Below are 56,050 nucleotides of genomic sequence, written 5' to 3'. Positions count from 1 at the left end.
CCCCGATGGCCAGCGCCGTGTGGGAAACACTGTTCGTCGCCGTTCCCGTATTCCGATAGCCAACGGCGGCCGACGTGCTGAGCGCTAGGCCCAAGAAGTTCCACGCGCCCGCGGAATAGGTCAGCCCCGAATTCCAGCCGTAGGTATTCGAGGCGTCGTTCCAGTGATAACCGATTTGCGTCGCGCTGGTGGTCGCATTCATACCCGTCGCGTTCAGCGTGCCCCGATGAAAAAGGAAACCCACGTACTGCGTCGAGGTCGTATCCAAGTTCACCCAACCCGCGAAGCTCACCGCCGCCGTATTCGCGATCGCCGTCAAAGTGCCGCTCATGAAATCCGCGGTCCCGTCGAAATCCAAACCCGCGCCGACCACGTTCGTCGGTCGCGCCCCGGCGGTCGCCTGGGTGAAGTTGATGTTGTTACCCGAAAGATCGCGCCAGCACGCCACGGCCGCGCCATTTCCCGCCGCCCCGGTGCAGTTCGTGGCGGTGAAAAGCGAATTCGGCGCGGTCGAGTCCAACCAGAACAGCGGCGCCCCGATGTAGCCGTACAAATTCGAAACCGTGGTCGCGCGCCCGCCGACGACCGCGCTCACGTTCGCGTATTCGATCGCGGAATTTCCGTTGGCGTTCGCCGGGACCGTGCAGGTCGCGGTCGTATCGTTCACGATCGTGAGCGCCGTGCACTCGCGCCCCGCGATCCAGACCTCCATCGGCGCCATGAAGCCCGCGCCCGTGACGGTCACCACTCCGCCCCCCGCGCCGATGCCCTGCCGGGGCGCGATCGACGTGAGCGTCGGCGCCTCGAAAGTCCGGCAGAATTTTCCCATTTCGTACAGATCCGTGATGCGCGCTTCGGCCCAAGCGGCACTCAAACTGAAGAAAGGCTCGGCGATTTGACCGTTGAAGAAGCTCGACGAGGGCGCCGACGCCCATCCCGCAAGTGAATCGTATCCCACGCGCACGTATGCGGTCGGGATCGACAGCGCCGCCGTGCTCGCACTGGACGCCACCAGCACGCCGTCGACGTACAACCGCATGCCCGCTCCGGACAAGGTCGCCACCGCGAAATGCCACTCGTTGTCGTTATAAGATTTCGGGGATTGGATCGTGATGTTCGCGCCGATACCGAAAAGCAGCTGCCCGGTGTTGCGCATGTAGATGTGCCGATCACGCGATCCCGATGCCCCGGTCGTGGCACTGCTGACTCCGATCAAACGACCACCGGTCGCCGTTGACGTTTTGAACCACAGACCGATGGTCATCACCGCGGGCGCGGCGGAACTTGCGACCGAGTACGCGTACTGTGTCGACCCGTTGAGCGCGAGCGCGCGCGAAGGCGCCGTCAGCAGAGGTCCCGCGGTGCGGGTCGGTCCCCCCACCAAGGTGCCCGCGCTGGCGTTCAAGATATCGACCAGATTCGTTCCCGACGCTTCTTGAATCCGCCAAGCGAAGGTCGGATTCTGGGCGCGCAACAGGGATTCATACTGATTGCAGCCCGCTTGCATCGCGCCGAAATGGATGGGGAACTGCGCGAAAACGAAATGCGGCATCAGGAGCCAAAGCCCCACGAGTCCCGAATTCCGTAAGCGTGCGATACTCCAACCGTCCATATGATTCTTATCGGCATTCCACTGGGAAAGTTGTCGCGAATTCTCAATCCAAGACGGACTCTGAAGGGACTCTTAGGAGTCGCGTTTCTCGGGAACGACCAAAAGCCACGGCTTCGTCAGCACGAGCCCCAGGCTCCAACGGATCAGGCTCAAAAACGTACGGACGCGCACGCCGCTCGAAGAGGCCGCCAGCAAGAAGGCGATGCTGAAGCTCACGCCCACGTTCAACAGACCGATCAAGCCGATTCCCGAAAGCGCCCGCGCGTAGGCTCCCCATCCCAATCCCTCCGACCACAGGTGCGGCAGCGCCGAAAAGAAAGCGCCTGTCGACAGCGTGACGTGACGAACCTCCAACGGCAGGCCGAGGAAAGCGAGGACTTGGGGTAAGAGCCCCAGCATGAATCCGAGCGAAACGTTCGCGGCGATGGCATTCGCTTTGTCGCGCAAAACGCCCGCGAAGAAAAGTCGCCCGCGACCGAAATAGCGAACGCTCGCGAGGTTATTCTCGAGACGTTCCGGTAAGCGGTGCAAGACGACCCAGTTTTCGAACCAGCCCCCGACCAGACTCGCCGAGAAAAGCAGAAAGCCCGTGAAGATGGCCCATAGCGCGGTCGGCCCGAAAATATCCGTCGACCACAAAGTGTAGAGGGCTTTTTCTTTCGACATGGTCGGCGCGCCCGCGATGACACTGAGCCACGAAACCGAAAGACAGAGCGGGATCACGAAGCTGACGTTTCCGAGAACCGCGATGAACTGCGTGCGCAAAAGCGCGATGATCGCCTTGCGGGCTTCGCCGAGCGACAGCTTCAGTTTCGCCGCAAGGTAAGGCGCGGTCGCGCTGGGCTGTTTGGTCGCCAGCGTGAAGCCGCTGAACTGAATCGCCAAGAAGCTGACCGCGTAATTCGTGCTGTCGATGAAACCTTGGATGAAGCCGGGGGCATGAAGTTTACTGAGCAGCAGCTTCATGAAAACGGTCAGCGACGTGACCGCCCCGCCGCCCGCGGCGGACAAAAACATGTGCCGGAACTGCTTCCAATCGTAGGTGACGTAGTGCTCGCCCACCTCACCCTGCCGTTGGACGATCCGCTGCGAAAGCAAGCTGAGGTTTTCGCGCATGAACGTCTGAAAGCTGCGGCTCTGGTGCAGATCCGAAATCAGGCCCGCGATGAAAGCGCGGATCTTACGATCGCGCACGTTGGCTTCCAGCAGAAGTTCGATGACGATCTCCAGACGATCCAGCCAGCGACGGCGCTGTTTGAGAAGGTACACCTGATCGACGCTGATGCCGTACTCGGTGAAGCGGTCGCTTGAACGCGCGATCCGTTCGCGGCAGCGCTCGAGCAGTTCGCGAAAGTCCGCGGTCTTGATCGCGGGATCGCCGGACGCCAAGCCGTTCCCGTCCACATCCGCCGCCACGCGATCGGTCCAACGCACCAATTGCTTTTCGGGCCATTTATCGAGCGCCTCTAAACGTCCCGACTCTTGCGCCGAGAAAAGCAGCGCCGAGTGCAACGTCTGCGTCGCCAAAATCTGGGCGGTCTGACGAAGCTCGCTATCCAAGTGACGGATGAGTTCCACGTCGTCCGCGAAAAGCGCCACGACCCGTTTCAGCACGTCCTCGTCGACGGCGGTCACGAGCAGGCTGTCCTCTTCTTGCGGAAAGATCTCGCGCAGGAAGCTGGGTAAATCTTGATCGAAGGGCGCTTGGGGCAGAATTTTTTCCTGAAACCGCTGCAAAAGATCCTGCAAGAAGCTGGGATGGGCCGACAGGCCCGCGCGCGCAAACAGCGCGACCCCGGACATGTCCCGCACGGCGAGCGAGAGCGTCGTGACGAAGCTCTTTCTCCAGGTCGGGTTTTGCTCCAGCAGCTTCAACAAAAACTTCAGGCGGACGGACATCGTCCGTTCCCAAGCGACCTTTTCCTCGCCGCGACGGGCGGGGTGCTTCAACCATGTAAAGACATTAACCAGCCATTCAACGCGTTCGGTGAAGTCGTTGGACTTCGGCGGGTGGGCGAGCAGAAAATCAAGTTGCACCATCCGTCGCAGTCTATCGGCCCGGCGGAACCCGGGCAACGGGATTTAGTCCCCCAAAATCACTTGGTCGCTCAGATCCAGACTCTCGGCGAAGCCCCGATCGTGGCTAATGACCACGAGCGTGCCGCGATAGGCGAGCAGGACCTCGGCCAACCACTCTTGCGTCTCCAGATCCAAATGGTTCGCGGGCTCATCCAAAAGCAGAAGCTCCGGCTTTGCGGGCCGCAGAAAAATCCGGGCGTAACCCGCCCGCACCTTTTCGCCTCCGCTGAGATGGCGCCAAGGCTCCCCCGCCTTCCCGATCGGAAATTGGAAACGCGCAAGCTCATTGAGAATGTCTTGATCCGTGCCCGGGAGCTCCTCCCGCAAAAGATCGAAAAGCGGACGCTCCGGATCTGCGGGTCCCGGCGGCAGCTGCTCAATGGCCGCGGTTCGCGCCGCGCGGTTCTCGATCCGGCCCGTCAGCGAAAGACCGGGCGGCGGTATTTCACCGTTCAGCGCACGCAGAAGCGTCGTCTTGCCCCGACCGTTCGGCCCGCGGATCCACAAACGATCCCCCGTCATGAGCCGCACCGAAAGTGGGGACTTCCACGCCGGCGCGCCGTCTTTCATCAGCCTCACCTCATCCAAGACGACGAGCTCGCGCGGACGGAAGTTTTCGTCGACCTCCCAAGCGAAATAGGGCTTGCGATCGATGTCCCGACCGTCGATCGCGGCCCGCAGCTCTTGCGCGCCGTCGTGAACCCGCTCGTCCGAGCGTTTTTTCATTTTCGCGCTCGTCGTCTCGGCCTTACGTTTCATCGCGCCGAGCAGAATGCGCGGCATCCCCCCCTTCGCGGCGATCCGGTCCCCGCGACGATTGCGTTTGTCCTGTTTGTCACCTTCGGTCCGGCGACGCTCACGTTCGCGAGCGTCCGCGCTTTTCGCATCCTCCAAACGGCGGACTTTCCGCTCTCGCTCGAGTCGCGTTTGCGCAAGGTAAGCGTCGTAACCGCCGGGGAAAAACCGCGGGGTCGTTCCGTCAAGCCACCACAAGCCGTCCACCTGTGCGAGCAACTCACGGTCATGGGTCGCGATGAGCACGCCCACGGGCAACTCGAAAAGACGTTTCTGAAAGAGCCGTCGGTGCTTTTCGTCGAGGTGATTCGTCGGCTCGTCGAGCAAAAGTACGGCGGGTTCTTGACGGAGCGCTTTTTCCAATCGGTCCATCATCCATTCGCCGCCACTGCGATCGAGCGCGGCGCCCGGATCTTGCGGCAGGTAAAGCACTTCCCCCGTACGGCGGATTTCGCCCGCGGTGGCCTCGAGCTCACCGGCCAGCACGCGCAGGAGCGTCGACTTACCGCCCCCGTTCGGCCCCATGATCGCCCATTTCTGGGTGCCCAGCTGCAAAGTCAAATTTTGAAAGATGAGATGGCCGTCCGGCCACTCAAAGGCCAAGGCCTTCGCGGATAACATAGAAATCTCGTTTCCCGGTCGCACGCGAAGCACGCGCGACCGAAGTTCATTCGCGGTCGTCGCGCTTGAGGCGACGACAGAGTTCTGGAATTGGAATGAGGTGAACGAGATTAGTTCCGCATAGAATGAAGGCGGGGCCTTCGAGAATCAATTTAACCGAGCGAGGCCGTTTTGTCCAGCTCGCGAAAAGACTCACTGGACTGGCTCAAGAGCGCGCGGATTTGAGACACATCGCCCAGATCTTTCGCGGCGAGATCGCCGCCAAAAAGCGCGTGCCGCTCTCGGTGCGCGAGCTTTTCCAGCGAGAACGCGATGATGATTTGAAAGACGAGTCCCAACCACGAGGCCATCGAACAGAATAGCCCCAGGAACATCAGGGTGCGAATCTGTGACGGCGGGCGCTCTCCATCCAAGGCGACAACGCCATCCCGTGAATTTGAAAAGCGCAGCCCCAGCGGGGCCAGATTCCGCTGCACCTGCCGCATCCGCGGACTGCCTTCAATACGCCACTCCCGAAGAATAAGGACGGCGGCCAAGATCCAATTTGTGAGAAGGCCTGCAACATAGGCGGCGGCGAGTTCGGGCATGCCCGAAAATCCCCCTGGACCGCCCAAAAGGCAAGCGAAGCCCTTGCCTTGGCGCACCCTTCAATGGGACAACCTTTGCACTATGGTTCATCTCTCCGGCGTCACCAAACAATTTGGTCCTCGTATTCTTTATCGCAAAGCCCAGATGCAAATTAACGAGGGCGAAAAAATCGGCCTCGTCGGCCCGAACGGTGCCGGGAAAACGACCATCTTCCGCTTGATCACCGGCGAAGATTCGCCCGACGAAGGAACCGTTTCCAAACCCGATCGTTTGAAGATCGGTTACTTCTCGCAAAACATCGCCGAGATGGGCGGCCGCACCGCTTTGCAAGAGGTCATGAGCGCCGTCGGCGACTTCGGTAAACTCCAAGCCCGCATCAAAGAGATCGAAGCGCGCCTGGCCGACCCCGATCTCGGCGAAGACGAAATGACCAAAATCCTAGAGGAATACGGCGAGCTGCAAAGCGAGTTCGACCGCATCGGCGGCTATTCGCTAGAGTCGCGTGCGGCGGAAATTCTGACGGGACTCGGGATCGGGCCCGAAGACTACAATCGCCCCACCGAACATTTTTCGGGCGGATGGAAGATGCGGATCGCGCTGGCGAAAATTCTGGCGCTGCAGCCCGATCTGCTTTTGATGGACGAGCCGACGAACCATTTGGATATCGAAAGCATCATCTGGCTCGAGGAATGGCTGCGCCAATTTCCCGGCGCGCTCGTCATGACCTCCCACGATCGCGACTTCATGAACCGTTTGGTCTCGAAGATCGTCGAAGTGAACCACAAGACGCTCACCACCTACGGCGGCGACTACGATTTCTACGAACGCGAGCGCAAGATCCGTCACGAGCAGCTGATCGCCTCGGCGAAACGCCAAGAGGACATGCTCGCAAAGGAGAATGAGTTCATCGCCCGCTTCGCGGCCCGCGCTTCGCACGCGGCACAAGTGCAGTCGCGCGTGAAGAAACTCGAAAAGATCGAGATCATCGAAGTCCCGCCCGAAGAAAAGGAAATCCAGTTCCAGTGGCCCGAGCCCCCACGCGGCGGCGACGAGGTCGTGAAGTTCGAAGGCTTACAGAAAACGTGGACGACGCCCGAAGGCCGCGAAAAGCTCGTCTTCAAGGACGCCAGCGCCCTCGTGCGCCGTTTGGACCGCGTCGCCGTCGTCGGTATCAACGGCGCCGGGAAGTCGACCCTCATGAAGGTCCTGACGGGTCAGACCCAACCCACCACGGGCAAATACCAGATCGGTCCGTCCATTCAGCTGGGCTACTTCAGCCAAAGCTCCATGGACATCCTGAATCCCGCGAACACGCTGCTCGACGAGCTGCAATCGCACTTCCCGCACCAGAACGTGGGCTACTTAAGAAACCTTCTCGGCGCGATGAAGTTCTCGGGCGAGGATCACGACAAAAAAATCTCGATCCTGTCGGGCGGCGAAAAAAGCCGCGTGGTGCTCGCCACACTGCTCGCCAATCCGCTGAACTTCTTGGTTTTGGATGAGCCGACGAACCACTTGGATATCCAGTCACGCGACGTGCTTCTGGATGCGCTCAAAAGCTTCCCGGGCACCGTCATGATGGTCAGCCACGATCGCCACTTCCTGCGCGAACTGACGACCCGGGTCTTCGAGCTGCACAAAAACTCGCTCCAAGTCTTCGACGGCACGTGGGACTACTACGTCGAAAAACGCGGCGACATCTTCAAACGCGAAGCCCCGAAGATTTAGGGTACCACGTACCGCACGCGGTACATGGTACCGCCTGCGGTACGTGGTACCTTTTAGATCTCTTGCAGCCAGCCGAAGGTGTCGGGAGCCTCGCCGTATTGGATCGAGGTGATGCGCTCATAGAGGCGCTTCGCGGTGGGGCCGAAGCCTTTGGGGAGCTCCCAGACTTCGTCTGCGGAGGCCAGGCATTCGACCGGAGTCACGACCGCGGCCGTGCCGGTGCCGAAGACCTCTTCGAGCTGTCCCGCTTTCCAGGCCGCGCGAATTTCGTCTAAAGACACCGCGCGCTCTTCCACCGCCAGACCGTCCGCGCGCAGGAGTTCCAAACAAGCGCGGCGCGTGCCACCCTCGAGGATCGAACCGTTCAGCGCCGGAGTCAGCACCTTGCCCGCAAGTTTGAAGAAGACGTTCATCGTGCCGACCTCTTCCACGAACTTGTGGGTGACATCGGTCCACAGGACCTGCGCGTAGCCGCGGTCTTTCGCGCGCAAAGCCGCGCGCAGCGAGGCCGCGTAATTCGCGCCCGCTTTGGTCGCGCCGAGGCCACCGGGCGCCGCACGCAGATCTTCTTTTTCGATCCAGATGCGCACCGACTCGGAGCCCTCTTTGTAGTAGCGACCCACGGGCGACAAGATCACGAAGAAGATCGCCTTGCGCGAAGGGCGCACGCCCAGGAAGCCTTCGGTGCCGATCAAGGTCGGACGCACGTACATCGACGTGCCGCGCGCCTTGGGCATCCAGTCGGCATCGGCGCGCAGGAGCGCCTTCATCCCTTCCACGACGAGATCTTTCGGAGGTTGGGGCAAACAAAGGCGCTCGGCCCCACTGCGCAATCGATCGGCGTTGAAGTCCGGGCGGAACACTTTAATGCCCCCCGCTTTCTGCGGGAAGGCCTTCACGCCTTCGAACAGCGCTTGGCCGTAGTGCAAGACACTCGCGGCGGGATCCATCTGGAAAGGCGCATAGGGCACGACTTTCCCGGCATCCCAGCCTTTGCCTTCTTCATATTCGGCAACGAACATGTGATCGGTGAAATATTGGCCAAAGCCCAACTTGTCGTCGGTCGGCCGCGTCTTGGGCGTGGAGGTCTTTTGCACGGAAATCACCCTTTGACCTATAGTCGTTTTGCCCTCGCTTGGCCAGCCTTTCACAAAAAATATTGTCGAACTCTCGACGATGAAAACTCTGTAGTCACGAGTGAGGACAGCCCCCTGAAATTGCGCGAGTTTCCTCTTCAGAGTGAGACACGAACCTCACCAAATTAAGACACTCGCTCCGCGCGGCGCAGGCGTTAATCGTTTACGAAGCGTGGCTTTCATATTGCTTTAGATCTTCCTCAGCGAAGGGGGACTCGCTACCCTCCTTCTTTGTTCTTTCACCGGGGGGGGGTCTATACGTGCCGAAGTTTCCGACGGACATTGAGGATGATGAAATCACCGAAATCACCCAGGTTGGGGAGCCTGAGAGGATTGAACTGGATGCGCTCGACGATGAGGGGACGGCGATCAACTTCCGACCCGCAACGGATCGACGACGTCACCCCCGTTTTGACGCGCAAGTCACCACGGTGGTCTACTCCGCCAACTCGAGTTTTCGCACTAAAACGGAAAACATCTCGGAGGGAGGCCTTCGCCTGACCGATCGCCTTCCCCAAGAATTTCAATACGTGGGCCTTGAAGTCCTGATGATCGAAGAAAAAGAAGAAGGACCTTTCGAGTACTATATGTTCAAGGCGAAAGCGGTCGGCAATCACGACGAGGGTCACCGCCTGCAATTCACCTGGGTGCCCGCGCAAACGCTGACCCCTTACCGTGAGTTCCTCAGTCGCCTCGAGCGCAACGGCATCGCGACCGCCGCTTAGAATCAGTTCTTCGGAAGGGGCTGAATCCGCGCCAAGCGCCCCTCATCGGTTCCGAAATAGATTTCGCCTTTCGGCCCCGCACGTACGCTGCGGAAGCGCCAGGCTTTGTCTTTCAACCACGTCTCTTCCTCGGTGATCTGTTCGCCTTTCAGGGTCAGACGGCGCAGATGCTGACCGCTCAGATTGCCGAGGATGAGATGGCCTTTCCATGCGGGGAAGGCCTCGCCCGCGTAAAACGCCAGGCCCGACGGAGAGATCGACGGCACCCAATACTTCACGGGCTGCACGGTACCGGCCTTCGAAGTTTCACCGATCTTCGGTCCGTAGTACTCACGTCCGTAAGTGGCGTCCGGCCAACCGTAGTTCGCGCCGGCGACGATGAGGTTGATCTCATCGCCCCCGCGCGGGCCCATTTCGGAAAGCCACAGTCGGCCCGTCACGGGGTCAATGGCGAGGCCTTGGGGGCTACGATGCCCCGAGGAATAGATCTCGGGACGGGCGTCCTTGCGATTCAGAAACGGATTTCCCGCGGCGGGCTTGCCGTCCAAATCCACGCGCAGGATTTTTCCGTTGTGATGCGCGAGATCCTGCACGCGGGGACGCTCGTTGCGGTCCCCGATGGTGAACCACACCTTGTCTTTGCCGTCGAACTCGATGCGCGAGCCGAAGTGGATATCCTCGTCGGTCCAGGCTTCGCTGACGACGAGTTTTTTGAAATTCCGAAGCTCGGCGCCCCGCAACTCCGCGCGCGCCAGCACGGTGGTCGCCTCGCCTTTCGCGCGGCCCTCGACATAGGTGAAAAAGACGAGCGCGTTTTTGTCGAAGTCCGGATGCACGCGCACATCGAGAAGCCCACCCTGGCCGCCCGTGCGGATCGTCGGCAAGCCCTTCACCTCTTCCAACTTGTGCGAAGACGCGCGATAAATCTTCATGCGCCCGGGGCGCTCGGTGAGGACGATGTCCCCGCCGGGAAGAAAATCAAAACCCCAAATGACGTCGAGGCCCTTCACCAAAGACTCCAGCTGCACCTCGCCGGCGGAGGTTTTGAACGTCTCGAGCTCACGCACAACCTGCGGAGCCGCGAACGCGAAAGAGCCCGTCACGGTGGACGTAAGGATCAGCAGAAATTTGAAAATGGAGTTTTTCATGCGCCCAAAGTAACGACGGCGCGGGCGCGGGCCAAGCGGAATCAATTCCGACGGGACTTTTCGGACACGCGTTTCGCGTCCGCCACGGTGCGACCCGCGGTTTTCGCTTTCGGCTTGACCGCTGATTTCGCGGGCGCCTCGACGCGTTTTTTGGCGACCGGTTTCACCGGTCGCGCGGCGGGCATGGCGATCGTTTTGGGACGTGCGGCCACGGGGACCGCGACGACTTGGCGTTCATTCGTATTCGCACGCATACGCTCCGCCACAGGGCGAACGGGCACGGGACGAACCGCGACCGGCGTCGGCAACGATTGCGGCTCGCGGGTGGCCATACGGGCGCGGTATTCGGTTTTCACTTCCGCAAGCCCCGCGACGGGCTCGATCGCTACCGGTCCCGAGATCCACGCGACGAGCATATAAACGACGACGCTGATGCTCACGAAGATCGCGAACGTATCCAACTTCAGAAGCGTGGCGCGCAAGAATGCGGGCCAGAAATCTTCGTTCGTTTGGAAGGTTCTTACGTTCAACATGCGTCGTCTCCTGTCACAATTCCTTTACAAGTTTGGTGCCGAACCCCAGTTAAAACGCATTGGCTTTCGCGAAATTTTCGTCTCAGAGTGATGCCTTTGGTGTCGACTCGCCTCGGACACTGGCCTGCAAATCGACGGGCCAGAATGAAACACCCATGACGAGGCGCAGCCCGACCTTGTGACCGTTGTCGACCCACGGCATTGGCATACACTGGGGCTACAGTCACGTGACCCCATTTCGGGGATCACACTCAAGGAGACAACATGAAGAAGCTGGGGATTGCTGCGGCTATTCTCGCGAGTTTCGTGATGATGGCCGGTGCGCACGCCGACCACCACGAAGGCAAAGGCAAGGCGAAAGCTCACAAAGCGAAAGCCCACAAAGGCGCGAAGGCTCACACCAAGAAGGCCAAAGGCAAAAAAGCCGAAAAGGCCGCGCCGAAAACCGAGTCGATCGAGTCCCACGAGGACTTGGGCGGCGAGATGCCTCCGGTCACCGAAGAAGGTGACTCGGGAATGGGCGAGTAATCGGCACCGACGGGATTCGCGAGAATCCCGTTTTTCTTTTTGACCCGGCCCTTGGTCCTAATGTCGAATGACCCGGTGAAAGTCCCAACGAAGAATCTCATCGGCTTTCTCTTCGGAGTCTCGCTCTTCTTGGCGGGAAAGCCCGCCCACGCTTACCCGAACTTTATCGGCTACGGCTATTCGAGCTGTCTGACCTGCCACACGAACGGTCTGGGCGGCGGCCCCATCAACGACTACGGACGCGGTCTTTGGGCGGCCGAAATCTCGTCGCGGGCACTCTACCCCAAAAGCGTGAAGCTGGATCGCATTTCGGAGCTGTCGGGCTTCGCGGGCAATCCCGAAAACCTGCCGTGGTGGATCCGTCCGCACGCGAAGTATCGCGGCATCTTGGTCCAACGAAATCCGGGCTCGGGCAACGCCCAACAAAAGTACTACCACATGCAGATCGATTTCGGCGGCACCGCCTACTTCGATCGCGACCAGAAATACAGCTTCACCTACACGGCGGGCTACATTCCGAACGCCGAGACCTCGCAAAAAAACAGCGTGAACCGTTTTCTGCCGCGCGAGTATTTCGCGCGCGTGCAGATCGGCGAGCCGTTCTGGCTTTACCTCGGTAAACTGGACAAAGCCTACGGCATCCGCAACCTTGACCACACGTCGTTCCAGCGTCTGCCCCAAGAGCTGAATCAGAACACGCAGTCCCACGGTGTGATCGCGCATTACGTCCAAGAAAACTACGAGATCGCCGGCAACGTCTTCGTCGGCGATCAGGCCTCGTTGAACCCCAAGGGCGAACAAAAGGGATTTTCGCTGTGGAGTGAATACGATTTCGCGCCGCGAATGCGCGGCGGTTTTTCATTCCTGCGTTCGAACAACGATCTCGAGAAGTCGATCATGCTGGCGGGCGTGCATTGGCGACAGGCCCTCGCGAAGGGTTCGGCCATCATGTTCGAATACGGCCTCACGCAAAAGATCGACAAGTCCCTCGGCACGTCCGGTAACGGCAGCTACACGTTCGTCGAAAGCTACGTCGAGATGTCGCGCGGCTACAACCTGCTCGTCAATCTTGAGCGCTACAACGGCGATACCGCGGCCAACACGCCGGAACAGTGGAAGACCGGCATCGGCCTCCTGATGTTCCCGATCAATCGCCTGGAGTTCCGCGTGAACGCATGGCACATGCGTCAGGTCTCAAGCGAAGAAGCCTCTCCCGACAACTGGTCGCTACAAGGACAGCTGCGTGTTTCGCTTTAACCTTCTCCTCTTGACGACCCTGTTGCTCTGCAACCCCGCCTACGCGGACGATCACCTCGTCAACTTCTCGTACTGGAACTGGGGCGAAGCCTTCCAGATGAAAAAAGACGACCTCGTTCAAGATTCGAACTCAAACTTCTCGGCGCTGGGGTTGGAGTATGAGTACTCTTCGGGCCTGAAGAGCCGCGGCTGGAACGCGGCGGCGGCGCTGCTGCTCGGGCAAGCCACCGGCGGCGATGCGAACGGCAATATCATCTACATCGCGAGCTACCAGCGCTTCTTCGGCGCGGCCGCGAAGGTGAACTGGTTCTGGCGCGTGGAGCGCAGGGTCTATCTGGAGGCCGGGCCGCTTCTGCTTTTCCGTAGCTTTCAGTGGCCCAGCTCGGCCGACGGCATCAGCGCCGACTCGGGCAGCACGGTGAACTTCGGGGCCTCGTTGAACCTCAGGATTCGGATGAACCGCCGACTCGATTTCTGCCAAAGTTTGGGCACGCTGCTCAGCAAAGGCGGCACGATGTGGAGCGCGGGACTCGGCTACCGCTTCTAGTTTGAAACTGGCCCCTTTGTGTGCGCATTCCAAATCTGAGGAGCTTCCGCAAGGCCTTTTCTTTCGGTCAGTTGGGGCCTCCGCAGCGCCTGGATGGCGTAAGACCCTGCGGCGAGGCCAGGAGGGCCGTGCCCCAAGTGAGCGAAAGAAAAGGCCTTGCGGAAGCGCTCCGAATGTTGGACGCGCACACAAAGGGGCCAGTTTCTTCTAGTTTTGCGGCGTGCCCGAGGCGCGCCAAACGTCGATGACTCCCCGTGAACGTTGATCCAGAATTCCCGCCGGTGGCATGGGCCGGGTGCCGTCGTTCATCCGGTCACGGATATTTTGCGCGGAGGCCTGGGCCGAAGCGTAGTCTTGCAAGTTCAAGGAGCCCGCCGCCGAGCCCGCATTGTGGCAACCCACGCATGAGCGTTGAAAAACGTTTTCGGTGCCGGTCGCGGCGGTCAATTCCGCAAAACTCACACGCGTCGGCAGACCCAATCCCGGATCCACCGGCTCGGGCGTCACGGGCTCAACCGGAACGAACTCATCAACGCTCGAAACACCCTCAATCTTCACCGTGAACAGCGTATTGGTATCGAAAGTTCCCGGGAGCTGCGGCGTACTGCCGCCGACTTCCAAAGGCACCTCGGTCGTCCCCTGCACCACGGTATCCAGATAGTTGTACGCCGAGATCAGATCATTGGGTTCGTTATCCAAATGAATTTTCAGCGACTTCACTTTCACGTCGGATTGTCCCGAGTGCAGCGTCATCATCGGCCGACGGACTTGCAGCCCCGCGACCGCCCCCGCCGCCATGTAAGCGCGAATTTGAATCTTGAAGAAGGCCCGCAGGACCGCGCCCCGTTTACTCGGAACCGCGAGCTCGTCGACCTTCCACTCCAGCGTTTGCCAACCCGAATCGACGCCGCCGTCGTGCGCGGGAAGTGCCGGCAGATTTTTATTCGCGAGCATGAAATCGACCCCGATATCCGAGACCCGGCACTGCTGGTAGGTGGCCAAGGCCGTCGTGAACTCAGGCTTAAAGGCGTCGATCTCGGGTTGGAAGGCGATCGAGTTCGAGTTTGAGCCGTGCGCCGTGACCGCCTGACCGTCGATGGTTTGTATCGAACGCGACATGAATCCGCGGTACGCCGAACCCACGTCGGGACTCGCGAAAGAGTTCGAGTGGCACTGCGCGCAGTGTTTGGAAAGAAACGGATGGTAGGTTTCGCTGAAGGTCTTACGCAAACGTGAATCGCACATCGCGTTGCCCAGGGTGCTGGAATCCATGAGGAGCGAATCGTTGATCCGTCCGCAATTGCCGTAAGCGAGCGCGAGCACCGCGATCACCAAGGCCATGAATAGTCCGCGCGAATTCCCTTTTAACACCGCACTCCCCCGAGTGATCCGAACTGACCTGATCGCTTACTTAATCTTGGTGACGTCGTCGTACTGCGCCGTCGTGAAACGTCCGGGCGCAACGCTTTCGAAACGTGAGGTCTGTCCCGCGAAGCTCATGTAGTTCGCGAAGGCCGCGACCGCCGCGAGCTCGGCATTGTTGCCGATCAGGTGCGCGCCGTCCGCGGTCTGGCCGTCGGTGAACCCACCGAGCTGCGTTCCCGTCGACGCATGCAGCGCCGCCGGATCAAAAGCCAAAACGTAATTGCAACCGGCATCGCCACGATCCGTAACCCAGGCTTCACCGCCCGTACCCGAATCCACCGAGCCCGCCGAGCCGTCGCTCGCAACGTAGATAAACACTTTGCGATTTTTCAACGCCGCGGTCTGCAGGATGCGCCCAACGACGATTCCCGCCTCGCGGTCCAATCGGTCGCCCGTCGTCCGCGTGGCGTCGTGATAGTCATACCCGCCCAACGACAGCGTACCGCAGCCGGCGTTGCCGTCTAAAACGTTATGCGCGATCGCGCCGAAGATCGCGAGGTTTTGGGGCGTGATGATCGTCGCCCCCGCCACGCCCGGATCGGCCGTCCACAGGCTATTGATATCGGTGGGCGTATCGATACCGCCCGCGGTCCCCGAATTGAGTTCGACGTTTTTAATACCCGCGCACTCGACGACGTCTTTGATCTGCGCGCCGCTCGAAGTCGCCATCAATCGGCGGGCCTGCGCTTCGGAAAGATTTTTGATCAAGTTCGCGAGCTTCGCTTTTTGCGCGCCGGTCAGGCTGGCGCCCATGGCCCCCGCGTAACCCAAGCTATTGCGAATATCCTCCAGGCGCGCCACGCTCAAAGGCGCGGGAGGGCTCAGCACCGCCGGCGAGTGACGGAAGCCATTCACGTTGCGATCCAAGTGCGCGAGGTAGGTTCCCACCAGCCCCGCCTTCGTGACGAGACCTTCGATCGCCATGCGGTTCGCGGCGGTGTCGTCTTGCGATTTCGCGCAGATTCCCAAAAAATTGACTTTATCACGCGTGCCTTGCGCCGCCGCGGCGTTCACGCCCGACAGAAACTGACTTGCGTTGTAAAACTTCGCCCCGTTGAATCCCGTGACGATGGCGGGCGCGCTTCCCATTCCCATTTTCGAATACGAAGCCAGCTTCCCGCCGTCGATTCGGTGGGGCATGAAATTTCCCGAAAGCGCGGCGCCGCCCGCCAAGTTGATGACGAAAACGGCGGGCATCCCGCCTTCCGGCGCGGGGCACTTGTCGATCGCGGTCTCGGCGTGGGCTTTGGATCCCAGCAGAAGACTCATCCATTGCGGGGCCGAAACCGCCGCCGCGAACGGAATGATTCCCGACGCCAGAAAATCACGGCGCGTGACGGGACGTGCGTGTCCGGTCGCGGCCCATTGCGGAATTTGCTTTTTCGGCTTTTTCACGAGAACCACCCATTCCTAAGACAGTTGATCGATTAAAGGCTCACCTCAAAGACTCAAAGACTCGTAGCTGGCCAGCATCGCCGTACACACGCCCAGCATCAGCGCGCGTGTCCGCTGCGGTTGCGCGGCTTCACCGGCGCTCAGGCCTTCCAGAAAGCCGGCGCGAAATTCTTTGAAAAGCGCGAGCTCTTCCGCCGAGGCCTCGCGACCCCAGATTTTTTGGGCCAGATTGCGAAGCGCAACATCGTATTCGGCGTCGGTCAGCTGCGACATATTTTTCGAAAAATCGATTCCCGGATACAGACGACGTTGGGCCGAGGCCGCGCCCACTTCCTTATCCAAAGTTCGGTCACAGAACCGGCTTCCCAGATTCGCGGCCGCCATCATGATCGGCGCCGAAATCGAAACGACTTTGTAGTTGGTCGCGAGGGCCGTGCGCGCGTTGTTGTTCCACTCGGTCAAGATCGCTCCGTCCGCGGCAACGCCCGTCACTTCGGACATACTCGCCAGAACCTGATCGGCGGAAAGCAGGCTTTCGTTGACGGAAACCTTAAACAAATCGACGTCATTGCGCAGACCCGTGCTGGAAAGATCCAGCTGTTCGAAGGCGGGACCGCAGCCCGTCAAACCCAATGAAAACACCAGCGCCAAAACGAGATATTTTTGTTTTCTCATTGATTGCACTCCGGCGAAATGGCGACTTGCGCGAAGAGTTCCTGCATATTGTAAACGCTCTTCTCAAAAAGAGTCGCGTAGGCCTGGAAGTATCCGGGGTTCGACGCGATCTGCGTTTCCTTCCGGCAGACCGCCTCGAACACGCGTTTCACCATACACTGGGAGAAACGCTCCGAGTTCGCGACCAGATTACCGAAACTTTTCACGTCGAAACCTTTATCGACCACCGCAGCGGAAGTGCCCCGCCAACCGAACAACGCTGCGTTCGCCGGAGCCCGCGCGAAATTCACCCACTGTGAGCTGCTCGTGACGTGCCCCGTGGGGTAGGTCGTGTTGTTGTGATTCATTTTCTTCGAAATGCCTCCGACGAACCGATCGAAGCGGCTGTCGGTGTGCGTGCTCGAGTGAATGATGAAGCCTTCCGGAGTCCAATCCCAGCGCGCGAAAGCGCCGCGGAATCCGTCCATTCCCGTGTGACAGCCTTTGCACGTCGTCAGGTAACGTCCGGGATCGCCCCCGGGCATACGGTCGATGTCGCGACCCACACGCGCGTCGCTCGATCCCGTGTCCGACCACTCGGCCATGTCGACGCACATGAAGACCTTCATGGTGTACTCGACCGGACGACGATTGGTTCCGGCGATGGCGTGCGCGCCCAGAAACGCGCGCGACGTCAGAACACCGGCGGGATCCGGATTGGCCACGTTGCCGCCGCCGCTTTCGGCCGCCAAAAGCTGGCCGTTCACGCGGGTGAGGACCGAGGCCAGATTGATCCGACGTTGGCCGGCGGCATCGTCCAGCTGCTCGTAGTGCGCGTTACTGCGGGTCACGTCTTGCGATGCGACCACGCCCGCAGCCGCGGCGTAGTGAAAGTTCCCGGTCAACAAGAGACGCGCATCCAGGCCGTCCTTCACGACGCCGATATAAGACGCCGCGAAGTCGTTCAGCTTCTGCGCGATCGTCAGCTCACGCGTCGACAGCTTCAGCGCCATCTGTTTCACGGTGATGTTGTAGAAGTTCGGGTGCTGAAGCGCGATCCGCGCGGCCCCCAACCGATCTCCCTGCGCGAGCTTCTCTTCCATTTGCACCAGGAGCGGATGATCCCCAGGGATCTTACTGCCTGAAATCCGTTCCAGGAGCTTCTTGGACTCTTGAGCCAGCGCCGGGGTCGATGCGAACGCGAGAAGCGCCGGCATCGCAAGGACAATAGTATTCAACCGAAGCAAACCATGCATCGTTCATCCCCCCTGGACGTGAGTGGTTGAAGAGCAACGCCGATGCCACTCCTCGATTCCGAAGTGTCTCGAAATCGCCCTGCCGCCTCCGCTTAAAAACGCCGCCGCGTCTCAAGAGCCCCGCGTCCCAGAACGAGATGTCGATCTCTGAAATAGCGTCTAAAGGATCATGGGATTTTCGCGTCTCACCCGCGGACCCAATTGCATTTTAAGACAGGCTTCGTTTCATCCGGATCCGGTCGTGTCGCATTCCAAAGCGTCTCGGCCCCATTTGCGCCCTGGTGGACCTGGCTCCCACCAATCTTTGGTCAGGCGTCAGGACACGATGCGGCGAAAGGGTCATGCGTCTTTCATTTTTTCGCCGCCGATTCTTCACCAAGCTCAAGCCGTGACAAAGACTTTCACAATTGATATTCGCCGCCTGACTCCAAAACTCTTCCCCACAAAGGATTCCAAACCATGCTGCAAAAATTCGCGGTCTCGGTCTCGGCGATGTTGATGATGGCTCTTCCCGCTTTCGCTTCGGTCGAAGGCACCTACCAAATCCAAGGCCTGGCTTGCCGGTACAACCAAGAAGTCATCCCGAACTGCGAGGTCGGCGAGACTTTGAACGTCGTGAAAGAAGCCAGCGGCGACTACCGCGTGCAGGAAGTCAGCAAGGGCAAAGTGACCCGCTCGTGGTTCGTCAGCGAGCGCTCGATCTCGGAGCCCAACTTCGTGCTGACCACTCTTTTGAAAGTCAGCGACGTCAGCCTCGAGTACAGCGAGGACCGCGTGACCTACTTCCCCGGCGATTCGCGCCGCCAGTTCTACCAAACCCGTCTGGTGCTGCGTGAAACGGCCCCCGGCAAATACCTGTTCACCGTGCGCCAATCGCAAGTGCGCGAAAGCGTCGCGGAGCTGACCGGTGGCGGCGTCAGCGAACTCAGCTACTCGCTGATCAAGTAAGCGCGCCTCTCGAAATTCCAGAACACCCGACGGGGATGAGGCGACTCATCCCCGTTTCTTTTTCCCACGCTCCGTTTTCAGTTCCCGGAAACGAAAAAGCCCGCCTTTTAAGGGGCGGGCTCAGGGTCTGTGCGTGGGATCCGTCCCGGGTTGAGGGGGACGGCTTGTTGCTACTGAAGGAGGAAGGCGCGGAAACTCGAATCTTCGTTACAGAGGCTGGTGCCGCGCGGGCGCTGGATCACTTCGACGGATTGGCTCATGGAAGGATCCCACTCGCCGCGATTTTTCAAGAGGTAGCCGCGGTTCCCCACCCAGAGCGCCTGCTGGGGAGCGTTCACGGCCAGGCCCGGACGCAGGCTCGACAGCTCGCGCGCGACCAGGATCTTGGGTCCCAAGGGCGTCTCCACCCAACGTCCACCCGTTTTCAGAACTTGATCGATCTCGCGGATGCCCGTGGTCTTCTCGACCGCTTGCAAACAGCCCGGAGGCGTCATGAGTCCCAGCGACTCCCAGCCCCAGGCGGCCTCGCCCACCGGCGAAGCACTTCCCGAAGCCCGGCGCAGGAACTCTTCGCGGTCCATGGAGCGCTCTTCGTATTTCAAAAGGATCGCCCCCGCCGCGACGATGGCCGCCGCGTTGGAACTTCCGCGGAACTCTTTACCGAGCTTCTCCATCGCCGAGGAGCGCACGGTCAGCTCGGGCTTCATCAGCTGCATGGACACCGACGAGCGAACCGCGTCCGCGCCGCCCACGGTGATGACCGCGGGGTGATCGGCGGGATTCTGCAGCGACTCGGTTACCGAGCCCGACGGCAGCGACACCGAATCGCCATCGACGAGGATCCGCAGACGGTCGTCCGCGGTCCAGTCGGTTTGCAGCGAGCGCACGCGGATGTAGTAGTCGCCCTTTTTCAAGTTCGCCGCGATGGTTTCGCGCGGGTATTTCGATTCGCCCGCCCCGGCCTCACCGGGAACGTCGACCTGTTTCAACCGCGAAACCTGCACGGTCTTGAGTTTGTCGTCGAAAAGTCCCAGATCCAGATCTTTCGTCGTGCCCTTAGTCGAGTCGTCCTGGAAGGCATTCCAAGTCAAGGTGATCTTGACCAGGCATTCGCTTTCGCCCCGGGGCGGCTCGCAAACGACCTTGAGCGCGTTGTTCTCGTCGGGAAGTTCGACGAGGTTCTTCTCGCCGACTTCGATTCCCGAATCGTAAGCGCGGCCGTTGAAGTTCCCGCTCGCGTTGATCCAAAGGGCGCCGGCATCGGTCGCCTTGGTCACTTCGGCATTGATGAAGCCGCGACCGTCACCGTTTCCGCCGAGCTCCCAGACTTCGGCGTACAGCACGATGTCGATCTTTTCGTCGACGATGGTTTGCACCGCCGCTTTGAAGTTCGAGAAACCCGCGACGTTGATCAGGTAAAGATCGAAGGGAATGTTCACGTAATCGGGACGGTTCCACTCGGCACCGACCACGAGCGACGTCATGATTTCGGCCATGAGCGTTCCGTGCGGACTCGCGTTCATCGCCTTGATGGGACCTTGAATGTAGCGAGTGCGTTTGGGCAGGCTGACTCCGCGACGGGATTCCCAATCGCGGAAGCCTTTATCCAGCACGGCGACGCGCAGTCGCCGGGATTTCGCCTCCGTGCCCCAGAGATAACCCTGGATGCGGGCACGGGCGGCTTCGAAGCCCAACTCGTTTCGCAGAAGATCCAGCGAATTCGGGTTGAGCTTCATTTGAGGTTCCGGAGCAGGTTCCGCTTGCGCGGCGAACATGGTCAGTGCGACGAGCCCACCCGCGATAAAGCGGCGGCCGGCGGACACAACGTAATGTGAACCTGTCATAGAACCTCGTTTCGCACTTATCTCCACCAACCGTTACGGCGGTAAGAGTAAGAGCTGCTGTAGTAGTAGTAATAGCAGTTTTGATATTGGTAGCTGTAGTACGGCTGATACGACTGACCGTAGTAGTAGTACGACGGATAGTACTGTTGGTATTGGTTGTAGCCATTGTAGCAGTACGGGCAGTACCAGTACCAGCTCGATGCGCCGGCTTCACGATCCAGCTCCGAGAGAGCGACGTTTTCGTTCGCCATCGCGACGAAACGGCCTTCTTGAGCGAGCTTCGCGGCTTCCGCCTTCGAGGTGATCTCTTTGTTCAGAACGAGTTTTTCCGCGGCGCCAGTTTGCGGATTGTAACGAACGATAACGGGCTGATCGAGTTTCGCAGCCATGACCGACGATGCAGCCAGCATCGCGAGTCCAAGAACCATCATTTTCAGTTTCATGAGTCTCTCCCCCTTGGGATTGAAGGTTGTGGTGGCGTTCGCCTACCACGAAGGGCGCATATTGACCAAGCGCAATAGAAGTTCACGATTCCAGAGCTGTTTAAACTGCAGGACGCTTTTGTAGAAAGTACCCGTTTTAAGGATTTACGCCCCGGCAGACTCGTTGCAGCCTTCTTGGAGCCCAGGAGGCCCCATGGAAACCAACGAACTGCACCGCGGACGGCTCATCGATCATATCCAATTTGTCGTGAAGGATTTCGGCGCGAGCTACCGCTTTTATAGCGCCGTTTTCAAAGCGCTCGGGATTCCCGAAGGCGGCAAACAGGATGGCTTCGCGTGGTGGGACGAGTTCGTCATCACGAGCGCCGAGAGCGAAGCCGCTCAAGGAAAACTCACCGGGCGAACGCACCTGGCTTTTCAGGCAGCGGACAAAAAAATGGTCGACCTTTTTTACCACACGGCCTTGGAGGTCGGCGGACGCGACAACGGAAAACCCGGCGATCGCCAGCAGTACCATCCCGGTTACTACGCGGGCTTCGTGCTGGATCCCGACGGCAACAACGTCGAGGCCGTCTACCACGGCGAAGCGAAACGTTCCGCGACCTCGATCAAGATCACGTTCTAGTGCTCGTCAGCCGCGTCGCTTGGCCAGAAGCACTGGTAGATCCAGGTGGGCTTACGGCGCGTGTTGTACTTGGGATTAGAGCGGTAAAGCATCCGGTCGCCGATCGACTGGATGCGGTCGAGTTCGCCGCAATCGAGTCCCGCGGGAATGCCCGCGCGCCACTCCCGAAAGGCGGGAAGTTTTTCTTCGTTCGAGGTGACCACCAGAAGGCTCTGTCCGCGTTGGCGCAGGCGCTCAAGATCCTCGATCGCCGGCAGTCCCGGATGAATTTGGTATTCGACCGGGGCCACCACGAGGCGCTCGCGGAAGAAGCTTTTCTCGAGCAGACTTTCGTTATCCCAGATCAAAACCGAACCCGGTAGTCGTGCTGCGCCCGATAGCCGCGCCGCGCGCAGCAGCGGTTCGTATTCGCCGCTTTGTGAATTCGAGATCGTCGCCACGGCAAGTCCCGCGATCATGATCAAGCCGATGAACGGGCGGAAGAAAAACTTCTCGAACTTCGTGCCCCACGCCCGGGCCCACAAACGTCCCAGCAGCACCAGCGTGAGCGGCAGGATCGGGTACAGGAAGCGCTCTTCTTTGTGCGGGATCATGGAGTGAATCGCGGTGAAAAGCAGAATCAAAATCCAGACGACGCGCTCGAAGCGGATCGTCTTTTTCAGGCCGATGAAAAACGGCGCGCTGAACGGCAGGAAGAACATCAGCATGACGGTCGTCCACGTGTTGTACCAGGGCTGATTGCTCCACTCGATGGCGCCGTTTTTGTTCACGTTCAGATAGGCAAGGAGCGTCTCCAGAAACGTGCGTCCGAAAAGCAGATCTTTCCCGCCTTCGAGCAGCAGCGCAACAAGCCCGCCCGCCGCGAGCCAACCGAACTCACGGAATCGCCGCGTGGCGAGCAGGTAACCCGCCATACCGATCCCCAGGACACCGACCTGGTAGCGGTACAAACACGCGATCCCGAGAAGACTCGCCCCCACGAAAAAGCGCAGACGCGCGCGGCCCTTGTCCATGTGATCGAGCGATTCTTCCATCCACAAGACCGCGATCAGCACGAGCGTCGCCGCGATGACTTCGCCGAAGGCGCGCGTGACCGCGAAGGACAGGATGAAATGCACGCTCAAAAGATAAAGCGGCACAAGCCACAACCGGCGGCGTTCGGCCTCGAGCGGCGTCGGCGCCCCCAGGCGATCGGTCGTCAGCGCGAAGGAAGGGTTGCGCGCGAGGTAACCGCCGAAGCTCCAGATCCCCCACAATGAAAACACGCCCAGCGCCAGCATGATCACCCGGAAGATGTCGAAGCTGACCGTCAGACCGACGAGGCTCGCCAGTTTCGCGAAAGGGTAAAGCGTCCAGACCAGAAGCGGGCTACGCCACTCGGGAAGGTTCAAGGGAATCCCGCGCAGAAGCTCCCACGCCGGAATCAGTCCGTGGTCGTAGTCGTCGACGCTTTGGGGGCCGTAGTTGAAATACGCGGTCAAGGCCCGGAAGACGAAGGCCAGGCCGAGGGCAATCCAGAGGTGTTTACGAAGGAAGGCGAGGTTTTCTTGGGGTCGCATGGGTGACTTTCGTTTGTGCTTAGCCCCAAAAATAGTCAAGGACGGAGCCCCGTGCTACGAGAGGCTTCTGCCCTGACTTTCAACAATTTCGGAGGATTCCTTGAAACTCTACTTCTCGCCCGGCAGCTGCTCGCTCGCGTCCCGTATCGCCCTTCTCGAAGCCGGCATGAACGCCGAGTACGTGAGCGTCGATTTGCGCACGAAGCTCGACCAGACCGGCGCCGACTACACCAAAGTGAATCCGAAGGGCTACGTGCCGGCGCTCATGCTCCCGAACGGCCAAACGATGACCGAAGGGGTCGCGATCCTGCAGTGGGTGGCCGATCAAAACACCGCGAAGAACCTTCTGCCCGCGTGGGGCACCGCCGAACGTTACAAGGCCATCGAATGGTTCAACTACGTCGCGACCGAAGTTCACAAAAGCTACTCGCCCTTGTTCCGTCCCGGCCTCAGCGACGAACAAAAGGCGAATCAAGTCGGCGTCATTCAAAAACGCCTGCAGCTTTTGGAAACGCAAGTCGGCACCGCGGGCTACGTCCTGGGGAAAGACTACTCCTTCGTCGACACGTACTTATTCGTGATCTTGAGCTGGTCCCCGCGCGTGGGCGTGGATCTTGAGAAATTCCCGAACCTGCGCGGTTTCATGGAGCGTGTGCGGTCGCGGCCGGCGGTGGCGCAAGCCCTCGCCGCGGAATTCCCGAAGGCCTGATGCGCGAATTCGAAGCTCCCGAGATCATCTATCGCGACGAGGATCTGCTCGTCGTGAACAAACCCGCGGGACTTTTGTCGCAGCAGAGTCTCGACAAGCGTCGTCCGCACGTCGTCTCTTGGGTCGAGCGGCACCTGGGCGTGAAGGCCGCGCTTCATCACCGTCTGGACAAAGACACCTCGGGTGTTCTGGTGCTCGGGCTTTCAAAACGTGTGAACGCGAAGCTCACGGACCTTTTCCGCGATCACGAGATGAGGAAAACCTACTGGGCGCTCGCGAAGCCGCGCCCCGAGGACGCGCGCACGGAGTTTTCGGTTCTGAATCACGTCGCGCCCGTGCGTGACGCGAAGAAAAAACTTCTGCGTATGGTGGAGGTCCGTTCCGGCGGCTGGAAGGCCGAGACCGACTTTCGCGTCCTGGCCCGCGCGGAGGGCTTTGACTGGATCGAGGCGAAACCCAAGACCGGTCGCACGCACCAGATCCGCATCCACCTCGCCGGCGTGAAGCGCCCCATCTGGGGGGACTTTCTGTACGGCGGGAAGAATGAGGGCTACCCTCGACTCATGCTCCATGCGCGCGTGCTGGAATTCCCCCATCCGTTTTCGGGAGACACCCTTGAGCTCGTGGCGCCCGCCCCCGCCGACTTCCGCGCCTTCCTGGAGCGGGTGCCGAAATCGGTCACCCCCGAATCCTAGAGCGACGACGTATTCGAGTTGAGGCCCGCGCCCGGTGGCCGGGCTTTTGCCTTTCAGTCCCGCGATGTCGAACGTGAAATCGGGAACTTACGTCCAATACTTGCGCCGGCTCCTCGCGGGGTTGAGCCTCTCGATGCTGGTCGCCTGCCAGGGCGGCGAGGATCGCTCCGATTCGTGGCTGAATCCCGGCGCGACCGAGGGGCTGATCGGCGGGCAAACCACGCTCGCGGACGACCCCGGACGCAACTCCGTCGTCATGGTGTTGGGACCGCAAAAGAAAGGCACCGCTCAGGGCCAAGCGGATTTCAGCACCTGCACGGGCGTGCTTGTCGCGAAAAACGTGGTCCTGACGGCCGCGCACTGCTTGAAGCCGGTTCAGGATGAGGCCGACCTTTACCACGACGGCATCTACGCCGACCTCGGAAAAATCGCATTCGCGGCGGACCCGACGGTCGCGTTTCGCGTGAGCCGCATCCTCGTCCACGAGGAATTCGAAGGACAAAAATGGATGCAGGTGAAGGGCGGTTACATGCCCCGCGCACCGAAGGACCTGGCGCTCGCGCGCTTCGAGGGCGAAGCCCCCGCCGCGGCGGTCATCGCGAAGATCCCGCAGCTCGAGATCGCCAAAATCACCGCGCAGAAGTTCCACATCTACGGCTACGGGCTCACCTCGATGCTCGACGACGACCGCGCCGAACGCGACCGCGAAATCGCCTGGGGACGGGACTCGTTCATTCGTCGCACCCCGCTTCTGGGCATTCACCGCGACGCCCGCTTCGACACGAATTTCGAGTACGGCTTCATGATCGACCAGCGTGAGACCGGCGGGATCTGCTTCGGCGATTCGGGCGGCCCCGCGTTCATTCAATACGGCTCCGAGACGTATCTGGTCGCGATCCACTCGCACCGGACGGGCATTTACAAGGGCCTGCAAGGCGATAAACCCGTCGACGGGAAGGCCTCTTCGGACTGCCACTACTTCGCGGTGATGACCCGCACGGGAGGCTTCGCGCAGTGGATTCAGAAAGGGGTCAACACCCTTCAGGAAACGAGCTGCGAGAACGAACCCCTCTTCCGTCTGCGGGCGGCCGAACTTTTCGAGATCGACGAAAAGGGTATGAAGATCGTGGCGCATCCCAACCATGGCTACCGGATCGAGGGCGCACACATCGGCTCGGATCGTAAACTCGCTTTCGACGTTCGTTCGGATGCGGGCTGCCGGATCCCCTCGCATCAAGGTTACCTGCGCCGGGCCGAGGCGACGGACACCAACGCGAGCCTCCCCATCCGGAACGTCCTTTCCGCCGTGCGCGGGATCGTGAATCTCGAGGTCAATCACCTGCGCGACCGCATCCCGATGGGCCTGACTTTGATTCCGCAGACGCTGATCCTGAACCTCACGGGTCTTTACGGCTGGCATCCGCCCGAGGACGGCTGGATCTTCCAGTCGGTTATCCGTAACGCCGAAGGCACGCTCGTGGCGATCCCCTCGCGGGCCGCCCGGGGACGTACCTCCACCGAAGGGGGAAGCCACATCATGCAGGCGCTAGAGGTCGACTCTCCCGAGCTGAATCAGGCGATCACGCAGGCCATCTCGCGCGATCTGCGGGTCTTCTGGCTCGCCTATTCCCTTCCGGGGCAAGGCGGCTACAACCAGGAGATCTGGATCCGGGACCCGGTCCGCCACGAGCTCGTGATCCTGCGACAATCCGTGCGCCTGTGATCAAAAGTTCGCCGCCGATGGGGTCCCCGTTCCTCAATCTATTTTGATCTTCGTGGGCACGGTTCGTGAACAAGGACTCGCGGATTCAAAAATTAACTCCGAATCGTCGTCGGGAGGACGCGTGAAAAAATCAATGTTGGGCATGGCTTTGGTCATGAGCTTGTGCGGAGTCGCGCAAGCCGAACAAAAAGGGAACGTTCTGAACGTGCCGCTGGACTTCAACGGCATGATCGAAAGAATGGTCTCGGGCAAAGTCCGCCTGAAAGAGGGATCGCGTCTGATGCTGAACGAAGCGGTTCAGGCCCGTATCTATAAGACACTGGACGGCGCCGTCGACGGCGATCGCCGTTTGAATCTGTCGGCCGGTCAAGAGGTCGAAGTCCTCGAGATGTCGCGCGATGGGAAAGTCGCCCGCCTGGGGATCGACTCGGACAATTCGACGACCGCCGACGTTCTGGTTTCGGTGGAAGATCTCGAAGCGAAAAAACTGTCCATGGTCGAAACCGTGGAAGGTCTTGAAGACGACGAAGTCAGCACCGAAGACGAAGGTCTGTTCGCGGCTCGCCGTAAACGTGGTGGAATGACCTACTGCTACCGCGACGTGAAAAAGACGCTGCTCGCGAAGAAAAAATGCGGTCGTTACGCTTCGGGCGTGCGTGCCGAAGAAGGTTACGGCATCCTCGCACGTGAGTGCGGCATGAAGCAGGTCGGTAAAGTCAGCCCCGCTTCGCTCCCCGCGTACTCGGTCTGCGTTTCGGGTGGCGGTCGTCCTTGCGGCGGCGGCAAACAGTGCGGGCACATCGCGATCAAGTTGCCGAACGGCATGTGGTTCGGTGCGGGCACGCGCGGAACTCCCTACCTTCCGAACTCCTCGAAAAAAGGTTACAAGCCCCGCTACATCATCGGTTGCTTGAAACCCGCCGGCGCCTGATCGTCTTTCTGATTTAGGATTTCTCCGAACCCACGCCTTCACCAAGGCGTGGGTTTTGTTTTTGGGCCTGTGGTTGCCCGATCAGAAAAAGAATCTGCTCGCCCCGAGGTCCGCGCAGATAGCCGGACTCCCAACGATGTCGATCCAAACCTTGCGTGAGCTTCGCGAATTCCGTGGGCGTCGACGTGCGCAGCGTGGAGGCCAAGGCGTCCCAGGTCAAGACCAAGGGAAAAACCGGAATCACGTAGGTCCAAAACAGCCGGCTGAATCGAAAGGGTCGAACCAGCGGCATCATGATCAAACTCAACGGCAAAACAAGAAGGCTTGCGATCACGCCTTGCGCGGTTCGCGGCGTTCCCTCGAAAACGGCGATGGGCGCGCCGTCGCGCTCCGCCGCGGCCAGAACCTCGCGTGCCGACACCAGATCCAGATGGTGAAACGACGAATAGAAAACGCGCACGCCTCGCAAGTCCGGGGGGATCGCGCGCGCGTCCACCGAGCGCGGATCGTAGGTCACGCGCGGATCCGCGGGGCGTATGAAGTCCGTCGGCGGATGGATGTCGGTCAGGCGGATTTCAAGATTTGCGGGAAGCTCCGTCAAGGTTTCGAAGATTCCCCCGCCCGAGCCCGCCCCCAGGACGATGAGCTTCGCGTCGCCCGAGACCTCGAGCAATTCGCGTAAACGCCCGCGCGTGGGAAAGTAAGGATCCGTCCGACGCGAGACCTCGGCCAGAAACTCCGTGATGCCGTGGCGGATGAATTTGGGCATGAACTCCAGATCTCCGAATTCGAAAAGCTGTAAACGCATCACGACCTCCATTGTTCGATGAACCACTCCACCAACTTCAGAAGCTGCGCCCGTCCGGGCCGATTCGGATTCGCGAGGCCCGGCATGGGGAAAAAGCCCATGATCGCGAGCAGGAAGATCTCGGCGTCCCGCTTCACGTCCAGACGACGGAAGAGCTTCGTGCGCACGCCTTCGGTGAGCAGACCCTCGATACTGCGAAACCAGTTTTCGGTGTCTTTCTGAAGGCTCTCGCCACTGGACTTCAGAACCGCCGCGGTGAACTCCACGAGCCCCGGTCCCGAAAGTTTCTCCCACACGTCGAAGCGCTCAAGGACATAGGCCCGCAGCTTTTCGTCGGCGGCCTCAGGCGAGTCGAGGATGTCGCGGACCCGCAGGCGGTGAACCTCGGCAAATTGCAAGGCGGTCTCTTGAACCAGATGATCTTTGTCGCGGTAGTACAGATAGATCCCGCCCGTGGCGAGCCCCGCGATGCGGGCGACCTGTCCCATGCTGGTCTTTTTGGGGCCCGAGTGCAGAAAGCACTCGAGGGCCGCGGCCAAGATGAGCTGACGTTTCTCTTCGGATAGGTGGCGCATGGGGGCCCTCTTCTAAAATGAATATTACTCAATATATATTCATTTTAGAAGAAAAACCGGTCCGGCGTCTCAAAATCGTCGAAACCAAGAGGGGAAAATGAAAAACCCACACCTCGGGGAAGGTGTGGGTTCTGAAGGACGACCTTAAAGAAGGAGTCTTAGGGGCAGAAGTAGCCCGTGCCCTTCATCGAGGAACCCGAAGCGCTGGCGCTTTCGTAATGGACGAAGTTCACGCCTTTACGGGCGGCATCCGTCTTCAGGTTCTCGAGCGCTTTTTCCGAGGACTCACCAATTTTGGAGGTGCTGCCGGTCACGGGACCGATCAGCTTACAATCCTTATCGGGGGTCTCGCGCGAGACTTTGACTTCGATCTTCTCGGGCAAAACCTCGTGGGATTTGCAGCCCGCGATGAACGCGAGCGCGATCAACGGCAAAAGATATTTCATATTTTACTCCTTGCTCGCGTGTTTGCACGTGCGGAGCTTGTCGTCGAAATCCTCTTTTTGCTGTTCGTAGCCGTCTTTGTATCCTTCGAAGCGTTTGATGCGCTCAAGGAAATACTCGTCCGACAGGCTGACCAGGTTTTTGTTCTCGTCCAGCACCATCTTGCCGCCGAATTTATCTTCGTTTTTAGTCAGGATCGCGCGGCTGGGCAGACGCTTCAGCTCCCCGCCTTTGTCGTAACATTCGCGCAGGACCGTGTAGATGCCTTTGCGGCCCAGTTTGTCGTTGCCGTAGATTTCGTATTCAAGCTCGTAGGTTTCGCGTTGCAGATCGCGCAGTTGATCCGCCAGTTTCAGTTTGCGGCTGGCGACGACTTCGCCCGAGTCGTTTTGACCGACGGTCACGTTTTGCCCGACCTCTTCGGCGTTCTTCAGTTTGGTGTTCGTCTCTTCCGCTTTATGGGGGTTTGACGAGCAGCCCGCGAGGACGGCGACCAGGACCAATGACGATACATACTTCAACATGGATACCTCCAGATCGTGCGATCTTGTGCGATAACTGTAACGAATTGTTCCATGACTGAGAACGGCAAAAAGCGAATTCGCGTTTGCCGACGTGACGCTTTCGTTTACGATCGGAAACACCTTCTTCAAGGAGTGTTTTATGGCAAAGCGTCTCGTTGTTTTTTCGCTACTCTCTTTCACGATGATCGTCGCGGGGTGTAAATCGAACCCCCACAAAGCCGAGGTCCTGGAGACCAAAACCGAGCAAGAATCGGTCGTGGCCGGCGCTGAAAAGTTAGGCGTGAACGCCGATGGCGATATGGTCTATCAGCGCAAAGTCATGATGGCCGAAGAGGTTCGCAAGCTGCAAAACGACGTCAACGAAATGGAAGACAAAGTCTACGGCACGCGCAAGTACAACACCAAGGGACTGCACGGCAAATACGCCGAGTGCCTGCGTAAGCTGAAGACCGATCAGAAAGCGGATCTGCCGAAGCTCGACAAGGCCGAGCGCTGGGCCGACAAAAACGAAGACATGAACGTCGGTATCGCCAAAGACGAAAAACAGCTCGCGGGCGTGACTGAAGAAAAGCTGAAAGACCGCATCGCGAAGTTCCAGGAGTACCGCCGCGTTCTGCAAGACCGCGAAGACGAGTATTCAGATAACATTAAGAACTGCGAAGAGCGTCGCAAGACCGCGACCAACTAAGAGCTCAATCCATCATGATACCTGGACCCCGCGACGACCTCGCGGGGTTTTTCGTTTTGGTTTCTTGCGTTTGGCGAAGGCGGCGTTCACGCTGAAGAGATGAAGACGGCTCGCCAACTCATGACACCCGACCCCCGTACCGTCCGGTCCGGGGACCGCTTGCACGAGGTCATGCATTTCTTTTTGACCTACCAAGTTCACTACGCACCGGTGCTGTCGCCGATGGGCGAGCTCTTGGGACTTTTGTCGGACATCTCGGTCGTAAAGGCGTCCTTACGGAAGTACCTGAGCTCCGAGTACGGCCAATCGATCTATGCGCACAAAGATCTTTTCGAACCCGCCATGACCGTTCGGGATTCGGCGAAGCTGGACGAGGTCGTCCGCGTGATGATGAAGGCCTCAAGCCGCCGGGTTCTGGTGATCGACCAGGGCCAACAGGTCGCGGGCATCGTCAGTCCGCGCGACATCATGAAAGTGCTCGCGGGAAAAACCGATCAACTGCAAGAGATGCACACCGAGCTCAAAGATCTGGAATTCAAAACGCGCCAGCTGGAGCTCGAAGTGCAATCGATCCAGCAGCTCATGGGCGTTTACCGCGAGATCTTCGAGGCCTCACCGCTGATCATGCATTCGGTGGATGAACATGGCCTCATCGTCATGGCGAATCGTAAAGCGCACGAAGCGCTCGGGTATTACCAGGGCGAACTCATCGGCAAATCCATCTTCGATCTGTACCCGCATACGGTCCACGAGCTGGCCCGTCAGGGACTGACCACCATCAAAGAGACCGGCGCCCACGAATCGACGATGACCTCCATGGTCCGCAAAGACCAAAGCATGGTGAACGTAGATCTGGTCTCGAGCGCTCTCCGCTCGCCGAAAGGCGTTTTCTTAGGCACCATCACCGCCGCCCGCCCCGTCGAAGAGACCCGCGCGCTTCTGGAGGCCGTCCAAGACCTCATGAGCGGTAAAAACCCCGCTGATGGCACGTGACGCCAAGCAATAACTACTGATTGCCCGAGGGCTTCACGCTAGATCTGTGGGGTCTTCGTCATGATGCAACCGTAGCTCAGCTGGATAGAGTGAAGGTTTCCGAAACCTTAGGTCGCAGGTTCGACTCCTGCCGGTTGCACCAAATTTCCCCTCTCGATTTCAACCACCCGCACCGCATATTTCCAGCTCTTGAGCATCAAGGTAGGCTGACTCCGTTTTGTTTCATGTATTCACCAACAAGGAGACCCACATCATGAAAAAACTGATCCTCATCGCCCCCGCTCTCGCACTGGCCCTCGCCGGTTGCCAAACCACCAAAGATAATCCCAATACCGCGAAGGGCGCGGGCATCGGCGCGGCCGTGGGTGGTGTCGTCGGCGCGGTCGTCGGTCACCAGACCGGGAAGCGCACGGAAGGTGCGATCTTGGGCGCCGCGATCGGTGGCGGCATCGGCGCGCATGCCGGTCAACGTATGGACAAACAAGCGAAGGAACTGGAGAAGATCGCGGAAACCAAACGCACCGAGCAAGGTCTGATCACCAAGCTCAAAAGCGACATCCTGTTCGATACCGGTAAGGCCGATCTGAAACCCCAAGCGAAAAACAACATCAACGAGCTTGCGGCGATCATGAAGAAGTATCCCGAGAATATCCTCACCATCAAAGGCTACACCGACGACACCGGCTCCATGAAAGTGAACCAACCCCTGTCGGAAGCGCGCGCGAAAGCCGTTCAAGACCAACTCGTCGCGGCCGGCGTCCCCGCCCCCACCACGAGCTCGGTCGGTATGGGCCCGCAAAATCCCGTCGACGACGCAAAAACCAAAGACGCCCGCGCCAAAAACCGCCGCGTCGAAATCGAAGTCACCGTGGATGAGTCGAAAATTCCGAAGACGTAGTCTTCGCGGTACTTCCGAATCGGAGATGAAAAAGGCCGGGTCCACCCCGGCCTTTTCTTTTTATCTCTCTAGATCGTCCGGATCGAGCTCCGCCCAGTCGAAGTCGTCACCCGCCTCCGTGAAACCGCGCGCTCCCGCGCCTTCTTCGATGATCTCGACGTCGTCGCCCCCACCCCGGCCGCGGAAGTTCGGCGGAATCCCCGCCGGCGCCTGCGCGTAGGCCTCGGCCAGCCAGTCCGTCAACGGCTCTTCGATCTGGTCCGCGTGTTTCAAATGGAGGACGTGCTGGAACCTCTTGCCGGTCACGTCCACCCTTTTCAAAAGGGAATGCGAGACTCGCTCATCCAACAAGATCGTGAGCTCGACGTAACTTTTCTTCGGCCGCACGAAGGCGTAACAGCGCAGCCGCGCGAACATGATCGCCTTCGCGGACGCATAGATGTACTGCGCCCCCAAACCCGTCATCACCGATTTCAACTTCGAGTAGGTGTCGCGCAGATCTTCGGAGAGCACCGACACGAGCTGACGTTCGGAGCTCTTGGGCCAATAGGAGGTCGGCTTGTCGGCGGAGGGCGCGACGGCTTTGGTTTTGGCGGAACCGGTCTTTCGCTTCGATTTCGGTTTCGGCTTCGGCTTTAGTTTCGGCTTCGCCCGCCCCGTCACTTTTTTAACGACAGTTTTGCGCGCCCCCGTCTTCTTTGCGGCCCGGACTGTCGACTTCGACTTCACCTTCTTTTTCGCCATTCCATGTTTGTTCCATAGTCACGGGCATTTGACCACGCCTTTCACGCCCCTTTCACAGCCGTGAAAGCGTCCAGAAATAAGACATTCCGACCTTCAAAAGTGTGGCGTCCCGGGAATCCCTCGTGCTGGAATGAAGAAAAGAGGATGGCAAAATGAAGTGGTTCGCAATCCCCCTCGCGATGATTCTCGGCGCCCCGGCGCTGAGCCTCGCATGGGAAGTCGACAACGTGACCTGCCGCTATAGCAATCTCCAAGACGTCGGAGCGCAAACCAACGCCGAAACGAATCGTCGCATTCGTCAGGCCTTGGAAAAGGCGAACAACGGCGGCGAGGAGCTTCTGGACGGAATGAACTTCCCGCCGAGCCTCAGCAAAAAAAGAATGGAGTCGCTGCGCCGTCGCAGCAAAGTGAATGCCGGTGGCTCTTCCGGCTCCTCGGGTGGCATGGAAGTTCCCGAAAGCAACGAAACCGAAGAACAAATCATGGCGCGCCGTCGCGCCGAAGCCGAACAGCGCCGTCAGGAAGAGCGCGCCGAACTGAAATACGAAAACACGCCCGAAGGTTGCGATCCGCAAAAAGCGATGAACGCCCTTCGCGGAGCGATCGCCTCGGCCCACATGGACAATATGGAAACGTGGGCGATGGGCGCGAACATCTCGAAGTGCGAAGTGAAACCGAAAGACTCGGTCTACCAAGACTTCACCCTTTTCGAATCTCCCGTCATGCGTGGCTTCGCGGGACTCAACTCCGTGATCCAGATCAACGGCGTGAAGATCGGCGCGGACAAAATGTCGCACTTCATGACCGAAGGTTTCGAATACTACATGAACCAACGCCGCGGTAAAAACCTGCGCGAGGTCATTCAGCAAGGCATCGAGGAAGAGGAAGGCGGTTACGGACTGAAGGCGACGGGAATCAAGTCCTACGCCGACATGACCGCGAACTACCAAGGCTACACCTTCTGGCGCCAAGTCCTGGAAGGGAACGACCCCTACCTGAAATGCGAAAACGGCAAATGGAAAATGGCCCGCGAATTTCGCTGGGAAGACTACGTGATCGCGGGCATGGACGAGTCCGTCAACTGCAACTCCTATAAAACGGACGCCATGCAGAAGAAGGTCGAAACCCGCACTTCCGCTCTCGTCGCCGCGAAAGATCCCGGAAACGCCAACAAGATTTGCCCCATGGATCCCGAGGGCTGCCGGCAGACGCTGGCCGCGATTCGTGAGCCCGCCGCCGCCGCGGTCGTGATCCATCCCGCCTGCCGTCGCGCCGGCGAAAACATGATGAGCGGAACGAACTCCCAGCCTGAGGACGGTGTGAGATGACGAAAATGAATTTGAATTACCGCCGACTGTTGCATCACGCCCTTGTCCCCATGGTGACCTTGGCGACGCTCCTCACGCTGCTGGCGCTGAACGCGCACGCCGCGGACGAAAAAGCCGCGAAAACCTCAACCAAAGTCGCCGCCAAATCGGCCACGAAAGCTCCGCGCCAGATCGCGGCCGAAAATTTGGGCGAGTACGGACAGATCCTTGCGAGCTACCTGGGTTGCGCCCGACCGCTCCGCCAAGAGAGTGACATCGAAGCACTGCGAAGTTGCGTCATCCCGCACCTCGCGGCGGGCGCGGACCGTTCCCGGCAAGATCGTCTGGTCAGCTGGCTGATCCTGAATCCGCAGATCGAAGAGATCCGGCGCTGCGAAGCCCACGACCTGCAGGCGGCGGAGTACTTCTCGGAGAAGACCTTCCACCATCTGTGCTTTCAGTTCAAACTGAACGGCCAAACCCGCGTCGCGGTCGCGTTCTTCAAAGCGAAGACCGCGAAAAACCGCGCGGGACTGTATTCATTCTTTTATTGATTGAAGCGCGCGAAGGACCGCGCGCTCCAAAACACACGCATGACGGATTAGGCGTGACCACAGTACTCAGGGCCCGGGCGAAGGATCGCGCGGGCTCTGCCCTTTTTAGACTTTGAAAATTAAAGGCCCGCGCAGATGCGCTGGTCGAGGGTTTGGATCACTTGATCCAGAAGATCGGCGACACGTTCGCCCTGCCCCTCGCAGAAATCCACGTCCGGAGCCTTCAAACAGCTCGCGCTGCCCACCTGGGTCAGCGTTTGCGAATTCGACCCGTACAGCGCGTAGGGAAGCTGAATCGCCATCGGACAGTAGTCGCCCGCGTTCATGGGATTGAGGCCCGCGCAGACGGCGTCTTGCTGCACGAGGTGCTGCAGCTCATCGCGCTCGGCCGAAGTCAGGCAGAAACGCTGCCCCGCTTTCACCAAACCGTCGGCGCTATCGCGATCGTTCTGGTTCACGAGCACGCCCGTCCGCACATCCAGACGAAGCCCCTTGCGCAGCAAGGTCTCGTTGTCGGAGGCCAGAATGGGATCGTGCGCGACGTAGAAGGTCTTCGACGAAAGCAGCGGACCGTCGACGACTTTGTGCGCGCCTTGCGCGTCCACATCCCCGCCCGCCAAATTCGGCGTTTTGGCGCAGTTCTGGAACATCATGGCGGCGATCGCGACCGCGATCAAAAAGCTAAAACGAATCGGCATGAGGTCGACTCCTGAGCTTTCAGTTTAACGTGAAGTCCCCCGCCCCCCAATCCACGAGCGCGGACCGTCTTAAGGCGAGACGCTATTTCGCGCGCCCGTCTCTTCCCCGAAGAGGGCTTTGTACCGTTTGTGGACGGTCTTGAAGAGATCCCGGTGTTTTCCCATGAGTCCGCCCGGCACGAAGGCCACGCTCGACGCGGGTCCGCGGGACAAGGGACGTAAACCCGAACTCGTATTCACGAACTCCGGATACCCGCCGCCCGCGCCACCTCGGTGCCCTCCACCACCGCCGGCCTGGCTTCCGGCAAGCACCGCCGCATCGGTTCCGGAGGGCGCGGGGACACCGGCGCGCGCGGTCCCCGTAGGCATCGCGCCGCCTTCCGCTCCCGGCATCGCACCGGCGGTTCCGCGCGGCAGGTCGGCCTTCTTGGCGCTGGGCGAACGTTGGCTTCCCTGAAGATCGTCGTTCCGAGTCTGTGAAGGCGTGGGCGCCGCGTCCGTTCCCGAAGGCGTAGAGCTCTCGCCGCTTTCGATTTTCTTCACCTCGCCGATCGTGTTACCGCAGCCTCCCGCCATGGGGTTGGCCTGACAGATACAGATGGGATTGGCGGCATTCGCGGGATCCGTGCAGTTCAAGGTCGGTGTCGTCGTCGTGGTGGTGGTCGTCGTCTCTTCTTTCATGCCGAGCTCTTTCAAACAGACCGCGGCCGTCGCGGCGATCTCGAGAAGCTTCAGCATATCGTTGTTCACGACGGCTCCTTGTTTTTCCGCGACCTGGCAGTTGTTCTGCGCGGCACTCAAGTTCGTCGTATCGGCGGAGGACTTCGTATTGGTGTCGTTCGCCGCCGTCGCGCACGCGGTTTTGCAGGCGGCGGCCGCATTCTGGCAGGGCTGCAGATTCGATTGCAGTTGGTTCGCGTTCGCGCTCGAAAGGGCGGACATCATCTGGCACATCCCGCCTTGCGTCCCCTTCGACGTCAAAGCGGCGACCATGATGCCCAGTTTAATGAAGACCTGAGCCATATTATTCGAACTGTTCTGCGCGTTCTGGCAGGCGGTCTGAGCTTCGGTCGCGCGGGTTTTACAGGTTTCGACGGCTTGGTTTTGCGCGAACGTGATCCGCGCCGTCAGCCCCAAACAGATTACGATGACCAAGGGTCTAACCATGAATTGCCCCCCACAGGCGAAGGACAAAATTGCAACCGTGGGGCCAGCCAGATCCGCGCTACGTGTTCTTGAGACCGCGCGAAACCCCTGGCAAAAGTGAACGAAGAGGGAATTTCGCGGGAAGCTTCATGACCGCGCGAACTTAGCGGCGAAAGTGGCGACGCGACTGCCGTCTAAACCTCAGTCAACGAATTCGCCACGAGCCTTTCACAACTCGGTGAATTCAAAGCCCGCGACTTCACTGACGGGCGGGAGCTTCAACTCGCTCGCCAGTGCGTGCGGCCACTCGACCCGCACCGCGCGCAGCGCGATGCCTTCGATGTTCCAGGGAATGTCGCTTCCGTAAAGCTCGTCGCCCACGATCGGCAGTCCCTGCTTGAACATTTCAAAACGCAGCTGGTGCGGCTTCCCGGTCAAGGGGGTCAGCCACCATTCGCGCAGATTGACGAAACCCGCCGGTGCGCTGATGCCTTCGCGGCGCCATTCGGCGTGGGTGATCGCCTCTTGCCCCTGTTCGCTCTCGTAGCTGCGCTTTTTACCGCGCAGGATTTGGCTACGCCATTCGAACAGCACGCCCTTCGGCTGCTCATTCACCGCGGGTGCGAGCGCCACGTAGGTTTTGTGAACTTCGCGGCGCTCGAAAGCGCCATTGAGTTTTTTGTGCGCGCCCGCGGACAGCGCGAAAGCCATGAGTCCCGAAACCTCAAAATCCAGTCGGTGCACGGGCCACAGACGGCGGCCCAACTGCTCCTCAAGCACGCGCCCCAGGATCGGGCGCGGATCGTCGGCAAAACGGCTCGGGACGCTCAGCATCTCGGCCGGCTTGTCGACCAGAACAACTTCGGAATTTTCAAAGAGTATAGGAATCATGTTTTTTTGCGGTCGATCCCGACCAGGAAAATCTCTTTCGACTGCGAACGCGTACTGTGGGGCTTCACCGCTTCGAACTTCGCGAAATTCTCGACGATGCGTTTTTTCAGAAGCTGGAAGTCGTCGCTGTGAAAGAGTTTACAGATGAAATGTCCGTGGGGCTTCAAGCGCTCGAGCGCGATATCCAGCGCCCACATACACAGTTCCGTCGAACGCGCCTGATCGGTCATGCGGATGCCCGTGGTCTTGGGGGCCATGTCCGACATCACGATGTTGAAGCCGTCCGCAAGTCCCCGCTCTTCCAGGATCGTCTTCCAATCCATCTCGAGCGCATTCCCCTGCAGGAATTCGGAGTTTTTCATGCTCACGGTGACGGGCGAAAGGTCCACGCCCAAAACCACACCGCGATCCCCCACCTTCGCGGAAGCATACTGCGACCAGCTGCCGGGCGAGGCACCCAAGTCCAGAACGCGGTCCCCCGATTTGATCAGGCGGAGTTTTTTGTCGATCTCGTCCAGTTTATAAATCGAGCGCGCGACGAAGTTTTCCTTCTTCGCTTTTTTGAAATAGTGATCTTTGGGGTTAAACGCCATTACGGACCGGACTTCCCGTCGTCCGACGGCGGCGGAGGCGGATCGTCGCCGCGTTGCTGACGCTCATACTCTTTCGCGACTTTGCCGGTGATGCCCACCCATTCGGGAAAAAGCAGCGTGATGATCACGAACACGAGCGTAACCAAAACGAACAGCACGAGCATCGCCCAGAAAATCATGCCTGCTCCTGATTCCGTTTCGCCAAGCGGAAGCTCGACCAGATCGCAAGTCCGATGAACGCGATCCCGATCAGGCCCGTGATGACCTCGGGGATATGGAAGTGGATGCCCAAGAACATGATCGTGGCGAGCGCCCCGACCGCCCAGAAGGCGCCGTGCTCAAGGTAAACGAAGGCGTCGAGCGCCCCCTTCTCGACCATCATGATGGTGAGCGAACGCACGAACAGGGCCCCGATTCCCAAACCGATGGCGATCAGGAACAGGTGATTGGTGATCGCGAAGGCCCCGATGACCCCGTCGAAGCTGAAGGATGCATCCAAAACTTCCAGGTAAAGGAACATGCCCAGCGAGGCTTTGTGCGGATCGATGTTGTCACCCTCGGGCGATTGCAGCATCTCGCCCAGCGCTTCCACGCCGACGAACGTGATGATCCCGGCCACGCCCGCTTGCAAGACCGCGAAGCCTTCCGTCGGCGGCAAGGTCTTCGACAACACCCAAAGGCCCACCAGCACGATGCCGACTTCGATGACGTCGACGCGGCCCCATTTCGCGAGCGGCTCTTCGATCACGCGGATCCAGTGGACCTCTTTGCTGGAGTCGAAGAAGTATTTCAGCGCGACGAGCGCCAGGAACGATCCCCCGTAGGCCGCGACCTCGTGGTGCACGGCCATCATCATGTCCGCGTAACGTTGGGGTTCGAAGGTCGCGATCTTCAGCGCCTCGATCGGGCCGACGGCCGCCGAGATGCACACAATCAAAAGCGGAAACACCAAACGCATCCCGAAGACCGCGATCAGAATCCCCCACGTCAGGAAGCGACGCTGCCAGATGGGCGTCATCTTGCGCAGGACGGTGGCGTTCACGACGGCGTTATCGAAAGAGATCGAAACTTCAAGAAGGGACAAAACGAAGCACAGGAAAACGAACTGCAGCGCATGGCCCACGGTCTGGTGCTCGAGCCAGCCCAGGAAACCCGCCAGGACCAGACCCAGCGCCGAGATGATGAAAGATCCGGTGAAAAACGAAAGGTAAGACTTATGGGCAAGGCTATTCGGTGCCGTGGACATCGGGTTCTCCGTCAAAAAGGACTGACGGAGAACCTAAAATTTCACTTAGAAAGCGTCAATCTGAATCCGCTTTTGACCCTGTTGATTCACGGGCAATTTGTTGATGTCCAGAGCATCCAGGACGATCACCTAGCGCGCCTGGGGCGTGCCGCTGGAACTTTCATTCTCGGGCAGGCTGTCATCGGCGTTCAGCCACACGAACTGCTCTTGGTTGTGAAAAACCAACACGAGGTAGTTGTAGGCCGCGAAGACCCCGCGCTTGGTGACCTGCCGGGGCGGGATCACGACCGAGCTGCCGCTCAGCTGGACGCGGACCTTGGCCTTCACTTCGTTCAGCAGGATCTGTTTGCCTTCGGTGCTGATCAGCGGGGCACGGCCGCGTGCGAAGTAAACGGTCATGTACTTCGTGGGTTGTCCCGCGGTCTGCACGAGCAGGGCCGGCGTGTCCACGCTCCCCGAGAAGATCGCGGGTGCGCGAACAACATCCGCGTGAGCCTGGAGCGTATTTCGACATGGAAGGATCTCCTGCCTTGACTGTAACAATTGGCTGTCGTCAAACAACGGGACCAATGTCCGAAACTTCCTCGATTGATTTTCAGTACCGCGTGCTCTCGATCTGCGAGGACTTCGTCGTCATCGACAAGCCCGAGGGTTATCACGTGCACCCGCCCGAGGACGATCACCAGCGGAAGTTCGTAAGCCCCGAGAAAGTCGTGCTTTCCAACCTTCGCCGACAGCTCGGACTCTATTTGTACCCCGTGCACCGATTGGACGTGGCGACCAGCGGAGTCCTCGTCTTTGCTTTATCTAAAGAGATGGCCCGCGCCTACTCCCGACTCCAAGATCTCGGACGCATTGAGAAGACTTATCATCTCATCTGCCGAGGGTGGACCGAGGATGAGTTCGACGTGGACCTGGAGCTCGAGTTGGACTCAACGAAGGCCAAGGTGCCGTCGCTGACGAAGTTCCGCTCCCTCGCCCGCTTCGAAGTCGAAGCGCTACCGGGTGGAAAGTATCCGCGTTCACGCTACGCACTTCTCGAAGCCCGTCCGGTCACGGGCCGCTGGCACCAGATCCGCCGTCACTTGAACCGCGTCTCGCGTCCGATCATCGGCGACAACGATCACGGCGACTCGCGCCACAATCGCTACTTCCGCGAGAAATTCGGAATCGGCGGTTTGTGTTTACGGGCGATACAATCTCGTCTGAATTTCGAATGCGGTCGGCAAGAGATGTTCGCGGCCGAGCCCACGCCCAAATGGGAAAAGATCTACGACTTCGTTCGCGCCCACGAGGTCCACGCGCCCGATCTTTCCAGCGGCGGCAGCTGCCGCCCGCGCATGGATCTGGAAATGTAAAAGGCCCCTCGCGGGGCCTTTACAGTTCTCAGGATTCGTCGTTACGGACGGGTTTGAATGTTTTCGGGCCCGGTCGGCGTTTCCACCGCGCCGGTCGGCGCCGGAATCGGGGCCGCTTCATTCGTTTTCTGAAGTTCGCGACGGCGCTCTTCCTCGACCTGATCCCACTTCTTCTCGAACTCTTGGATCTGGACGAAGCGGTCCATCTGGTAGTCCTCGAACTGTTTCGTCAGCCAGTAAACGTGGTTGCGACGAAGATAATCACGAACCAGGCAGACCTGTTTGTAACCGGCTTTCCGGTGCGTCTCGCGGCGGATCTTGTACATCTCGTCGTAACCGAGCGACAGGTGGAAGACCGGCGGCTTCTTGTAAACCTCTTGGTAAACTTCCGACGAGAACAGCGCGCGCGAGATGACCCAGAACTTATCCGAGAAAGTCTCCATGGGCGCTTCGGTCACTTGACCGTTCTTTTCGATCTTGCGTGCCTGCGCGATGAGTTTATTCATCTCGGGGCCGAAACTCTTCATCGCCTGGTAAATCGCGCCGAAACCTTGCGAGATCTCTTCGTCGCCGGGCGCTTTGTAGGGCGTCTCGTCGAACTGCGAGCGCCAAACGGTGCCGCGGCAGTACTCGGTGAAGCGATGGTAACTCTTGAACTGCAGCGACTGCATGCAGACGCGCGCGCGGGCCTGATCGAACGAGCGCTGGGGCGTATCGTCGCCCTTGATGCTCATGACCATGCCGGGATTCATGAATCCGCCCTGCACGAAGACGGTGCCGCCCGCCTTCATCAACAGGTTATTCAAGTAGGATTCGAAATCGGGCTGGAACATCTCTTCCATGACTTCCATGTTCGTGGACAGCATGGTCACCGCGGTATCGAGATCCACACGCGCCTGGTTCGGGTTCGTGCCCTGCGCTTCGATCAAGCGGTCGATCAAGTTACGACCGGTCACGACCATCAGGTCGCGAACGTACTGATCCATCCCCTCGCCGCGACGAACGCGGTCCGAGTAGTCGTACATCACCATCGTGTTCAAACGGTTCGCCAGGAAGGTATCCCGCTGCAGGATGATGTTGAATTGAATGTAGGTTTCGGTGAGGATTTGCCCCGCCGTCTCGATGATCTTCTTTTTGCGCAAAGGATCGAGCTGCGCGATCTCCAGTCCCAGATCGCGGCCCGACTTCGTGCCGTTCGGGAAGAACTCACGGGTCAGCTCACGCATCTGCTGGAACGCGCCCAACACCTTCTGCAGACGATCGATGGTGTCGACCAAATCCGGCAGAACGATGTAGTTTTTGGTCGTGTCTTTCGACAGACGCTCGGTCAAGCGGCCGAGGTAACCGTAAACGCTGACGAGGCTTTCCACCGCGCTGATGTTCGGATCGGTCACGGAACGCGAGATCAAGTTGATCGGGTCGACGTTGAAACGCTGACGGAACCAGTTCGAGCCGAGTTCCGACGCCTGGTCCATCACGTTCCACAGGCGTGAACGGATGATCTCCAGCAGTTTATCCGGATCACTCCATTCGCCGCGGAAGGTTCCCCCGTTCTCGATCCAGTCCGCCCAGTTCGCGGAGTGCGTCCGGAATTGGTTGGGCAGAACTTCTGCGGGAACTTCCTCGTAACCCATCAGGTAGAAGGGCAGCTTCTTTTCCGGAATTGCCATCGAGAAGAAGTTCTCTTCCCCCATGCGGCCCAAGAGCTGATTGTCGACGATGTCTTTCAGGAGCGCGAACAGCTGGTTTCGGCGCGCGTTGATGTCGGTCGTGCGCTGGTAGATGACCATCTTCTCGTTGAAGATCGCCTTGATGTTGTTGATCGCGGCCAGGAAGTTCGTCATGGTGGTCAGGGTCGCGTTCTTGAAATCCGCATCCTGCTTCAGCTTGGGCTCGACCCCGAACTGAACCTCTTGCAGCCAGCGCGAGATCGTCGGGATCTCACGGACCATGATGTAGTAGCCGTGCAGGGGGTGATCGGGACGCCCCAGCTGATTCATTTGCTCGCGGGTCAGACCCGTCGGCCCCGTGGCGGTTGCCCGATCCAATTCCGTGCGGTAACCCGCCTTTTGGAAATCGAGCAGCGCGTAGGTATCTTGGACGTTACAATAGACGTTGTTGGTCGATTCCAACAGACAGCTCAGATTCGCCCAGTACTCCATCTGTTTGAGTTTTCCGAGCATGCGACCGAATTTCACGTTCCGCATGTACGTGACCATGGAAGACAAAGTCCGCGCCAGCTCGTGAGTCGAACCGTTTTCGCCCGAAGCGAAAGCCGCAAACATGGTGATCGCCGCCGACACGAGCGCCAGCGATTGGTTCGGACGATTCGAAACGCACTGCTCGTAATTCGGCAGCACTTCGAACACCTTCTGCATCATGGTCATGCCGGTCAAAGAGCTGCGGCGGGTCCGCTCGGCCATGGACTCCCAGGTCATCTGCATATCGTCGACGGGGCTCGAACTCGCTTTGGTTTCGGTCGGTGCCTGGACGCCGATGTTGTTTTTCGCGGCGGCCATTCCCAGGATCTTGTTCACGAGGAGCGAGCGCGCGCTTTCCATCAAGGCGCCGGTCGCACCACCGCTCACGTAGGAATAGATCGCGGCGATTTCGCCGGGCAGATTCATGAAGCGCGTGGAGTTTTGACCTTCGGGCAGATCGTGCTCTTGCATGATCCGTTTCGCGGACTGCATCTGCTGAACGACGGACTCGATGCCTTTACAGTTCGGATCGTTTTGCAATTCGACGAGGACTTCTTGCAGGCGCGACATTTCGCCTAAGGCTTGCGCCGTCCAGTAACCGCGCGAGGCGCAGCTGACTTGGAAGGCATAGGAATTCAGAGGCAGGGTGACCGAAAGAGAGGTCGCGATCAGCGCGCGCGCTCCCCATTTCAAAAATTTGGTCTGTTCGCTCAAACGACACCTCAATTTGTGATCGGGGGTCGTTTATGCCATATTGCGTTAATTGTCCAGCAAGTGCCCGAATTCCCCCATTTTTCAGGGAACCCCTGCCATCGCCCCGGCATCAATTACACAGTTCACGTCACGGGGATCAAGGGAGGGGCAGCTCACGCGCTCGCTGGTCGACTCTCCCGCCAGGATCGGACGAACCGCGCCGGTCATTTTGATCGCGGCCTTCACCGCGGTCGGCAGCGTATCGGCCGAGGCCGCATACAGCTGGCGGATCGCGCCCGCCCCGTCCCGGAGCGCCGGCATAAAGTTGTGGCCCACGTGATAAGTCAGGGTCGCGATGATGATCGATTCGAGCGCGTACTCACCCGCCTCTTGCGCGAGGTCGCGGGCGCGGTGCAAATGTTGAAGCGCCATGGTGCGGTCGCCGGCTTTCATGGCCTCTTCCGCCAAGCGGTAGAAGACGAGCGACTCCACCGTTTTGATGGACATCTTTCCCACGGCGTAGAGCTGCGCCACGCCGACGCCCAAGCCCGTCGCGTAAAGTACCAGTCGCGCGGTCGTCGACGAGAACGTGAGCGCGCCGCCGACCGCACCGACCCCCGCCCCCATGGCCGCGGCCATCGCCAGACGTTCGGGCGCTTTGTCTTTCCACGTATTGATCTCGATGCCGAGTTCGCACGCGAGCGGAGTTCCGCGGTTGTAGGACTGCTTCACCGCTTCGGTCATGGCGTGGTAAGAGTCCTGCGCGATGACGGCCGCGGGCGCGCCAACGAAACCGATCGCGGCCCCCGCTGCGGTCTCGGCCACTTTCACGAGGAGCGCCGCCACCACGGGATTCGTGGAAAGCCCCGCCGTCGCGGCCCCCGCTCCCGAAACGATGGGCCCCGAAACCACGAGCGTCGAAATCAGCACTCCGCCACCGACCAGGCCCAAGGCCACGACCGCAATCGTGCGCGACGAAGCGGAGGCCCGATCGTCGATCATCTGGCCGTTCAGCACGCGCCAACGCAGAAGGTAGGTATGCATATCCGCCATGCGCATGAGGGCCTCGGCCTTCACGATCTCGCTTTGCGAAGAGGCTTTGATCTTTTTCAGGATCGAAAGCACCGTGCGGTCCAACGGATGCATCAGGTTGTGGCCGGTCATCTCCATGATCGAGATCTGGCGCATGGTTTGGTCGAACCAGCCCCAATCCTCGTCATCGGTACCGATGGTCAATGCGATGGAGTGTTTCAAACGCGCCTGATCGACAAGGTTCAGGGCCTTTTCCATGAAGTAAGGCGAAGGCTCGAGCACCTGCGGCTGCGGAAAATCTTTTCGGACGATCTCTTGGAGTTTGGCGTCGAAGCTGGGCTTTCCCCAGTGAGAGAGCAGATGGCTCAACTTCGCGTGGAACATGCGAAGCGCGTCGCCTTCTTCGAGCGAGAGTTCCACCGAGGCGTCGCAGTGGGGGCGCTCCCCTTCCTCATTTTGGCGCGCGTTCGCGCGGCGGATCGGCAGGGCGACGGTCGTCGCCAGCACCACACTTAAGACACCATTCATCAGCGTTTTCACGGGGGACTCACTTCGGTCGGCAAACACCCATGGCGGTCAGTTTGTCGATTCCGAGGAAGATTCTTTGTTTTTCGAAAGCTTCGATGTTCGCTGCGGGCCAAGCCGACACGCAGGTCAGATTCGCGCCCTCGTCACAAGGGAAGCTGCGCAGCTGGTAGCTCGAGAGTTTTTTGGAGGGTTCAAAGCGCGCCTCGCGGTTCTGGGCCATCGGACATGCGCCGCCGATGTCGCGCTGGCGTAGCACGCACGTGAACAGATCGTTTTCACCGCGCTCGCAGCGGGCGGTGGTTGCGCGCTGAATCTCGGACGGGAACGTGTCGCGGTGCCAGGCCAGGCAGTCACGGTCGCCTTCGGCCAGCCGGTCCTTGCCGTGACGTTCCCGTTTGCACGTGCTCATGGTTTCCGTGCGGTACGCCCGGTGCGCCATCTGGAATTGCTTTTCCGCCCAGGGGCGGACCGCCTGCTCGAACTTCTTCTGGCAGTGCTCTTTCAGATAATGACCGATGATGGGTTTTTCCGTATCGAGCTGGAAGAAATTCGAGAACAACGTGAAGGGCGTGCCGAAGCCTTTGCCCTTTTCCTGTTTGTGTCCGCTTCCCAGAAAATCGAGCGAGAACGATGACGACTCTTCCGACGCCATCGAAAGTTCGAAGACGCACATGCCGACCATCGGGTAGCCTTCGCGCACGTTGGGATAAAGATAACCCGAGTCGGGATCTTCCACCACGAGTTCGGGGGCGGCGAGCGCGCCGTCGGCGTCGAGATCCCCGCCCTTGCCGTCTTTCGAACGGAGCGAGCCGATGAGCACGAGACCGACGTTACGCGAATACTTCAAGGTGAAGGTGTGTTTCGTGGAGCCGGTGATTTTCGACTGCGACCACTGAAAGCCGACGTAAGTGTCGCGGCTGCTGGTATCGTAGGAGTCGTACTTCCACCACACGCGGGGAAGCGCGGGCCAGTCGAGCGGCTGCATCGACGAACCCACGAGCGCTTCGAGGCCCTGCTGGCGCATGACGTCCGAGCCGCCGGGAAGCATCCACTGGATGGCTTGCTCTTTGAGCTCTCCGGGAGGATGGGCGAAGAAAGGAAGCTCGGTGCTGGTGCGAACCATGCCCGAACTGCGCGGCGAATAGGCTTCCGCCCCCGCGACGACCCCGAACACCACACATGACCACGCTACGACATTGCGAACCGCGCCCATAATTTCCATCTTCCACCACCCAAAGCGAGTCCCTTTTGACTCTGCCCCTGTTCATGCCCCGTCCGGCGGGGAGCCATTGCAGACTCCGGACCAAATCTTGGCTGAACTTTAACGTGGTACGGCGACGAATTCGGTCGCTCGCGGCGACAATTCCTGGTTCTTACGAACGCAAATTGGCAGAATCCCCCTTTAAGTGTCCCACATGACTTTGCAAAATCTGACTGACCAAACTTCAAACACTGGCGCGCTCGTGAAAACCACGAATGTGTTTTTATCTTTGTTCGCGGTGTCCACGCTGATCTCGCAGACGGCGATGGATTTCTTCTCGGCGCTTTTCGTGTTTGGGGTTTTGATCTTGGCGGCGCGCGACTCGCGCTATCGCGCGTGGGTCTTGCGTCGTACGGGGCTCGAGTGGTTCGCGGGGCTTTGGTTCGGCGCCACCCTTTTATCTTTGCTTTGGAACACGGACCGCGTTCCCGATCTCCAGTGGATGAAACTTCTAGATTTCCGTTGGCTGCTGGTTGCGGTGGCGGCGGGCCGCCATCTCAGCTTTATTCGTGTGAGTGAATACACTATCCGTGCGCACTTCGTGCCCTACGTCCTCGCATGCTTGTGGGCCATCTCTATTTTCTTTTTGAAGTACGATCCCTTGCAACCCGGCGCCGTCCTCGACGCCTTTCCGGACGGCACCGTGCGCACCGGTGGTTTTCTGCAACAGGCGATCGTCTTCGCGCAGTTGTACGGGTTATGGCTCATGATTCCCATCGGGATCTTGATTCAAGACCTGCCGCGCTTCGAAGCTCTACGCTCCAGCGGCCCGCGTGGCACGATCTGGATGGGCGCCGTGATTTTTGGAAGTCTCGCGATTTTGCTCAGTTTTACTCGTGGCGTATGGATGGCGGTCCCGATTGCCAGCGTAGTCATTTTAAGTCTTCGCCGATGGACATGGGCCCTGGTGGGTGCGCTCCTTGGACTCGTGAGTGTCGTGGGTCTTATGCTTTCCTGGCCCGCGCTCAATGACCGTATCCTGCAGGCCTTTCAAGGCGGAGATACGGAAAGACTGTGGATCTGGCGCGCAAACTGGGAAATGTGGAAGGACTCACCACTCTTCGGCGTGGGCTACAACCAGAATGTGCAACTGCTCACGGAGTATTACGCAAAAGTCGAAGCTCCCCCCGGTCTGCTCGTCAGCCACGCCCACAACCAGTTTTTGCATATCCTTACGGGCACCGGAGTTTTCGGAATGCTCGCCTACGCTGGTTTTTGGATCTTTAGTTTGATCGGGGGATTTCGACTGTATCGAAACCTCTCACCTAAACAAAAATTCGCACGGGGAATGACTCTCGGAGTAATCGGAGCGATTTGCGTCTTTCTTTTCGGCGGTGCCTTTGAAAGCAATTTCGAACACGCGAAAATGCGCCTGACCCTCGCCTTGGTTCTTGGCCTGCTCGTCGCACTTCGCGACGGCCTTCAATTCGGTGAGCCTAAGAAATAGTTGGTTTCCAACCGCTCGACGACCGGATATTCAACAAAGCTACGCCCATAGGCCGACTTCTTACGAAGAAGCAGAAAGATACTCACCGCACCTCCGCCCCATATTGCCGCCAGCGGTTTGGCAATGGCCGCGGGAAACGGATAGAAATTGCTGCCTCCGAACGCAACAAGCTCATAACCTTCCGGAAAACATCGACCAAAGAAGCGCAAAATATCGTGTTTCGTGAAACCGCGAATATGTGCCGAGGCTGTTTGGATCGCGGTGGGCTGACGCCCCAATAGCAAAAGCCCCCGATTGTGGAAGGAAGCCAAATTAGGAACGCCAATCAAGAAATGACCACCGACCTTCAGTGTGCGCGAAACCTCATGACAGATCCAGAAGATCTCTTTCGTATGCTCCAAGACCTGATTCGCGATAACTAAATCCAGGCTTTCGTTCTCGAAAGGAAATCTGTCCACCTCGAGATTCAACGGGTGGGCCTGGCAATTCATCTGTCGCAGCTTCTCGACATTCGGCGGATAGCTTTCAATGGCATGAAGGCTTGCCGTCGGCGATCCACCGCGAACCAACTCGAGATCCGTTCCGGAACCAGCCCCCACATCCAGCACCTGTGGATTCATGACCCCAGTCAAAGCTTGAGCCGAGTATTTTGAAATCAAGTGACGGCCGTAGTTCAATCCGCGATCAATCATATTCTGCACTCCGAGAGGTGTTCATGCCTTCGATCGAAAACGGCACCAGCGCGGGAATTCGGTCCACGCGTGTAACTTTGGCGCCCGTTACGCAAATCGAGTCCCCGCTACTGAGTTGATCGAGAAGCTCTTGCTGAAAGTGAATCTGCATCCCGGGGACGGCCGAGCGCAGTTCGAACAGTGACTTTGACACCATTCCCCGCTCCCAATCGAAGCCCGTTTCCACTTCCAGGATCAGGCGTTCTTCCCCACTGACTCCAAGATAGGTCTGCACCGTGCCGCACTCGCGCACGCACTCGGGATGAGCCTGGGCTGGGATGACGCCAAAGACACCGAAGATCAAGAGTCCGGTCACAAAGGAGAACATGGGGTGGTTTTAGTCGGGAAAGGGATTCAGGGTCAATTGCCTGAAATCAGTGCAGGATTAGGGGATTCACCGTGACCGATGGTCCCCAGGACGGCTAAGACGCCCGCCATGCGATACCTCGTTGTGACCTTCCTGCTGCTTTTGCTGAATCCTTCCGCTCGCGCGGACTTCCGCCTTTTCGAATGCCGGTCGACGACACTGACGGAGGCGGCCCTTTGGGTGAAGGTCCGAATGGGTTCGGGCATCGTCGCCGTCTCGGAAGATGCTTGGTTTGAATCCGAAGGTGAAGGCGACTTCACGAAGCTCAGCCAGCCGCTCGCGCTCGATGCCTATTTGAAGCACCGGGCTTCACGTGATCCCGCCAAGAATTACGTCTTTGAACTCGAAACCACGGCGGCCGAAACCTTGCGCGTCGAGCTGAATGAAAAAGTCGATTCGGGCCGGTACACGTCGACCCAGTCGGGCGTCGTCGCGTTCGCGCACGATCTCACCTGCCGTCCGGATCAGGTTCCCTCGCCGCACTAAACTTTGAGTTTACGGGCCAGGCCCTCGGGCAGAACGCGGCGAAGCCAGCTGATGAACTTCCAAACAATCGGCGTATAGACGTTGGCACCTTCATCGATTTTGTAGGCGATGTCCTGGGCGACCTTTTCCACGTTCGTCCAAAAGCGACCGTCGCGCGGAACGTCTTTATTCAGCGGCGTCTCGACCCGCGCGGGAATGATCGTCGTGACCTTCACGCCCTTCGGGGTGAGCTCCTCACGCAGTCCCGAAAGCAGCACCTTCAGGGCGGCCTTCGCGGAACCGTAAAGATAGGTCGTCGAACGCCCCACGTCCCCTTCGACCGCGCTGAACGCCGCCATGGTGCCGTAGTTGTTTTTGATGAAGTGGGATTTCGCGGCCAAAAGAACCATCGCCGCCGACTCGAAGTTCACGTCCAAGATGTCGTGAACGCGTTTGGGCTTCAGATCTTGCTCGGAACCGTAGCCCATGAAGCCCTGGGCGACGAGCAGCGTATCCACGCGCTCTTTCTCGCCGAAGAACTCCTCGACTTGCTCCCAGAGTTTGATGGGATCGCTGAAATCCATGACGATGACTTCGACCTGCGAGGCCCCACGACTTTGCAGGTCTTTGGCGATGGCCGCCAGGCGATTTCCGTTGCGGCCGACGAGGGTCAATTGATCCCCGCGACGCGCCCAAATCTGGGCGACGCCGACGGCAATCGCGGACGTGGCCCCAAAGATGACACGATCCTTCATCTCAGCTCCGTTTCACAACTCTTTCACGTTATCCGTCGTCCTGGGGGGCCGCCAAGCGTAGAGCCCCCACCTTCTTCGCAATCGGACCTCGGTCGGGGGTGGACCCTGGACCTGTCTAAAAGTTCTCACTGTCTGGAATGTTGTCGCCATGTGGATCGGGCCGGCCACCCCGAGGGGCTTTTTGGGGCGTTTTGAGGGTTGGCACTCCTTGCATTCTTAAGAGTCGACGGAGGCATCACCATGCAACTGATGATGTTGAAGAAAGAAGAGACCGGAACCCTTTCACTAGTCGTTCTCACTTTATTGGTGGCGATCATGATGGGGATCGAAGCGAAATCATCCCCGGCTCCCGCGGCGGTCCAAGTGATCCAAGCCGCAAGTCAGATTCAGAAATAGATCCAAAATGGATTTCGGTTCGAGATGGTTTTCCCCCTGGTACTTTGTACCCGTCTTGGACCGAGGTTCATCGCTTGAGAGTGAAGGTTTTTGAGGAGGGCAAACTTTCTCTGAGGGCAAAATAGAGAGGTTAGCTGAAGAGGCCAGGACGGCCTCTTTTTTTATTTCGCGGCCAGCGTTTCGCTGAGTTCCAGCCACTCTTGCTCGAGCGTGTTCATGCGCTCGGTTTTTTCGCCCAAATCTTTGATCGCCGATTGCAGCTCCGGACCTTGCAGGCCCCCGCTCAGCTTGTCGGTCAGGCCCGTGATCAAAGGCTGAAGATAGCTCATCTCCTCTTCCACGGACTTCAAGCGACGCTCGTCTTGACGGCGCTTTTTCTCGGCTTCTTTTTTCTCCTGGTAGGACTGGGTTCCGGAGGAGGTCGGCTTCGCCACCGCGCCCTCCGGCGCCGACTTCGTCGCCGCGACCACGGGCGCGGCGTCGACGTCCTCGGCGCTCAACTCCTTTTGGATGCGCCAGACGTACTCTTCGTAAGTGCCGGGGTAAAGATGGGCGTCGCCGTCTTTGATCTCGACGATCTTGTTCGCCACCCGCTGGATGAAGCCTCGGTCGTGGCTGACGGTGATGAGCGTGCCCGGATAAGCGTGCAGCGCCTGGGTCAACGCTTCGACGGTTTGAAAATCGAGATGGTTCGTCGGCTCATCGAGAATGAGGACCGGGGCTTTTTGCAGAAGGACGCGGCCGAGCGCCACGCGGCTGCACTCCCCTCCCGACAAAACGGAGATCGGCTTTTTGACGTCGTCGCCCGAGAAAAGAAGCGACCCCGCCATGTCGAGAATCTCTTGGCGTAGAACTTCCGGATGCGCGCCCGCCGCGAGCGACGAGTAAACGTCATCGCGGGGATCGAGCGCCTCGACCACGTGCTGGTGGAAGAAGGCGATGCGGACGTTGTGGCCGGGTTTCACCTCGCCGCTTTGGGGCGCGAGTGTTCCGGCCAGCGACTTGAGTAACGTCGACTTCCCGACACCGTTGTAACCGACGATCCCGATGTGGTCCTCGCGTTTGATCCGCAAATTCACGTTCGTCAGGATCTTACGCTCACCGTAGCCGATATGGGCGTTTTCGACCTGCAGCACCTGCTCGCCCGTGTGGGTGGGCTTCGGGATCTTGATCACCGCCGAAGCGCGCAGCGGTTTGATCTCGATGACTTCCATCTTTTCGAGCTGCTTCATCTTCGACTGCGCTTGGCGGGCCTTGGTCGCCTTCGCGCCGAAGCGGGTGATGAACTCCATGACCGAGGCGCGTTTGTCCGCCAAGTTGGCCGCCCGCGCACGCAGCTGCTCGGCCAAAAGCTCTTTCTGCTCGAAGTAGTCGTCGATGTTGCCGGGGAACTTCATGAACTCGCCCGCTTCGATTTCAAGCGTATGGTCGGTCGTGCGGCGCAGGAACTCGCGGTCGTGGCTGATCAGCAGGAACGCGCCGTCAAAGCTTTGCAAAAAGCGCTCAAGGAGCAGCGTCGTTTCAAGATCCAAATAGTTCGTCGGCTCATCCAGCAGCATGAGGTTCGGCGCTTGGCCCAGTAGCGCCAGCAACTTCACGCGCATACGGTAGCCGCCGCTGAGGGACGTGATCGGCTTATCCAGCATCTCTTCGCTGACTTTCAATTCGCGGCCACGGGATTTCACTTCCCACAGGGGGATCGTCGTCGTGCGCTCCAGGAATTGATTGCCGGTTTCGCCTTCGTTCCAATGATCGTGCTGTGAAAGATAACCGAGCGAGAGCTCCTTGGAACGGACGAGCCGCCCTTTGTCCATGGACTCATCACCGGTCAGGATCTTGAAAAAGGTCGACTTCCCCGCGCCGTTGGGGCCGATGACGCCAATATGCTCATCACGATTGATGGAAACGGTCGCGCCCGTGAACAGGACGCGCGTTCCGTAGGCTTTTTCGGCATCAATGAGCTGCAGCAGATTTTCCGACACAACCTGATGTCGCATTTTTGGCGGACGATGACAAGACCGGGCTTGAGACCTATGCTTACGGAATGGACTTCTCGATCTCAAATCTTCTGGCGGGACTTCTCTTCGGGACCGTGGGCTTTTGGATTTTTCGTAAATCGATTCAAAAGTCGAATCTGAAACTGGCCGTCATCGCGGTCAGTCTGATTTTGTGGACCTACTTCGCGCCCAACGACTACGCCGATTGGATCGGCTGTGTCGCGCTTTCGGGCGCGGCTTACTACGTCTGGAACGAGGAGTGAGTCGAAACGACTAAGGCTCTGCTTCCCAGTGCCGCTCGGTGGGCGCATTTTTCGTCAGACGACGGAACTCCTGCGCGGTCAAAAGCTGGATGCTTTCGGAGGTGGGATCGAAAACGATCTTGATATCGCCGCGCTGAAGTTGGCGGCGAACCTGATCGATTTTGGTCGCGAGCTGCACCTCTTCGCGGCCGTAGTCGGTGCCCTCGCGCAGGACGAAGCTCTCCAGCACGCCGTTCAGGGCGTCTTCGCTGAGCTCCGTCCACGGGACTTCGACCGGGGGTGCGGCTTGCGGATTCATTCTACTCTTTGGTTTTCAGGCGGTCGTTGTTGTCGCCGATGAATTTCAGAATCTCTTCTTTCATTTCCATCAGCTTGATCCACTGCTCTTTGTAGAGCGTGACCGGGAAACGGCCCATGCCGTAAACCGAAAGGGCGCCTTTTTCCGACACCTTCATTGAGATCGCGCCACGCGCGGGCTTCGTCGCTTTCAGGGCGGCATTTTCGGCTTTCAGACGTTCCAGTTCGGCTTTCATATCTTCGGACATGGTGGGTTCCTCCGCGCACCAGTTTGGTTTTACCGGGCACCGCAAGCAACCGACGTCGCGGCGCAGTTAACGACGAAGCTGCCGCATCAACTCGTCAAAAGCTTCAGGAGCTCCTTCCTCCTTGCACCACTTTTGGACTTTCTTTTGGTCGAAAGGGAACTTCCGCGCGACGAGAACCGCTTGATCCAGACACTCCCGGGCCCGGAAGTGGATATAGGACGCTAGTCGATCACGAATGCAGTCGGTCGGCGAGTAAATGTAGAGCGTTTGCCCCTCGACTTTGACTTTGTCGGGTTCGATGCGCACGTCATCCCCGATCCCGACGGGGCCATTGACGAACTCGATGAATTTGTCGCAGTCAGGGTGCACGAAGTGGCGGCTTTTCTGCTGGATGAATCCGATCTCGGCCATCAAGCCGGGAACTTTTTTGTCCAGACTCGTTCGCAAAACGAAATCGAGATCACCCGACTGATATGCGCCTTCGGAGTAGATCGCCGCGACGGCCCCGCCCACGAGGAAAGTTTCGATTCCATGACGAGCCAAGTGCCAAGCAACGAATTTCCAAACCTCTTCCTCGGTGCACGTCTTCCAGTTCGGCTCTTTCAAGTGACCGGCTTTCCTTTACGGCGGGGACGACGACGCGAAGGAAATGTCTTCTCTTTCTCAGAAATCGAGAGCTGGTCGTAGGCCATTTCCACGAGCTCACGCACAGGCCGCGTCAGCGGTGACTTGCGGTTGAATGTATAGATCCGGGTGCGCCCCATCTCTTTTGAAACCAAGACTCCGCCCCGCTCGAAGCGGTTCAGCTGCTGGCGCACGGCCGCTTTGGAAATCGCGAAATCCGCGGCGATCGCCCCCAGATGGGCTTCGCCGTGATGGTGAATGAACATGAGGACCTTTTCCGCCGTGGCATTGCCAAAGATGGATTCAAGCATGCTCTTATGATGGTCTAATTTTTAGACCATATGAACTAATTTTTAGACCATATGGGTTAAAAACTAGACCCCTCCAAGCAGGCGAAGATGGCCCGGTGAAACTTACGAGCCCCAGCCGCAGGGCGTCTTGTGAGCGGGGCCGCCGGGAGTATGCTCCAGTTCCATGTCCGTCCCGGCGTCCCCCTCATTCACGTCCTCGACCTACCGCCGCTTAGCGGGACTGGCGCGGACGGAGCGGGCCTTCCTCGCTTGGGGAATGCTGTTCCTGATTTTGTCGAGCGGCGCCGGCCTCGTTTATCCGCAGCTCGTGCGCTGGATGGTGGACAACGTGCTCCAGCCGAAGAACTACGCCCTGCTCAATCAAGTCGTGATCGCGCTGTTCGCGGCCTTCACGTTGCAAGCCCTCACCTCGAGCGCGCGCTACTACTTCTTCACGCTGGCGGGCGAGCGCATCGTGCTGCGACTACGGCGCGATCTTTTTCACCGCATCCTGAATCAAGACATCGCCTTCTTCGACTTCAACCGCACGGGCGAACTGATGTCGCGGCTCGCTTCGGACTGCACCACTTTGCAGAACACCGTCAGCGTCAACATCTCGCAGGGACTGCGCAATCTGGGGCAGGTCGTGGGCGGGCTCGGTTTCATGTTCTACACCTCGTGGAAACTGTCCCTCGTGATGCTGGTGCTCGTGCCCCCCGTCGCGGTCTTCGCGAACTTTTTCGGTAAACGTATCCGTCAGCACGCCAAGAATTTTCAGCAATCCATCGCCGACGCCTCCATCGTGGCGGAAGAGTCCATCTCGGGCGTGCGCACGGTGAAGTCCTTCGTGCAAGAGTCCACGGAGCTTGAACGTTACGACGGCGCGCTCGGCGTGGCGCTCACGACCGCGAAGGCGCGCATCACCAGCATCGCGCAGTTCATGACGCTCGCCATGCTGATCGGCTTCGCCGCCGTGTCGTTCGTGCTATGGTACGGAGGGCGCGAGGTCGTGCTGGGCTCCATGTCCGTGGGCGATCTGACACAGTTCCTGCTTTATTTGATGATCGTCGCCATCGGCGTGGGCTCTCTCGGAAGTTTATGGGGCGACATGATGGCCGGGGTTGGCGCTTCAGAGCGGGTCTTCGACATCCTGGAACGCGATTCCGAAATTCACGGCGGCGGGCGGAAGCTGGAGCGCCTGGAGGGGCGCATCGAATTCCGCGACGTGGAGTTCGCCTATCCCAGCCGTGCCGACGTTCCGGTCCTGCGGCAAATGAACTTTCACATCGAGCCCGGCGAAGCCGTCGCATTGGTTGGCGGTTCCGGCGGCGGCAAGACGACGGTGGCGTCGCTCCTGACCCGTTTTTACGATCCCCGCGCGGGCTCCATCGAAGTCGACGGGGTGAACTTGCGTGAGTTCGATCTCGCGTGGCTGCGCGAGCGCATCGGCATCGTCTCGCAAGAGCCGGTTTTGATTTCCTCCA

General features: G+C 59.3%; 59 protein-coding genes and 1 tRNA gene (2 of these 60 only partly in view). 23 read left to right on the top strand and 37 right to left on the bottom strand.

Annotation, left to right across the window (positions count from 1 at the left end):
* From KF767_07595 to KF767_07580, 4 genes are all read right to left on the bottom strand, one after another.
* Positions 1–1,612: the 5' portion of an IPT/TIG domain-containing protein gene (locus tag KF767_07595; protein MBX3017734.1), read on the bottom strand. It extends 128 nt beyond the left edge of the window; 1,612 of the gene's 1,740 nt are visible here — the first part of the coding sequence; its start codon is at positions 1,610–1,612; its stop codon lies off the left edge, out of view.
* Positions 1,613–1,684: 72 nt separating this feature from the next.
* A complete protein-coding gene (locus KF767_07590) occupies positions 1,685–3,652 on the bottom strand; it encodes a hypothetical protein (GenBank protein ID MBX3017733.1) in 1,968 nt (655 codons plus the stop codon).
* Positions 3,653–3,694: 42 nt separating this feature from the next.
* A complete protein-coding gene (locus tag KF767_07585) occupies positions 3,695–5,107 on the bottom strand; it encodes an ABC-F family ATP-binding cassette domain-containing protein (GenBank protein MBX3017732.1) in 1,413 nt (470 codons plus the stop codon).
* Between the two features lie 152 nt (positions 5,108–5,259).
* Positions 5,260–5,694: a hypothetical protein gene (locus tag KF767_07580; GenBank protein MBX3017731.1), complete on the bottom strand. Its 435-nt coding sequence runs from the start codon at positions 5,692–5,694 to the stop codon at positions 5,260–5,262.
* A gap of 82 nt (positions 5,695–5,776) precedes the next feature.
* Between KF767_07580 and KF767_07575 the strand changes: the two genes are divergently transcribed.
* Positions 5,777–7,423 carry an ABC-F family ATP-binding cassette domain-containing protein gene (locus KF767_07575; GenBank protein ID MBX3017730.1) on the top strand — a complete coding sequence of 549 codons (1,647 nt, stop codon included), beginning with the start codon at positions 5,777–5,779 and terminating at the stop codon, positions 7,421–7,423.
* Between the two features lie 53 nt (positions 7,424–7,476).
* Here the strand turns inward: KF767_07575 and KF767_07570 are convergent, their stop codons facing one another.
* Positions 7,477–8,529: a branched-chain amino acid aminotransferase gene (locus KF767_07570; GenBank protein ID MBX3017729.1), complete on the bottom strand. Its 1,053-nt coding sequence runs from the start codon at positions 8,527–8,529 to the stop codon at positions 7,477–7,479.
* Between the two features lie 290 nt (positions 8,530–8,819).
* On the opposite strand from KF767_07570, the gene KF767_07565 reads away from it, so the two are divergent.
* Entirely contained in the window at positions 8,820–9,284 is a 465-nt protein-coding gene (locus KF767_07565) for a PilZ domain-containing protein (protein ID MBX3017728.1), read from the top strand.
* Positions 9,285–9,286: 2 nt separating this feature from the next.
* Here the strand turns inward: KF767_07565 and KF767_07560 are convergent, their stop codons facing one another.
* Together KF767_07560 and KF767_07555 are read right to left on the bottom strand one after the other, a co-directional pair.
* Positions 9,287–10,432: a PQQ-dependent sugar dehydrogenase gene (locus tag KF767_07560; GenBank protein ID MBX3017727.1), complete on the bottom strand. Its 1,146-nt coding sequence runs from the start codon at positions 10,430–10,432 to the stop codon at positions 9,287–9,289.
* 41 nt (positions 10,433–10,473) lie between these two features.
* Positions 10,474–10,965, bottom strand: coding sequence for a hypothetical protein (locus KF767_07555; protein ID MBX3017726.1), 492 nt, complete (start codon positions 10,963–10,965; stop codon positions 10,474–10,476).
* Positions 10,966–11,229: 264 nt separating this feature from the next.
* On the opposite strand from KF767_07555, the gene KF767_07550 reads away from it, so the two are divergent.
* The 3 genes from KF767_07550 (at position 11,230) to KF767_07540 (ending at position 13,297) form a co-directional block, all read left to right on the top strand.
* The gene (locus tag KF767_07550; protein MBX3017725.1) at positions 11,230–11,493 is read left to right on the top strand and encodes a hypothetical protein; all 264 of its coding nucleotides are present in this window, start codon (positions 11,230–11,232) and stop codon (positions 11,491–11,493) included.
* Positions 11,494–11,568: 75 nt separating this feature from the next.
* Positions 11,569–12,750 (top strand): hypothetical protein, encoded by a 1,182-nt coding sequence (locus tag KF767_07545; GenBank protein ID MBX3017724.1) that lies wholly within the window; start codon positions 11,569–11,571, stop codon positions 12,748–12,750.
* A 10-nt stretch (positions 12,751–12,760) separates the two neighbouring features.
* On the top strand, positions 12,761–13,297 hold the full coding sequence (locus tag KF767_07540; GenBank protein MBX3017723.1) for a hypothetical protein: 537 nt from the start codon (positions 12,761–12,763) through the stop codon (positions 13,295–13,297).
* Positions 13,298–13,504: 207 nt separating this feature from the next.
* Here the strand turns inward: KF767_07540 and KF767_07535 are convergent, their stop codons facing one another.
* The 4 genes from KF767_07535 to KF767_07520 are packed head-to-tail and all read right to left on the bottom strand — an operon-like array spanning position 13,505 to position 17,988.
* On the bottom strand, positions 13,505–14,668 hold the full coding sequence (locus KF767_07535; protein ID MBX3017722.1) for a cytochrome c: 1,164 nt from the start codon (positions 14,666–14,668) through the stop codon (positions 13,505–13,507).
* A 36-nt stretch (positions 14,669–14,704) separates the two neighbouring features.
* Positions 14,705–16,117: a hypothetical protein gene (locus tag KF767_07530; protein ID MBX3017721.1), complete on the bottom strand. Its 1,413-nt coding sequence runs from the start codon at positions 16,115–16,117 to the stop codon at positions 14,705–14,707.
* A 45-nt stretch (positions 16,118–16,162) separates the two neighbouring features.
* On the bottom strand, positions 16,163–16,792 hold the full coding sequence (locus KF767_07525; GenBank protein MBX3017720.1) for a hypothetical protein: 630 nt from the start codon (positions 16,790–16,792) through the stop codon (positions 16,163–16,165).
* A complete protein-coding gene (locus tag KF767_07520) occupies positions 16,789–17,988 on the bottom strand; it encodes a hypothetical protein (protein ID MBX3017719.1) in 1,200 nt (399 codons plus the stop codon). Before KF767_07520 ends, KF767_07525 begins: the two co-directional genes overlap by 4 nt.
* A gap of 498 nt (positions 17,989–18,486) precedes the next feature.
* On the opposite strand from KF767_07520, the gene KF767_07515 reads away from it, so the two are divergent.
* Positions 18,487–18,975: a hypothetical protein gene (locus tag KF767_07515; protein MBX3017718.1), complete on the top strand. Its 489-nt coding sequence runs from the start codon at positions 18,487–18,489 to the stop codon at positions 18,973–18,975.
* A 170-nt stretch (positions 18,976–19,145) separates the two neighbouring features.
* On the opposite strand, the gene KF767_07510 is transcribed toward KF767_07515, so the two are convergent.
* Entirely contained in the window at positions 19,146–20,819 is a 1,674-nt protein-coding gene (locus KF767_07510) for a protease (protein ID MBX3017717.1), read from the bottom strand.
* 17 nt (positions 20,820–20,836) lie between these two features.
* Positions 20,837–21,262, bottom strand: a complete 426-nt coding sequence (locus KF767_07505) for a hypothetical protein (protein MBX3017716.1) — start codon at positions 21,260–21,262, stop codon at positions 20,837–20,839.
* 193 nt (positions 21,263–21,455) lie between these two features.
* On the opposite strand from KF767_07505, the gene KF767_07500 reads away from it, so the two are divergent.
* Positions 21,456–21,887, top strand: coding sequence for a VOC family protein (locus KF767_07500; GenBank protein ID MBX3017715.1), 432 nt, complete (start codon positions 21,456–21,458; stop codon positions 21,885–21,887).
* On the opposite strand, the gene KF767_07495 is transcribed toward KF767_07500, so the two are convergent.
* Positions 21,884–23,446: a hypothetical protein gene (locus KF767_07495; GenBank protein ID MBX3017714.1), complete on the bottom strand. Its 1,563-nt coding sequence runs from the start codon at positions 23,444–23,446 to the stop codon at positions 21,884–21,886. The two genes, KF767_07500 and KF767_07495, sit on opposite strands and share 4 nt — an antisense overlap.
* A gap of 100 nt (positions 23,447–23,546) precedes the next feature.
* Here KF767_07495 and gstA point away from each other — a divergent pair, with 100 nt between their 5' ends.
* From gstA to KF767_07475, 4 genes are all read left to right on the top strand, one after another.
* Complete coding sequence (gene gstA / locus KF767_07490) at positions 23,547–24,155, top strand: glutathione transferase GstA (GenBank protein MBX3017713.1); 609 nt, start codon at positions 23,547–23,549, stop codon at positions 24,153–24,155.
* Complete coding sequence (locus KF767_07485) at positions 24,155–24,850, top strand: RluA family pseudouridine synthase (GenBank protein ID MBX3017712.1); 696 nt, start codon at positions 24,155–24,157, stop codon at positions 24,848–24,850. The genes gstA and KF767_07485 overlap by 1 nt, the downstream gene beginning before the upstream one ends.
* Positions 24,851–24,914: 64 nt before the next feature.
* Positions 24,915–26,573, top strand: coding sequence for a trypsin-like serine protease (locus tag KF767_07480; protein MBX3017711.1), 1,659 nt, complete (start codon positions 24,915–24,917; stop codon positions 26,571–26,573).
* 121 nt (positions 26,574–26,694) lie between these two features.
* Positions 26,695–27,504: a hypothetical protein gene (locus KF767_07475; protein MBX3017710.1), complete on the top strand. Its 810-nt coding sequence runs from the start codon at positions 26,695–26,697 to the stop codon at positions 27,502–27,504.
* Positions 27,505–27,517: 13 nt separating this feature from the next.
* On the opposite strand, the gene KF767_07470 is transcribed toward KF767_07475, so the two are convergent.
* From KF767_07470 to KF767_07455, 4 genes are all read right to left on the bottom strand, one after another.
* Positions 27,518–28,312: a hypothetical protein gene (locus tag KF767_07470; GenBank protein MBX3017709.1), complete on the bottom strand. Its 795-nt coding sequence runs from the start codon at positions 28,310–28,312 to the stop codon at positions 27,518–27,520.
* On the bottom strand, positions 28,312–28,887 hold the full coding sequence (locus KF767_07465) for a TetR/AcrR family transcriptional regulator (protein ID MBX3017708.1): 576 nt from the start codon (positions 28,885–28,887) through the stop codon (positions 28,312–28,314). Before KF767_07465 ends, KF767_07470 begins: the two co-directional genes overlap by 1 nt.
* A gap of 158 nt (positions 28,888–29,045) precedes the next feature.
* On the bottom strand, positions 29,046–29,333 hold the full coding sequence (locus tag KF767_07460; GenBank protein MBX3017707.1) for a hypothetical protein: 288 nt from the start codon (positions 29,331–29,333) through the stop codon (positions 29,046–29,048).
* Positions 29,334–29,336: 3 nt separating this feature from the next.
* Positions 29,337–29,855 (bottom strand): hypothetical protein, encoded by a 519-nt coding sequence (locus KF767_07455; GenBank protein MBX3017706.1) that lies wholly within the window; start codon positions 29,853–29,855, stop codon positions 29,337–29,339.
* A gap of 139 nt (positions 29,856–29,994) precedes the next feature.
* Here KF767_07455 and KF767_07450 point away from each other — a divergent pair, with 139 nt between their 5' ends.
* The 4 genes from KF767_07450 to KF767_07435 all read left to right on the top strand — a co-directional run bounded on the left by KF767_07450 (position 29,995) and on the right by KF767_07435 (position 32,434).
* Entirely contained in the window at positions 29,995–30,543 is a 549-nt protein-coding gene (locus KF767_07450; GenBank protein ID MBX3017705.1) for a hypothetical protein, read from the top strand.
* A 99-nt stretch (positions 30,544–30,642) separates the two neighbouring features.
* Positions 30,643–31,536 carry a CBS domain-containing protein gene (locus KF767_07445; GenBank protein MBX3017704.1) on the top strand — a complete coding sequence of 298 codons (894 nt, stop codon included), beginning with the start codon at positions 30,643–30,645 and terminating at the stop codon, positions 31,534–31,536.
* Positions 31,537–31,601: 65 nt separating this feature from the next.
* Positions 31,602–31,678: transfer RNA gene (locus tag KF767_07440), tRNA-Arg, on the top strand.
* Between the two features lie 111 nt (positions 31,679–31,789).
* Positions 31,790–32,434 carry an OmpA family protein gene (locus KF767_07435; protein MBX3017703.1) on the top strand — a complete coding sequence of 215 codons (645 nt, stop codon included), beginning with the start codon at positions 31,790–31,792 and terminating at the stop codon, positions 32,432–32,434.
* A 60-nt stretch (positions 32,435–32,494) separates the two neighbouring features.
* On the opposite strand, the gene KF767_07430 is transcribed toward KF767_07435, so the two are convergent.
* Positions 32,495–33,178, bottom strand: coding sequence for a hypothetical protein (locus KF767_07430; GenBank protein MBX3017702.1), 684 nt, complete (start codon positions 33,176–33,178; stop codon positions 32,495–32,497).
* A gap of 152 nt (positions 33,179–33,330) precedes the next feature.
* Between KF767_07430 and KF767_07425 the strand changes: the two genes are divergently transcribed.
* Both KF767_07425 and KF767_07420 read left to right on the top strand, forming a co-directional pair.
* Complete coding sequence (locus KF767_07425; GenBank protein MBX3017701.1) at positions 33,331–34,506, top strand: hypothetical protein; 1,176 nt, start codon at positions 33,331–33,333, stop codon at positions 34,504–34,506.
* The gene (locus tag KF767_07420; GenBank protein ID MBX3017700.1) at positions 34,503–35,039 is read left to right on the top strand and encodes a hypothetical protein; all 537 of its coding nucleotides are present in this window, start codon (positions 34,503–34,505) and stop codon (positions 35,037–35,039) included. The genes KF767_07425 and KF767_07420 overlap by 4 nt, the downstream gene beginning before the upstream one ends.
* 119 nt (positions 35,040–35,158) lie before the next feature.
* On the opposite strand, the gene KF767_07415 is transcribed toward KF767_07420, so the two are convergent.
* From KF767_07415 to KF767_07385, 7 genes are all read right to left on the bottom strand, one after another.
* On the bottom strand, positions 35,159–35,737 hold the full coding sequence (locus tag KF767_07415) for a hypothetical protein (GenBank protein MBX3017699.1): 579 nt from the start codon (positions 35,735–35,737) through the stop codon (positions 35,159–35,161).
* 69 nt (positions 35,738–35,806) lie between these two features.
* A complete protein-coding gene (locus KF767_07410) occupies positions 35,807–36,904 on the bottom strand; it encodes a hypothetical protein (protein MBX3017698.1) in 1,098 nt (365 codons plus the stop codon).
* Positions 36,905–37,111: 207 nt separating this feature from the next.
* Positions 37,112–37,774, bottom strand: coding sequence for an RNA pseudouridine synthase (locus KF767_07405; protein ID MBX3017697.1), 663 nt, complete (start codon positions 37,772–37,774; stop codon positions 37,112–37,114).
* On the bottom strand, positions 37,771–38,367 hold the full coding sequence (locus tag KF767_07400; protein MBX3017696.1) for an RlmE family RNA methyltransferase: 597 nt from the start codon (positions 38,365–38,367) through the stop codon (positions 37,771–37,773). Before KF767_07400 ends, KF767_07405 begins: the two co-directional genes overlap by 4 nt.
* Positions 38,367–38,546: a hypothetical protein gene (locus tag KF767_07395; GenBank protein MBX3017695.1), complete on the bottom strand. Its 180-nt coding sequence runs from the start codon at positions 38,544–38,546 to the stop codon at positions 38,367–38,369. Before KF767_07395 ends, KF767_07400 begins: the two co-directional genes overlap by 1 nt.
* Entirely contained in the window at positions 38,543–39,613 is a 1,071-nt protein-coding gene (locus KF767_07390) for a DUF475 domain-containing protein (protein ID MBX3017694.1), read from the bottom strand. The genes KF767_07395 and KF767_07390 overlap by 4 nt, the downstream gene beginning before the upstream one ends.
* 129 nt (positions 39,614–39,742) lie before the next feature.
* Positions 39,743–40,063 carry a hypothetical protein gene (locus tag KF767_07385; protein ID MBX3017693.1) on the bottom strand — a complete coding sequence of 107 codons (321 nt, stop codon included), beginning with the start codon at positions 40,061–40,063 and terminating at the stop codon, positions 39,743–39,745.
* A 119-nt stretch (positions 40,064–40,182) separates the two neighbouring features.
* Here KF767_07385 and KF767_07380 point away from each other — a divergent pair, with 119 nt between their 5' ends.
* Positions 40,183–40,971: a tRNA pseudouridine(65) synthase TruC gene (locus KF767_07380; GenBank protein MBX3017692.1), complete on the top strand. Its 789-nt coding sequence runs from the start codon at positions 40,183–40,185 to the stop codon at positions 40,969–40,971.
* A 41-nt stretch (positions 40,972–41,012) separates the two neighbouring features.
* Here the strand turns inward: KF767_07380 and KF767_07375 are convergent, their stop codons facing one another.
* From KF767_07375 to KF767_07365, 3 genes are all read right to left on the bottom strand, one after another.
* On the bottom strand, positions 41,013–43,886 hold the full coding sequence (locus KF767_07375) for a hypothetical protein (protein ID MBX3017691.1): 2,874 nt from the start codon (positions 43,884–43,886) through the stop codon (positions 41,013–41,015).
* Positions 43,887–43,967: 81 nt separating this feature from the next.
* The gene (locus tag KF767_07370; protein ID MBX3017690.1) at positions 43,968–45,437 is read right to left on the bottom strand and encodes a hypothetical protein; all 1,470 of its coding nucleotides are present in this window, start codon (positions 45,435–45,437) and stop codon (positions 43,968–43,970) included.
* Between the two features lie 7 nt (positions 45,438–45,444).
* Positions 45,445–46,647: a hypothetical protein gene (locus KF767_07365; protein ID MBX3017689.1), complete on the bottom strand. Its 1,203-nt coding sequence runs from the start codon at positions 46,645–46,647 to the stop codon at positions 45,445–45,447.
* A gap of 184 nt (positions 46,648–46,831) precedes the next feature.
* Between KF767_07365 and KF767_07360 the strand changes: the two genes are divergently transcribed.
* Positions 46,832–48,133: an O-antigen ligase family protein gene (locus KF767_07360; protein MBX3017688.1), complete on the top strand. Its 1,302-nt coding sequence runs from the start codon at positions 46,832–46,834 to the stop codon at positions 48,131–48,133.
* Here the strand turns inward: KF767_07360 and KF767_07355 are convergent.
* Together KF767_07355 and KF767_07350 are read right to left on the bottom strand one after the other, a co-directional pair.
* The gene (locus KF767_07355; GenBank protein MBX3017687.1) at positions 48,109–48,825 is read right to left on the bottom strand and encodes a class I SAM-dependent methyltransferase; all 717 of its coding nucleotides are present in this window, start codon (positions 48,823–48,825) and stop codon (positions 48,109–48,111) included. The two genes, KF767_07360 and KF767_07355, sit on opposite strands and share 25 nt — an antisense overlap.
* Positions 48,818–49,192 (bottom strand): hypothetical protein, encoded by a 375-nt coding sequence (locus tag KF767_07350; GenBank protein ID MBX3017686.1) that lies wholly within the window; start codon positions 49,190–49,192, stop codon positions 48,818–48,820. Before KF767_07350 ends, KF767_07355 begins: the two co-directional genes overlap by 8 nt.
* 108 nt (positions 49,193–49,300) lie before the next feature.
* Here KF767_07350 and KF767_07345 point away from each other — a divergent pair, with 108 nt between their 5' ends.
* Entirely contained in the window at positions 49,301–49,717 is a 417-nt protein-coding gene (locus KF767_07345; protein MBX3017685.1) for a hypothetical protein, read from the top strand.
* On the opposite strand, the gene KF767_07340 is transcribed toward KF767_07345, so the two are convergent.
* A complete protein-coding gene (locus tag KF767_07340; protein MBX3017684.1) occupies positions 49,714–50,451 on the bottom strand; it encodes an SDR family NAD(P)-dependent oxidoreductase in 738 nt (245 codons plus the stop codon). The genes KF767_07345 and KF767_07340 overlap by 4 nt on opposite strands.
* Before the next feature lie 240 nt (positions 50,452–50,691).
* Here KF767_07340 and KF767_07335 point away from each other — a divergent pair, with 240 nt between their 5' ends.
* Positions 50,692–50,847, top strand: a complete 156-nt coding sequence (locus KF767_07335) for a hypothetical protein (GenBank protein ID MBX3017683.1) — start codon at positions 50,692–50,694, stop codon at positions 50,845–50,847.
* A gap of 161 nt (positions 50,848–51,008) precedes the next feature.
* Here KF767_07335 and KF767_07330 read toward each other — a convergent pair whose 3' ends face one another.
* Positions 51,009–52,829, bottom strand: a complete 1,821-nt coding sequence (locus KF767_07330; GenBank protein ID MBX3017682.1) for an ABC-F family ATP-binding cassette domain-containing protein — start codon at positions 52,827–52,829, stop codon at positions 51,009–51,011.
* A 17-nt stretch (positions 52,830–52,846) separates the two neighbouring features.
* On the opposite strand from KF767_07330, the gene KF767_07325 reads away from it, so the two are divergent.
* Positions 52,847–53,107, top strand: a complete 261-nt coding sequence (locus tag KF767_07325; protein MBX3017681.1) for a hypothetical protein — start codon at positions 52,847–52,849, stop codon at positions 53,105–53,107.
* 10 nt (positions 53,108–53,117) lie between these two features.
* Here KF767_07325 and KF767_07320 read toward each other — a convergent pair whose 3' ends face one another.
* The 4 genes from KF767_07320 to KF767_07305 all read right to left on the bottom strand — a co-directional run bounded on the left by KF767_07320 (position 53,118) and on the right by KF767_07305 (position 54,587).
* Positions 53,118–53,405: a YheU family protein gene (locus KF767_07320; GenBank protein ID MBX3017680.1), complete on the bottom strand. Its 288-nt coding sequence runs from the start codon at positions 53,403–53,405 to the stop codon at positions 53,118–53,120.
* Between the two features lies 1 nt (position 53,406).
* Positions 53,407–53,652 (bottom strand): hypothetical protein, encoded by a 246-nt coding sequence (locus KF767_07315; protein MBX3017679.1) that lies wholly within the window; start codon positions 53,650–53,652, stop codon positions 53,407–53,409.
* Positions 53,653–53,718: 66 nt separating this feature from the next.
* Positions 53,719–54,258, bottom strand: coding sequence for a hypothetical protein (locus KF767_07310; protein ID MBX3017678.1), 540 nt, complete (start codon positions 54,256–54,258; stop codon positions 53,719–53,721).
* Positions 54,255–54,587 carry a winged helix-turn-helix transcriptional regulator gene (locus tag KF767_07305; GenBank protein ID MBX3017677.1) on the bottom strand — a complete coding sequence of 111 codons (333 nt, stop codon included), beginning with the start codon at positions 54,585–54,587 and terminating at the stop codon, positions 54,255–54,257. The genes KF767_07310 and KF767_07305 overlap by 4 nt, the downstream gene beginning before the upstream one ends.
* A 163-nt stretch (positions 54,588–54,750) precedes the next feature.
* Between KF767_07305 and KF767_07300 the strand changes: the two genes are divergently transcribed.
* Positions 54,751–56,050, top strand: partial view of an ATP-binding cassette domain-containing protein gene (locus KF767_07300; protein ID MBX3017676.1) — the 5' portion only. The gene runs 470 nt beyond the window's last position; the window shows 1,300 of its 1,770 coding nt (coding positions 1–1,300); it begins with the start codon at positions 54,751–54,753; its stop codon lies off the right edge, out of view.

The organism is Pseudobdellovibrionaceae bacterium, from assembly GCA_019637875.1.
In the GTDB taxonomy this organism is placed as follows: domain Bacteria; phylum Bdellovibrionota; class Bdellovibrionia; order Bdellovibrionales; family Bdellovibrionaceae; genus JAHBUW01.
This window is presented reverse-complemented; position numbering and strand designations above follow the sequence as displayed.

What these genes read in the sequence shown, in the direction of transcription:
- KF767_07420 (MBX3017700.1), top strand. Translation starts at nt 34,503, where the DNA reads ATGACGAAAATGAATTTGAATTACCGCCGACTGTTGCATCACGCCCTT.
- KF767_07365 (MBX3017689.1), bottom strand. Translation starts at nt 46,647, where the DNA reads ATGGAAATTATGGGCGCGGTTCGCAATGTCGTAGCGTGGTCATGTGTG.
- KF767_07580 (MBX3017731.1), bottom strand. Translation starts at nt 5,694, where the DNA reads ATGCCCGAACTCGCCGCCGCCTATGTTGCAGGCCTTCTCACAAATTGG.
- KF767_07405 (MBX3017697.1), bottom strand. Translation starts at nt 37,774, where the DNA reads ATGATTCCTATACTCTTTGAAAATTCCGAAGTTGTTCTGGTCGACAAG.
- KF767_07460 (MBX3017707.1), bottom strand. Translation starts at nt 29,333, where the DNA reads ATGAAATATCTTTTGCCGTTGATCGCGCTCGCGTTCATCGCGGGCTGC.
- KF767_07350 (MBX3017686.1), bottom strand. Translation starts at nt 49,192, where the DNA reads ATGTTCTCCTTTGTGACCGGACTCTTGATCTTCGGTGTCTTTGGCGTC.
- KF767_07410 (MBX3017698.1), bottom strand. Translation starts at nt 36,904, where the DNA reads ATGGTTAGACCCTTGGTCATCGTAATCTGTTTGGGGCTGACGGCGCGG.
- KF767_07425 (MBX3017701.1), top strand. Translation starts at nt 33,331, where the DNA reads ATGAAGTGGTTCGCAATCCCCCTCGCGATGATTCTCGGCGCCCCGGCG.
- KF767_07315 (MBX3017679.1), bottom strand. Translation starts at nt 53,652, where the DNA reads ATGTCCGAAGATATGAAAGCCGAACTGGAACGTCTGAAAGCCGAAAAT.
- KF767_07305 (MBX3017677.1), bottom strand. Translation starts at nt 54,587, where the DNA reads ATGCTTGAATCCATCTTTGGCAATGCCACGGCGGAAAAGGTCCTCATG.
- KF767_07430 (MBX3017702.1), bottom strand. Translation starts at nt 33,178, where the DNA reads ATGGCGAAAAAGAAGGTGAAGTCGAAGTCGACAGTCCGGGCCGCAAAG.
- KF767_07465 (MBX3017708.1), bottom strand. Translation starts at nt 28,887, where the DNA reads ATGCGCCACCTATCCGAAGAGAAACGTCAGCTCATCTTGGCCGCGGCC.
- KF767_07505 (MBX3017716.1), bottom strand. Translation starts at nt 21,262, where the DNA reads ATGAAACTGAAAATGATGGTTCTTGGACTCGCGATGCTGGCTGCATCG.
- KF767_07435 (MBX3017703.1), top strand. Translation starts at nt 31,790, where the DNA reads ATGAAAAAACTGATCCTCATCGCCCCCGCTCTCGCACTGGCCCTCGCC.
- KF767_07355 (MBX3017687.1), bottom strand. Translation starts at nt 48,825, where the DNA reads ATGATTGATCGCGGATTGAACTACGGCCGTCACTTGATTTCAAAATAC.
- KF767_07400 (MBX3017696.1), bottom strand. Translation starts at nt 38,367, where the DNA reads ATGGCGTTTAACCCCAAAGATCACTATTTCAAAAAAGCGAAGAAGGAA.
- KF767_07525 (MBX3017720.1), bottom strand. Translation starts at nt 16,792, where the DNA reads ATGAGAAAACAAAAATATCTCGTTTTGGCGCTGGTGTTTTCATTGGGT.
- KF767_07485 (MBX3017712.1), top strand. Translation starts at nt 24,155, where the DNA reads ATGCGCGAATTCGAAGCTCCCGAGATCATCTATCGCGACGAGGATCTG.
- KF767_07455 (MBX3017706.1), bottom strand. Translation starts at nt 29,855, where the DNA reads ATGTTGAAGTATGTATCGTCATTGGTCCTGGTCGCCGTCCTCGCGGGC.
- KF767_07415 (MBX3017699.1), bottom strand. Translation starts at nt 35,737, where the DNA reads ATGCCGATTCGTTTTAGCTTTTTGATCGCGGTCGCGATCGCCGCCATG.
- KF767_07345 (MBX3017685.1), top strand. Translation starts at nt 49,301, where the DNA reads ATGCGATACCTCGTTGTGACCTTCCTGCTGCTTTTGCTGAATCCTTCC.
- KF767_07510 (MBX3017717.1), bottom strand. Translation starts at nt 20,819, where the DNA reads ATGACAGGTTCACATTACGTTGTGTCCGCCGGCCGCCGCTTTATCGCG.
- KF767_07590 (MBX3017733.1), bottom strand. Translation starts at nt 3,652, where the DNA reads ATGGTGCAACTTGATTTTCTGCTCGCCCACCCGCCGAAGTCCAACGAC.
- KF767_07495 (MBX3017714.1), bottom strand. Translation starts at nt 23,446, where the DNA reads ATGCGACCCCAAGAAAACCTCGCCTTCCTTCGTAAACACCTCTGGATT.
- KF767_07445 (MBX3017704.1), top strand. Translation starts at nt 30,643, where the DNA reads ATGAAGACGGCTCGCCAACTCATGACACCCGACCCCCGTACCGTCCGG.
- KF767_07555 (MBX3017726.1), bottom strand. Translation starts at nt 10,965, where the DNA reads ATGTTGAACGTAAGAACCTTCCAAACGAACGAAGATTTCTGGCCCGCA.
- KF767_07335 (MBX3017683.1), top strand. Translation starts at nt 50,692, where the DNA reads ATGCAACTGATGATGTTGAAGAAAGAAGAGACCGGAACCCTTTCACTA.
- KF767_07395 (MBX3017695.1), bottom strand. Translation starts at nt 38,546, where the DNA reads ATGATTTTCTGGGCGATGCTCGTGCTGTTCGTTTTGGTTACGCTCGTG.
- KF767_07575 (MBX3017730.1), top strand. Translation starts at nt 5,777, where the DNA reads ATGGTTCATCTCTCCGGCGTCACCAAACAATTTGGTCCTCGTATTCTT.
- KF767_07340 (MBX3017684.1), bottom strand. Translation starts at nt 50,451, where the DNA reads ATGAAGGATCGTGTCATCTTTGGGGCCACGTCCGCGATTGCCGTCGGC.
- KF767_07585 (MBX3017732.1), bottom strand. Translation starts at nt 5,107, where the DNA reads ATGTTATCCGCGAAGGCCTTGGCCTTTGAGTGGCCGGACGGCCATCTC.
- KF767_07380 (MBX3017692.1), top strand. Translation starts at nt 40,183, where the DNA reads ATGTCCGAAACTTCCTCGATTGATTTTCAGTACCGCGTGCTCTCGATC.
- KF767_07500 (MBX3017715.1), top strand. Translation starts at nt 21,456, where the DNA reads ATGGAAACCAACGAACTGCACCGCGGACGGCTCATCGATCATATCCAA.
- KF767_07480 (MBX3017711.1), top strand. Translation starts at nt 24,915, where the DNA reads ATGTCGAACGTGAAATCGGGAACTTACGTCCAATACTTGCGCCGGCTC.
- KF767_07470 (MBX3017709.1), bottom strand. Translation starts at nt 28,312, where the DNA reads ATGCGTTTACAGCTTTTCGAATTCGGAGATCTGGAGTTCATGCCCAAA.
- KF767_07450 (MBX3017705.1), top strand. Translation starts at nt 29,995, where the DNA reads ATGGCAAAGCGTCTCGTTGTTTTTTCGCTACTCTCTTTCACGATGATC.
- KF767_07515 (MBX3017718.1), top strand. Translation starts at nt 18,487, where the DNA reads ATGCTGCAAAAATTCGCGGTCTCGGTCTCGGCGATGTTGATGATGGCT.
- KF767_07560 (MBX3017727.1), bottom strand. Translation starts at nt 10,432, where the DNA reads ATGAAAAACTCCATTTTCAAATTTCTGCTGATCCTTACGTCCACCGTG.
- KF767_07520 (MBX3017719.1), bottom strand. Translation starts at nt 17,988, where the DNA reads ATGCCGGCGCTTCTCGCGTTCGCATCGACCCCGGCGCTGGCTCAAGAG.
- KF767_07390 (MBX3017694.1), bottom strand. Translation starts at nt 39,613, where the DNA reads ATGTCCACGGCACCGAATAGCCTTGCCCATAAGTCTTACCTTTCGTTT.
- KF767_07320 (MBX3017680.1), bottom strand. Translation starts at nt 53,405, where the DNA reads ATGAATCCGCAAGCCGCACCCCCGGTCGAAGTCCCGTGGACGGAGCTC.
- KF767_07550 (MBX3017725.1), top strand. Translation starts at nt 11,230, where the DNA reads ATGAAGAAGCTGGGGATTGCTGCGGCTATTCTCGCGAGTTTCGTGATG.